55 protein-coding genes and 2 tRNA genes (1 of these 57 cut by a window edge) are annotated in these 57,671 nt (G+C 32.9%); 29 read left to right on the top strand and 28 right to left on the bottom strand.

What is annotated here, in order from left to right:
• From LPC23_RS09640 to LPC23_RS09625, 4 genes are all read right to left on the bottom strand, one after another.
• Positions 1-331, bottom strand: the 5' portion of a protein-coding gene (locus tag LPC23_RS09640; RefSeq protein ID WP_229325038.1) for a cob(I)yrinic acid a,c-diamide adenosyltransferase. Its footprint begins 239 nt before the window's first position; 331 of the gene's 570 nt are visible here — the first part of the coding sequence; it begins with the start codon at positions 329-331; its stop codon lies beyond the left edge, outside the window.
• Between the two features lie 15 nt (positions 332-346).
• Positions 347-1,033, bottom strand: coding sequence for an ABC transporter ATP-binding protein (locus LPC23_RS09635; RefSeq protein WP_229325036.1), 687 nt, complete (start codon positions 1,031-1,033; stop codon positions 347-349).
• A 108-nt stretch (positions 1,034-1,141) separates the two neighbouring features.
• Positions 1,142-1,699: a hypothetical protein gene (locus LPC23_RS09630; RefSeq protein WP_229329870.1), complete on the bottom strand. Its 558-nt coding sequence runs from the start codon at positions 1,697-1,699 to the stop codon at positions 1,142-1,144.
• 12 nt (positions 1,700-1,711) lie between these two features.
• Positions 1,712-3,574, bottom strand: coding sequence for an ABC-F family ATP-binding cassette domain-containing protein (locus LPC23_RS09625; protein ID WP_229331589.1), 1,863 nt, complete (start codon positions 3,572-3,574; stop codon positions 1,712-1,714).
• A 177-nt stretch (positions 3,575-3,751) separates the two neighbouring features.
• Here LPC23_RS09625 and LPC23_RS09620 point away from each other — a divergent pair, with 177 nt between their 5' ends.
• The 12 genes from LPC23_RS09620 to LPC23_RS09565 all read left to right on the top strand — a co-directional run bounded on the left by LPC23_RS09620 (position 3,752) and on the right by LPC23_RS09565 (position 10,928).
• Positions 3,752-5,047, top strand: a complete 1,296-nt coding sequence (locus tag LPC23_RS09620; protein WP_229329868.1) for a dihydrolipoamide acetyltransferase family protein — start codon at positions 3,752-3,754, stop codon at positions 5,045-5,047.
• A 112-nt stretch (positions 5,048-5,159) separates the two neighbouring features.
• On the top strand, positions 5,160-5,930 hold the full coding sequence (locus LPC23_RS09615) for a 3'-5' exonuclease (RefSeq protein ID WP_229329866.1): 771 nt from the start codon (positions 5,160-5,162) through the stop codon (positions 5,928-5,930).
• A gap of 18 nt (positions 5,931-5,948) precedes the next feature.
• Positions 5,949-6,560 (top strand): fumarylacetoacetate hydrolase family protein, encoded by a 612-nt coding sequence (locus LPC23_RS09610; RefSeq protein WP_229329864.1) that lies wholly within the window; start codon positions 5,949-5,951, stop codon positions 6,558-6,560.
• Positions 6,560-6,904 (top strand): histidine kinase, encoded by a 345-nt coding sequence (locus tag LPC23_RS09605; protein ID WP_229329862.1) that lies wholly within the window; start codon positions 6,560-6,562, stop codon positions 6,902-6,904. The genes LPC23_RS09610 and LPC23_RS09605 overlap by 1 nt, the downstream gene beginning before the upstream one ends.
• A gap of 12 nt (positions 6,905-6,916) precedes the next feature.
• The gene (locus tag LPC23_RS09600) at positions 6,917-8,170 is read left to right on the top strand and encodes a CinA family nicotinamide mononucleotide deamidase-related protein (protein ID WP_229329860.1); all 1,254 of its coding nucleotides are present in this window, start codon (positions 6,917-6,919) and stop codon (positions 8,168-8,170) included.
• Positions 8,171-8,243: 73 nt separating this feature from the next.
• Positions 8,244-8,480 carry a 50S ribosomal protein L28 gene (gene rpmB / locus LPC23_RS09595; RefSeq protein ID WP_229325022.1) on the top strand — a complete coding sequence of 79 codons (237 nt, stop codon included), beginning with the start codon at positions 8,244-8,246 and terminating at the stop codon, positions 8,478-8,480.
• 27 nt (positions 8,481-8,507) lie between these two features.
• Positions 8,508-8,690 (top strand): 50S ribosomal protein L33, encoded by a 183-nt coding sequence (gene rpmG / locus LPC23_RS09590; RefSeq protein WP_007805817.1) that lies wholly within the window; start codon positions 8,508-8,510, stop codon positions 8,688-8,690.
• A gap of 71 nt (positions 8,691-8,761) precedes the next feature.
• Positions 8,762-8,914 carry a DUF4295 domain-containing protein gene (locus tag LPC23_RS09585; RefSeq protein ID WP_066310049.1) on the top strand — a complete coding sequence of 51 codons (153 nt, stop codon included), beginning with the start codon at positions 8,762-8,764 and terminating at the stop codon, positions 8,912-8,914.
• Positions 8,915-9,042: 128 nt separating this feature from the next.
• A complete protein-coding gene (gene ftsY, locus LPC23_RS09580) occupies positions 9,043-10,023 on the top strand; it encodes a signal recognition particle-docking protein FtsY (RefSeq protein WP_229329858.1) in 981 nt (326 codons plus the stop codon).
• Positions 10,024-10,029: 6 nt separating this feature from the next.
• On the top strand, positions 10,030-10,206 hold the full coding sequence (locus LPC23_RS09575) for a hypothetical protein (RefSeq protein ID WP_229329855.1): 177 nt from the start codon (positions 10,030-10,032) through the stop codon (positions 10,204-10,206).
• 1 nt (position 10,207) lies between these two features.
• Entirely contained in the window at positions 10,208-10,651 is a 444-nt protein-coding gene (locus LPC23_RS09570; RefSeq protein ID WP_229329853.1) for a lipocalin family protein, read from the top strand.
• Positions 10,632-10,928: a DciA family protein gene (locus LPC23_RS09565; protein ID WP_229325014.1), complete on the top strand. Its 297-nt coding sequence runs from the start codon at positions 10,632-10,634 to the stop codon at positions 10,926-10,928. Before LPC23_RS09570 ends, LPC23_RS09565 begins: the two co-directional genes overlap by 20 nt.
• A gap of 164 nt (positions 10,929-11,092) precedes the next feature.
• Here LPC23_RS09565 and LPC23_RS09560 read toward each other — a convergent pair whose 3' ends face one another.
• The 4 genes from LPC23_RS09560 to bshC all read right to left on the bottom strand — a co-directional run bounded on the left by LPC23_RS09560 (position 11,093) and on the right by bshC (position 14,882).
• A complete protein-coding gene (locus tag LPC23_RS09560) occupies positions 11,093-11,512 on the bottom strand; it encodes a nucleoside-diphosphate kinase (RefSeq protein ID WP_229325012.1) in 420 nt (139 codons plus the stop codon).
• Between the two features lie 100 nt (positions 11,513-11,612).
• Positions 11,613-12,293 carry an ABC transporter ATP-binding protein gene (locus LPC23_RS09555; RefSeq protein WP_229329851.1) on the bottom strand — a complete coding sequence of 227 codons (681 nt, stop codon included), beginning with the start codon at positions 12,291-12,293 and terminating at the stop codon, positions 11,613-11,615.
• Positions 12,290-13,207, bottom strand: a complete 918-nt coding sequence (locus tag LPC23_RS09550) for an ABC transporter permease (protein ID WP_229329849.1) — start codon at positions 13,205-13,207, stop codon at positions 12,290-12,292. The genes LPC23_RS09555 and LPC23_RS09550 overlap by 4 nt, the downstream gene beginning before the upstream one ends.
• Before the next feature lie 85 nt (positions 13,208-13,292).
• On the bottom strand, positions 13,293-14,882 hold the full coding sequence (gene bshC / locus LPC23_RS09545) for a bacillithiol biosynthesis cysteine-adding enzyme BshC (protein ID WP_229329847.1): 1,590 nt from the start codon (positions 14,880-14,882) through the stop codon (positions 13,293-13,295).
• Between the two features lie 114 nt (positions 14,883-14,996).
• Between bshC and LPC23_RS09540 the strand changes: the two genes are divergently transcribed.
• The 6 genes from LPC23_RS09540 (at position 14,997) to LPC23_RS09515 (ending at position 23,539) form a co-directional block, all read left to right on the top strand.
• Positions 14,997-16,274 carry an MFS transporter gene (locus LPC23_RS09540; RefSeq protein WP_229329845.1) on the top strand — a complete coding sequence of 426 codons (1,278 nt, stop codon included), beginning with the start codon at positions 14,997-14,999 and terminating at the stop codon, positions 16,272-16,274.
• A 47-nt stretch (positions 16,275-16,321) separates the two neighbouring features.
• Complete coding sequence (locus tag LPC23_RS09535; RefSeq protein ID WP_229329843.1) at positions 16,322-18,520, top strand: B12-binding domain-containing radical SAM protein; 2,199 nt, start codon at positions 16,322-16,324, stop codon at positions 18,518-18,520.
• Between the two features lie 110 nt (positions 18,521-18,630).
• Positions 18,631-19,116, top strand: a complete 486-nt coding sequence (locus LPC23_RS09530) for an acyl-CoA carboxylase biotin carboxyl carrier protein subunit (RefSeq protein WP_229329841.1) — start codon at positions 18,631-18,633, stop codon at positions 19,114-19,116.
• A 3-nt stretch (positions 19,117-19,119) separates the two neighbouring features.
• On the top strand, positions 19,120-20,562 hold the full coding sequence (gene accC, locus LPC23_RS09525) for an acetyl-CoA carboxylase biotin carboxylase subunit (protein ID WP_229329839.1): 1,443 nt from the start codon (positions 19,120-19,122) through the stop codon (positions 20,560-20,562).
• 3 nt (positions 20,563-20,565) lie between these two features.
• Positions 20,566-22,107, top strand: a complete 1,542-nt coding sequence (locus LPC23_RS09520) for an acyl-CoA carboxylase subunit beta (protein ID WP_229329837.1) — start codon at positions 20,566-20,568, stop codon at positions 22,105-22,107.
• A 442-nt stretch (positions 22,108-22,549) separates the two neighbouring features.
• On the top strand, positions 22,550-23,539 hold the full coding sequence (locus LPC23_RS09515; protein WP_229329835.1) for an outer membrane beta-barrel protein: 990 nt from the start codon (positions 22,550-22,552) through the stop codon (positions 23,537-23,539).
• Positions 23,540-23,626: 87 nt separating this feature from the next.
• Here LPC23_RS09515 and LPC23_RS09510 read toward each other — a convergent pair whose 3' ends face one another.
• The 5 genes from LPC23_RS09510 to LPC23_RS09490 form a co-directional block, all read right to left on the bottom strand.
• On the bottom strand, positions 23,627-24,430 hold the full coding sequence (locus LPC23_RS09510) for an N-acetylmuramoyl-L-alanine amidase (RefSeq protein WP_229329833.1): 804 nt from the start codon (positions 24,428-24,430) through the stop codon (positions 23,627-23,629).
• 14 nt (positions 24,431-24,444) lie between these two features.
• Positions 24,445-24,939 carry a hypothetical protein gene (locus tag LPC23_RS09505; protein WP_229329831.1) on the bottom strand — a complete coding sequence of 165 codons (495 nt, stop codon included), beginning with the start codon at positions 24,937-24,939 and terminating at the stop codon, positions 24,445-24,447.
• 38 nt (positions 24,940-24,977) lie between these two features.
• Positions 24,978-26,291: a 30S ribosomal protein S12 methylthiotransferase RimO gene (gene rimO / locus LPC23_RS09500; protein WP_229329829.1), complete on the bottom strand. Its 1,314-nt coding sequence runs from the start codon at positions 26,289-26,291 to the stop codon at positions 24,978-24,980.
• 231 nt (positions 26,292-26,522) lie between these two features.
• Positions 26,523-28,025, bottom strand: a complete 1,503-nt coding sequence (locus LPC23_RS09495) for an OmpP1/FadL family transporter (RefSeq protein WP_229329827.1) — start codon at positions 28,023-28,025, stop codon at positions 26,523-26,525.
• Positions 28,026-28,061: 36 nt separating this feature from the next.
• Positions 28,062-28,961 carry a hypothetical protein gene (locus tag LPC23_RS09490; RefSeq protein ID WP_229329825.1) on the bottom strand — a complete coding sequence of 300 codons (900 nt, stop codon included), beginning with the start codon at positions 28,959-28,961 and terminating at the stop codon, positions 28,062-28,064.
• A 158-nt stretch (positions 28,962-29,119) separates the two neighbouring features.
• Between LPC23_RS09490 and proS the strand changes: the two genes are divergently transcribed.
• From proS to typA, 5 genes are all read left to right on the top strand, one after another.
• Positions 29,120-30,598 carry a proline--tRNA ligase gene (gene proS / locus LPC23_RS09485; protein ID WP_229329822.1) on the top strand — a complete coding sequence of 493 codons (1,479 nt, stop codon included), beginning with the start codon at positions 29,120-29,122 and terminating at the stop codon, positions 30,596-30,598.
• Between the two features lie 78 nt (positions 30,599-30,676).
• Positions 30,677-30,748, top strand: a tRNA-Glu gene (locus LPC23_RS09480).
• 47 nt (positions 30,749-30,795) lie between these two features.
• Positions 30,796-30,867: transfer RNA gene (locus tag LPC23_RS09475), tRNA-Glu, on the top strand.
• 163 nt (positions 30,868-31,030) lie between these two features.
• Positions 31,031-31,282, top strand: coding sequence for a 30S ribosomal protein S20 (gene rpsT / locus LPC23_RS09470; protein ID WP_229324978.1), 252 nt, complete (start codon positions 31,031-31,033; stop codon positions 31,280-31,282).
• Between the two features lie 137 nt (positions 31,283-31,419).
• Positions 31,420-33,216, top strand: coding sequence for a translational GTPase TypA (gene typA / locus LPC23_RS09465; protein WP_229324976.1), 1,797 nt, complete (start codon positions 31,420-31,422; stop codon positions 33,214-33,216).
• Positions 33,217-33,279: 63 nt separating this feature from the next.
• On the opposite strand, the gene LPC23_RS09460 is transcribed toward typA, so the two are convergent.
• Together LPC23_RS09460 and LPC23_RS09455 are read right to left on the bottom strand one after the other, a co-directional pair.
• On the bottom strand, positions 33,280-37,572 hold the full coding sequence (locus LPC23_RS09460) for a T9SS type B sorting domain-containing protein (protein ID WP_229329819.1): 4,293 nt from the start codon (positions 37,570-37,572) through the stop codon (positions 33,280-33,282).
• 23 nt (positions 37,573-37,595) lie between these two features.
• The gene (locus LPC23_RS09455; protein WP_229329817.1) at positions 37,596-39,335 is read right to left on the bottom strand and encodes a T9SS type B sorting domain-containing protein; all 1,740 of its coding nucleotides are present in this window, start codon (positions 39,333-39,335) and stop codon (positions 37,596-37,598) included.
• 187 nt (positions 39,336-39,522) lie between these two features.
• Between LPC23_RS09455 and LPC23_RS09450 the strand changes: the two genes are divergently transcribed.
• Positions 39,523-40,587: a hypothetical protein gene (locus LPC23_RS09450; protein ID WP_229329815.1), complete on the top strand. Its 1,065-nt coding sequence runs from the start codon at positions 39,523-39,525 to the stop codon at positions 40,585-40,587.
• Between the two features lie 140 nt (positions 40,588-40,727).
• Here the strand turns inward: LPC23_RS09450 and LPC23_RS09445 are convergent, their stop codons facing one another.
• Both LPC23_RS09445 and LPC23_RS09440 read right to left on the bottom strand, forming a co-directional pair.
• Positions 40,728-41,786 carry a nucleoid-associated protein gene (locus LPC23_RS09445; RefSeq protein ID WP_229329813.1) on the bottom strand — a complete coding sequence of 353 codons (1,059 nt, stop codon included), beginning with the start codon at positions 41,784-41,786 and terminating at the stop codon, positions 40,728-40,730.
• A 105-nt stretch (positions 41,787-41,891) separates the two neighbouring features.
• Complete coding sequence (locus LPC23_RS09440) at positions 41,892-42,431, bottom strand: plasmid pRiA4b ORF-3 family protein (protein WP_229329811.1); 540 nt, start codon at positions 42,429-42,431, stop codon at positions 41,892-41,894.
• Positions 42,432-42,681: 250 nt separating this feature from the next.
• Between LPC23_RS09440 and LPC23_RS09435 the strand changes: the two genes are divergently transcribed.
• The 4 genes from LPC23_RS09435 (at position 42,682) to LPC23_RS09420 (ending at position 45,890) form a co-directional block, all read left to right on the top strand.
• Positions 42,682-43,308: a hypothetical protein gene (locus LPC23_RS09435; RefSeq protein WP_229329809.1), complete on the top strand. Its 627-nt coding sequence runs from the start codon at positions 42,682-42,684 to the stop codon at positions 43,306-43,308.
• A gap of 101 nt (positions 43,309-43,409) precedes the next feature.
• The gene (locus LPC23_RS09430) at positions 43,410-44,744 is read left to right on the top strand and encodes a 2TM domain-containing protein (RefSeq protein ID WP_229329807.1); all 1,335 of its coding nucleotides are present in this window, start codon (positions 43,410-43,412) and stop codon (positions 44,742-44,744) included.
• 21 nt (positions 44,745-44,765) lie between these two features.
• Positions 44,766-45,083: a 2TM domain-containing protein gene (locus LPC23_RS09425; RefSeq protein ID WP_229329806.1), complete on the top strand. Its 318-nt coding sequence runs from the start codon at positions 44,766-44,768 to the stop codon at positions 45,081-45,083.
• 51 nt (positions 45,084-45,134) lie between these two features.
• A complete protein-coding gene (locus tag LPC23_RS09420) occupies positions 45,135-45,890 on the top strand; it encodes a LytR/AlgR family response regulator transcription factor (protein ID WP_229329804.1) in 756 nt (251 codons plus the stop codon).
• Here LPC23_RS09420 and LPC23_RS09415 read toward each other — a convergent pair.
• From LPC23_RS09415 to LPC23_RS09365, 11 genes are all read right to left on the bottom strand, one after another.
• Positions 45,887-46,657 (bottom strand): CDP-alcohol phosphatidyltransferase family protein, encoded by a 771-nt coding sequence (locus LPC23_RS09415; RefSeq protein ID WP_229329802.1) that lies wholly within the window; start codon positions 46,655-46,657, stop codon positions 45,887-45,889. The two genes, LPC23_RS09420 and LPC23_RS09415, sit on opposite strands and share 4 nt — an antisense overlap.
• A gap of 28 nt (positions 46,658-46,685) precedes the next feature.
• The gene (locus LPC23_RS09410) at positions 46,686-47,714 is read right to left on the bottom strand and encodes a COX15/CtaA family protein (RefSeq protein WP_229329800.1); all 1,029 of its coding nucleotides are present in this window, start codon (positions 47,712-47,714) and stop codon (positions 46,686-46,688) included.
• A 67-nt stretch (positions 47,715-47,781) separates the two neighbouring features.
• On the bottom strand, positions 47,782-49,200 hold the full coding sequence (locus LPC23_RS09405) for a CCA tRNA nucleotidyltransferase (protein WP_229329798.1): 1,419 nt from the start codon (positions 49,198-49,200) through the stop codon (positions 47,782-47,784).
• A gap of 64 nt (positions 49,201-49,264) precedes the next feature.
• Positions 49,265-49,648: a GxxExxY protein gene (locus LPC23_RS09400; protein ID WP_229329796.1), complete on the bottom strand. Its 384-nt coding sequence runs from the start codon at positions 49,646-49,648 to the stop codon at positions 49,265-49,267.
• A gap of 41 nt (positions 49,649-49,689) precedes the next feature.
• On the bottom strand, positions 49,690-50,256 hold the full coding sequence (locus tag LPC23_RS09395) for an L-threonylcarbamoyladenylate synthase (RefSeq protein ID WP_229329794.1): 567 nt from the start codon (positions 50,254-50,256) through the stop codon (positions 49,690-49,692).
• 64 nt (positions 50,257-50,320) lie between these two features.
• The gene (locus LPC23_RS09390; protein ID WP_229329792.1) at positions 50,321-51,922 is read right to left on the bottom strand and encodes a capsule assembly Wzi family protein; all 1,602 of its coding nucleotides are present in this window, start codon (positions 51,920-51,922) and stop codon (positions 50,321-50,323) included.
• Between the two features lie 18 nt (positions 51,923-51,940).
• Positions 51,941-52,933, bottom strand: coding sequence for a glycosyltransferase family 2 protein (locus LPC23_RS09385; RefSeq protein ID WP_229329790.1), 993 nt, complete (start codon positions 52,931-52,933; stop codon positions 51,941-51,943).
• A gap of 36 nt (positions 52,934-52,969) precedes the next feature.
• Entirely contained in the window at positions 52,970-53,962 is a 993-nt protein-coding gene (locus tag LPC23_RS09380) for a glycosyltransferase family 2 protein (RefSeq protein WP_229329788.1), read from the bottom strand.
• Positions 53,962-55,077: a glycosyltransferase family 4 protein gene (locus tag LPC23_RS09375; protein WP_229329786.1), complete on the bottom strand. Its 1,116-nt coding sequence runs from the start codon at positions 55,075-55,077 to the stop codon at positions 53,962-53,964. The genes LPC23_RS09380 and LPC23_RS09375 overlap by 1 nt, the downstream gene beginning before the upstream one ends.
• Before the next feature lie 102 nt (positions 55,078-55,179).
• Positions 55,180-56,157: a glycosyltransferase family 2 protein gene (locus LPC23_RS09370; RefSeq protein WP_229329784.1), complete on the bottom strand. Its 978-nt coding sequence runs from the start codon at positions 56,155-56,157 to the stop codon at positions 55,180-55,182.
• A 12-nt stretch (positions 56,158-56,169) separates the two neighbouring features.
• On the bottom strand, positions 56,170-56,985 hold the full coding sequence (locus tag LPC23_RS09365; protein ID WP_229329783.1) for a 2,3,4,5-tetrahydropyridine-2,6-dicarboxylate N-succinyltransferase: 816 nt from the start codon (positions 56,983-56,985) through the stop codon (positions 56,170-56,172).
• A 155-nt stretch (positions 56,986-57,140) separates the two neighbouring features.
• Between LPC23_RS09365 and ruvX the strand changes: the two genes are divergently transcribed.
• On the top strand, positions 57,141-57,557 hold the full coding sequence (gene ruvX, locus LPC23_RS09360; RefSeq protein WP_229324933.1) for a Holliday junction resolvase RuvX: 417 nt from the start codon (positions 57,141-57,143) through the stop codon (positions 57,555-57,557).
• The last annotated feature ends 114 nt before the right edge of the window (positions 57,558-57,671 follow it).

Genomic DNA, 57,671 nt, shown 5'->3' with positions numbered 1-57,671 from the left:
GCGATTCTTCCATACTGTCAATTTCATTTTCCAAAAATTCAATATCTGTTGCAACAATACCTAAATTTTTCAATCGAAGCTCTCCATTTTTGAGCACTTCTTTTTCAGGCGGAGTCGCTAAAATAGCACCCACAGTAAATAACCTATCTTGTATTTCAATCAAGATGGTTTTGTAGTGTGCATCAATTTCTTGATCTCTAATTAAACCAATGTAAGAGTTTAATTCGTCTACAGTCCCGTAGCTTTCAATTCTCGCATGATCTTTTGGAACTCTTGTTCCTCCAAAAAGCGCTGTAATTCCTCCGTCTCCTGTCTTCGTATATATCTTCATTAGCGTTATTGTAATTTATTTTGAAGTGTCGCTTTCAATTAATCCGTCTCTCAAACGAATGATTCGATTGGCGTAAGCAGCAATTTCCTCTTCGTGAGTGACCAAAATAACGGTATTGCCACTGGCGTGAATGTCGCCAAACAATTTCATAATCTCCACAGACGTTTTACTGTCTAAGTTTCCTGTTGGTTCATCAGCCAAAATTATCGAAGGTTTGTTCACCAAAGCTCTTGCAACGGCTACACGCTGTCTTTGACCTCCCGAAAGTTGGTTGGGTTGGTGGTCCATTCTATCAGCAAGATTGACTTGTTTCAATACTTCAGTTGCTCTTTCGTTTCGTTCTGATTTGGAATAGCCAGCGTAAATCATAGGCAGGGCTACATTATCCAAAGCAGTTGTTCTTGGCAAAAGGTTGAACGTTTGAAAAACAAAACCGATTTCTTTGTTACGAATTTCGGCTAATTCATCGTCTTGCATTTGGCTTACATCTTTTCCATTCAAAATATAAGTTCCAGAAGTAGGCGTGTCCAAACAGCCTAAAAGATTCATTAAGGTAGATTTTCCTGAACCTGAAGGTCCCATTAACGCTACATATTCTCCTTTATTGATTTGTAAATCAATGCCTTTTAAAACATAAACAATTTCGTTGCCAAGAACGAAATCACGTTTGATGTTAGTTATTTTAATTAATGGATTTGCCATTGTTGCTGTTGGAATTAAAATTCGTTGAATTCGGATTTAAAAGTACGAAAGACTTTTGAATAAATTCATAAGTAGTAGGAAAATGAATTTTGTTACATACAAATCTAATTAAGCTCTAATGATGAAATGCTCTTTGGCTTGTTCTTTTCTAAAAAAGACCAATCCAAAATGATAAATATCAATGGTTACAGTTACTTTCGGATTTTGTTTTAGGGTTTCCCAATGTGCTTCTGCATCAGGATTAGCGTGAATGTCTTCTAAAATCCAAAAACTATCGTTTTCTGTTGTGTTTAACATTTGCTCAATTCTTTCGTTTGTTATGAATTGGAATTCTTGCGAATGGATATAGATGCAGTCGTAAATGGCACTGTCAAGAGCAATATCAATAGTAGCTTTTGGATTGGCTAACGCCATAACTTCTTTTTCGAGAGTAGTATCTCCAACAGTCAAAATGGATTTTGGACTGAAATAGTGAACAATTTTGAACAACAATCGACTCTTTTTCGAATTTACTCCTTTATAGGTAGATAAATCGGCAACTGGTAATTTAATTTTTCTATTATATAAACCTTGCGTCAACAAAAGAAATACAAAAGGGGAGTGGACTCCGTGTTCATTTTTGGAGTGCCAAAGGAATTGTAAATACGATTGGATGCGGAATAACATTTTTTGCAATAATTACGATTCAATTTTGGCTGAAAGTTCAAACCAACGTTCTTCTTTTGTTTCTATTTTTTGGATGATTTCTTCCAATTCTTTTGCTTTTTTCTCAATATCTTCATCGGCAACTTTTCCATCAGAAAACAATTGTTCGATAGCTACTTTTTGACTCTCTAAATCTTTGATTTCTTTCTCGATTTTCTGATATTCTTTTTGTTCGTTAAAGCTTAAATTACCAGTTGGATTATTTTGTTTCCAATCTTTTTTCTCGGCTTTATTTTCCTCTTTTTGGGCTACATCAGCACTGTCTTCATAGGCTCTAAAATCAGAATAGTTTCCAGGGAAATCCTCGATAACGCCATCGCCTCTAAACACAAATAAATGGTCTACAATTTTGTCCATAAAATACCTGTCGTGCGAAACTACTAGCAAACAACCTGGATAGTCCAAAAGAAAACTTTCCAATACATTTAAAGTAACAATATCCAAATCATTGGTAGGCTCATCCAAGATCAAAAAGTTCGGATTTTGAATCAAAACGGTACATAAATACAAACGTTTTAATTCGCCTCCACTCAACTTCTCTACATAGTCGTGCTGCTTTTTTCTGTCGAAAAGGAAGCGTTCTAATAATTGTCCAGCTGAAATGATTTTTCCTTTTGCAAGTGGAATGTATTCGCCATATTCTTTGATGATGTCAATTACTTTTTGACCCGGTTTTGGATTGATACCACTTTGAGTGTAATACCCTATTTTAATAGTATCGCCTTTAATTACTTTTCCGCCGTCTAAAGGCAAAGTGCCTGTCAATAAATTCAGAAAAGTCGATTTTCCAGTTCCGTTTTTACCAATAATCCCGATGCGCTCTCCACGTTGAAAATCAAAACTAAAATTGTCTAAAATGACGTGGTCTTTGAATTTTTTAGAGATTTTGTGCAGTTCGATAATCTTACTACCCATGCGCTCCATATTGATTTCGAGTTCCACTTTATTTTCTCGACGTCGGTTTTGCGCTTTTTCTTTGATGACGTAAAAATCATCTTGACGGGATTTGGATTTGGTCGTTCTTGCTTTGGGTTGACGACGCATCCATTCCAATTCTTTTACGAATAAATTTTGGGCTTTGTCTACACTCGCATTTTCAGACGCAATGCGTTCTTCTTTTTTCTCTAAGTAATACGAGTAATTTCCTTTGTATTGGTATAATTTACCATTATCTAATTCAATGATTTCATTACAAACTCGTTCCAAAAAGAAACGGTCGTGCGTTACCATAAATAAGGTAATGTTTTCTTTGGCAAAATAGCTTTCTAGCCATTCAATCATTTCTAAATCTAAGTGATTGGTAGGTTCGTCAAGAATCAATAAATCGGGACGATTAATTAAAATGATGGCTAACGACAATCGTTTTTTCTGACCTCCAGAAAGGTTTTTTACTTTTAGTTTGAAATCTTCTAGTTTTAACTTGAACAGAATTTGCTTGTATTGGGTTTCAAAATCCCAAGCATTATGTTGATCCATTTTATCGAATGCTTTTTGATAGGCTTCTTCGTCTTCTGGATTTTCTAAGGCTTTTTCGTATTGTTCAATTACTTTTAGCGTTTCGTTATCCGATGCAAAAATACTTTCTTCAATAGTCAATTCATCTTGTAAATTATGATCTTGTGACAAAAACGCCATTTTGATTTCTTTTCGCAACACGACTTGTCCGGAATCGGGTTCATCTTCGCCATTGATTATTTTCATAATGCAAGTTTTTCCAGAACCGTTTTTAGCAATAAAGGCTATTTTTTGGTCTTTGTTGATGCCAAAAGAAATATTTTCAAAAAGGGTGCGTTCTCCAAAAGATTTGGAGATATTTTCAACAGATAAATAATTCACAACTATAGTTTTTTGCAAAAGTACTCTTTTGAAATGAAACAATCATTTTCAATTTGATTTTAGAGGACATAAAAAACGTTTTCGTAAACATGGAATTTTGATTTAATCGTATCAAAAACTAAAAATATTTCCTAATTTTGCAATCATAAAATCAAAATCACGTTTTACGTTAAGATTATGGCAAGATTTGAATTAAAACTTCCAAAGATGGGAGAGAGTGTAGCTGAGGCAACTATAACTAATTGGTTAAAGCAAGTTGGAGATACAATCGAAATAGATGACGCAGTTCTTGAAATTGCAACAGATAAAGTAGATAGCGAAGTCCCAAGTGAAGTTTCAGGTGTTTTGGTCGAACAATTATTTGGCAAAGACGATTTAGTTCAAGTAGGACAAACTATTGCTATTATTGAAACTGATTCCTTATCAGAAACCACAACTACGATAACAGAAGATGTAGCAATTCCTGAAGCTGTTGTTGAAATAGAAAAATCAGTTGAAGTAGCCCAAGCTATGGTGTCTACTGCAGTAGATTTTAAAGGAACTGAAAAATTCCTTTCGCCCTTGGTTAAAAATATTGCCAAACAAGAAGGAGTTTCTGTTGCTGAATTAGAAAGTATTTCTGGCTCAGGTAAAGAAGGTCGTGTGACTAAAGAAGATATTTTAGCCTATGTGGCAGTAAGACAAAAATCGCCTGTTGCCAATACATCTGCGCCAACTCCAATAAGTAATACTAGTACTCAAGCAGTACCTGTATCGGTTAATGGCGAAGATGAAATTGTAGAGATGGATCGAATGCGAAAGTTGATTTCGGGTTATATGACGGCTTCTTTGCAAACTTCAGCTCATGTGCAGTCTTTCATAGAGGTTGATGTAACCAATATTGTTAAGTGGAGAGACAAAGTAAAAAATACTTTTGAAAAACGAGAAGGAGAGAAATTGACTTTTACTCCAATATTTATGCAAGCTGTAGCTAAGGCTTTGAAAGATTTTCCGGGAATGAATATTTCTGTTGAGGGTGAATATATTATAAAAAAGAGAAATATTAATTTAGGTATGGCAGCCGCTTTGCCTAACGGAAATTTAATTGTTCCAGTGATCAAAAACGCGGATCAATTAAACCTAGTCGGAATGGCTAAAGCTGTAAATGATTTAGGTAACCGAGCTAAAAATGGCAAATTAAAACCAGATGATACTCAAGGTGGTACATATACAGTAACTAATGTGGGGACTTTTGGGAGTGTTTTCGGAACCCCAATTATTAACCAACCTCAAGTTGGAATATTAGCTTTAGGTGCTATTCGAAAAGTGCCTGCAGTAATCGAAACACCAGAAGGTGATTTTATTGGGATTCGCCAAAAAATGTTTCTATCTCACAGCTACGATCATAGAGTTGTAGATGGTGCACTTGGTGGTAGTTTTGTTAAACGAGTAGCGGATTATTTAGAGGCTTTTGATATCAATACGGATATTTAATCCAATTTGTTAATAGATGATTAACCCTTTCAAAGTTTGACTTTGAAAGGGTTTTCTTTTTTAAAGCTCATTCATTACAAATTGATATATTTGTAATCTTATAAATTAATAGATGGAACTTAAACTTAATAGACCAATTTGCTTTTTTGACCTTGAAACTACCGGAATCGATATAGGCAAGGACCGAATTGTTGAAATTTCAATTTTTAAAGTATTCCCAAATGGGAATAAAGAAAGCAAAACCTGGTTAGTAAATCCTACTATTCCAATTCCTCCACAAACAACCGCAGTTCATGGAATTGATGATGCTAAAGTAGCTAATGAACCTACATTTGCTCAATTAGCAAGTCAAATTCAAAACATGATTAAGGATAGCGATTTGGCAGGATACAATTCGGATCGTTTTGATATTCCTTTGTTAGCAGAAGAGATGTTGCGTGCCGGCGTTGATTTTGATATGAAAAATAGAGTTTCCGTTGATGTGCAAACGGTTTTTCATAAAATGGAAGAAAGAACATTGAGCGCTGCCTTTAAATTTTATTGTGGTAAAAATCTAGAAAATGCGCATTCAGCTGAAGCAGATACTATGGCAACCTATGAGATATTAAAAGCGCAGTTGGACCGATATCCTGAATTGGAAAACGATATGAAAGCGCTTTCTGAATTTACCACGCGAAAAAAGATTGCTGATTTTGCAGGAATGATAGCATTTGACAAAGACGGTGAAGAAATTTTTACTTTTGGAAAACACAAAGGAGCTAAAGTGGAAAAGGTATTGGAAACGGAGCCAGGTTATTTCAGTTGGATTCAAAATGCGGATTTCCCTTTGTATACTAAAAAAGTATTGACTGCAATTAAATTGAGAAAATTAAATACTAAATAAAGTAATTACTTTAAGGACATGAAAATAATTTGTATCGGTAGAAATTACACTAATCATATAGCGGAATTAAAAAACGAACGCCCGACTGAGCCGGTAGTTTTTATGAAACCGGATTCGGCGGTGCTGTTGAAGCAACATCCTTTTGTGCTTCCAGAGTTTTCTAATGATGTGCATCATGAAATTGAATTGATTGTAAAAATCAATAAGGTAGGAAAGTATATCGAACCTAAATTTGCACATAAATATTATGACGAAATTAGTGTAGGAATTGATTTTACCGCTCGAGATTTACAAGATCAATTGAAAGCAAAAGGATTGCCTTGGGAAAAAGCAAAAGCTTTTGACGGTTCGGCAGTAATAGGCGAATTTGTTCCCAAAGATCAATTTGCTTCGTTAGAAGATGTTAATTTTGAATTGCTCAAAAACGGTGAAATTGCTCAAAAAGGAAATTCCAGTTTGATGTTGTGGAAAATAGACGAATTAGTAGCATATGTTTCTCAGTTTTTTACTTTGAAAATAGGAGATATTATATTTACTGGTACACCCGAAGGAGTAGCTGCGGTAAATCCCAATGATGTGTTAGAAGGATACTTAGAAGGACAACAACTATTTAGAATACAAGTAAAATAATGGCACTACACTATAATTTATCTAAAGTGTACCAACTTTCAGATAACGATTCTGAATTTGTAAATCAAATTCTCGTTTTATTTGTAAATGAAATTCCAAAGGATTTATTAGAAATAAAGACAGGAATCTATTCAGAATTACATAAAGAAGTATTTGCTTATGCTCTTAAAATCAAACCTACACTTGATTTGTTAGGAATGCATGTGGCATTTGAAGAAATGGTGTTGATAGAGGCTTGGGCAAAAGCTGAAGGAAATACAAAAAACATTAAAGAAACCTATAAGAGCGTTAAATCGCAGGTGAAAGATGCGATCAAAGAAATTAAAAAAGATTTCAATTTGTAATTCAAAACAATAATGAAAGCAGCTGTTGTTACTATCGGAGACGAAATATTAATTGGTCAAATCGTAGATACTAATTCGGGTTTTATAGCCAAGTCATTAGATAAAATTGGGATTGAAACTCGCGAGATGCTGTCTATCTCAGATGATAAACAACATATTTTAGATACGTTTGCATCGCTTCAAAATAAAGTAGAAGTAGTACTTATTACCGGAGGTTTAGGGCCAACAAAAGACGATATTACCAAACATACATTGTGTGAATATTTTGGAGATACTTTGGTTAGAAACGCTGAAGTTGAACTTCATGTCATTGCACTAATTGAGCGTGCCTTGGGTAAATCAGCTTCTCAAATTAATAAAGACCAAGCCTTAGTTCCTTCAAAGTGCACGGTGCTTCACAATCAAGTGGGTACTGCGCCTGGGATGTGGATTAAAAAAGAAAATACTGTTTTTATCTCGCTTCCAGGCGTGCCATACGAAATGAAATATTTGATAGAAAATCAAGTCATTCCTAAATTGGTTCACGAATACCAACGTCCTTATATACTTCACAAAACGATTTTAACTTATGGTCAAGGAGAAAGTCATGTTGCAGAACGTATTGAGGCTTGGGAAAACCAATTACCCGAATGCATTAAGTTGGCTTATTTGCCAAGTCCAGGTCGTGTACGTTTGCGTTTAACGGCTAGAGGAAAAGATAAACAACTATTAGAAGAAGCGATTGCAGCCAATGTCAAATCATTGGATATGATCATTCACGATATTATAGTAGGATTTGAAGAAGAAGATACAATTGAAGTGGTTCTTGGTCGAATTTTAAAGAATAATCAGCTTACACTGGCTACTGCAGAAAGTTGTACAGGTGGTAAAATAGCACAACTACTTACTTCTGTTCCTGGTGCTTCGGCTTATTTTAAAGGGAGTGTTGTTTCATACGCTACCGAAGCAAAAATCAATGTCTTAGGCGTATCTAAAGAATTGATTGATGCTTGCACAGTGGTTAGTAAAGAAGTCGCTTCAGCTATGGCTATGAATGTTCAAAAAATGATGCAAACCGATTATGCTATTGCGACTACGGGAAATGCTGGTCCAACGAAAGGAGAAGCAGATGCTGAAGTAGGAACTGTATGTATTGCTTTAGCAACGCCAAAAGGTATTGTGGTTGAGGAGTTTAATTTTGGACAACCCCGAGAAAAAGTCATTGATAGAGCGGTGATTAAGAGTTTAGAAATGCTTCAAAAAGAAATTTTAAAAAATGTGCTTTAATTTTTTTGTTTGATCCGTTTATTTTTCTTTTCTTTGCACCCTGATTTTGAATAACGATAAAAGATAAAGAATAATGTCAAGAGTTTGTGTCCTTACAGGTAAAAGAGCGATGGTAGGAAATAACGTTTCTCACGCTATGAACAAGACTAAGAGAAAATTTTCTGTGAACTTAGTTAAAAAGCGTTTTTATCTTCCAGAAGAAGATAGATGGATTACTCTTAGAGTAGCTGCATCTACAGTAAAAACAATTAATAAAAATGGGATTGCTGCTGTTTTGAAAAAAGCACAAGCGCAAGGATTTATCAAATAATCGTTTCCTAAATAAATAGATAGCAAGATGGCAAAGAAAGGTAACAGAATCCAAGTGATTTTAGAATGTACTGAGCACAAAACAACTGGTGTTGCAGGTACTTCAAGATATATTACAACTAAGAACAAAAAAAATACTCCAGATAGATTAGAAATTAAAAAATTTAATCCAATCTTGAAGAGAGTAACAGTTCACAAAGAAATTAAATAATAATTAGAAATTTAATTAACCTCTGATGTTTCCATTTGTAGGTTGTATTAATTTCAAATAACATTTGAATCATGGCAAAGAAAACCGTAGCATCGTTACAAACCGCTTCTAAAAGATTATCAAAAGCCATTAAAATGGTGAAATCTCCAAAAACTGGCGCATATACATTCGTAGAATCTATTATGGCTCCTGAAGCAGTTGATGAGTTCTTGAAAAAGAAATAATTTACTCTAAACAGTATATAGAAAAGCTACTTTCAGTCGGAAGTAGCTTTTTTATTTTCTATATTTACCATTATAAAAGTGAATTAGTTTTCTTAGACTACAACATTCGTATTTAATACTTTAACACTATGAGTTTTTTTAAAAGAATATTTTCCTCGGATAAAAAAGACGAAAGTCTAAACGAACAGGAGAAACAATCCTTGGACAAAGGCCTAGAAAAATCAAAAACAACTTTTTTTTCCAAGTTATCCAAAGCAGTAGCTGGAAAATCAAAAGTAGATGATGAAGTTCTAGATAATTTAGAAGACATTCTTATTTCTTCTGATGTAGGGGTAAACACCACATTAAAAATCATACAACGTATCGAAGTGCGTGTGGCATCTGATAAGTATTTAGGCGTGGGCGAATTGAATCAGATTCTTCGTGAAGAAATAGCAAGTTTACTTTCTGAGACCAATTCAGGTGAAGCAACAGAATTTGTGACACCAGTACAAACCAAGCCGTATGTTTTAATGGTGGTAGGTGTGAATGGAGTAGGAAAAACAACCACAATTGGAAAATTGGCATATCAATTTAAAAAAGCGGGACACAAAGTAGTCTTGGGTGCAGCAGATACTTTTCGTGCAGCAGCGATTGATCAATTGCAAATATGGGCTGATCGAGTTGGAGTGCCTATTGTAAGACAAAATATGGGAAGTGACCCTGCTTCAGTAGCTTTTGACACCTTGCAATCTGCAGTGGCACAAGATGCCGATATTGTAATTATTGATACGGCAGGACGTTTGCATAACAAAGTCAATTTGATGAACGAATTGACCAAAGTAAAACGTGTTATGCAAAAAGTAGTAAGAGACGCTCCACACGATGTTTTATTAGTTTTGGACGGATCTACAGGTCAAAATGCTTTTGAACAAGCCAAGCAGTTTACAGCAGCTACTGAGGTGACTTCGTTGGCTGTAACTAAATTAGACGGAACTGCCAAAGGCGGTGTGGTAATTGGAATCTCAGATCAGTTTCAAATTCCAGTTAAATATATCGGAGTAGGAGAAGGAATTGAAGATTTACAAGTGTTCAATAAATTGGAGTTTGTAGACAGTTTTTTTAAATAATATACTATGAGTTCTTTTGGAAAATTAAGCCCAATGGCTTTTTATTTTATAAGTGTAATTTGTTTTGTTTTGGCAAATGTGATTCGGGAACAAAATTTGACGGTCTATTATATTGCTGTAGTAGTAGGTTTGGTTTTTTTCTTCTTAGGATTGTATAAAAGGGTGAAAACTAAAAAAGAGTAATATGAAGAACTTGATTACTATTGTACTGCTTTCTGTGCTTTTTACTAGTTGTAAACAGCAAATCAAACCTGCTGATATTGCTAAAATTAACGGCTATTGGGAAATTGAAAAAGTAGTTTTTGATGAAGGTGAAGATAAAGAATATGGAGCCAATCAAAATTATGATTACTTTCAAATTGAGTCCAACAATAAAGGAATTCGAAAAAAAGTTGCGCCTCAGTTAAATGGAACTTTTATGGTAAACGATACTTATGAGAATGTTAGTGTTCGTTTTCAAGACGAAAAAGTGTATTTAGATTATTCCACACCTTATATGAAGTATTCGGAAGAAGTAATTGAATTGACCGCTGACGAATTAGTCATAACTAATGCGCAAAATAAAGAGTTCCATTACAAAAAAGCTACGGCTATAAATATTTTGGGCGATGGCAAAAAGACTAAGTAATCAAAGTACGGTTGGCGATGTTTTGAAGCAAATTATTCAAGTGAATAAATTGCAGCCCGGAATGGATCAGATTGATGTGAAAGAGGCTTGGAAAAATCTTATGGGAAATGGAGTCAATAGTTATACTAAAAATGTTGTATTGCGAGGTAGTACTTTGTATGTGGAGTTAAGTTCATCCGTTTTACGAGAAGAATTAAGTCACGGAAAATCAAAGATTATAGCCATGATTAACGAAGAATTACAACGAGAGGTAATTAAGGATGTAGTTTTGCGATAGACATTTAGATTTTTAGATTTCTAGATTTTTAGATTTTTTTAGAAAGTTAGAAAGTTAGAGATAAAAAGAAACCCATTTCAATCGAAATGGGTTTCTTTTTATAAAATTTAAAAATTTAAGAAGTCTAAGAAGTCTAAGAAGTCTAATAAATCTAACTATCTAGATTAAAATTGCTCTCTTCCTGCAAAGTGAAAAGCACCTTCAATTGCGGCATTTTCATCACTATCTGAACCGTGAACTGCATTTTCCCCTAAAGAAGTAGCGTATAATTTACGAATGGTACCTTCTGCAGCTTCAGCTGGGTTGGTAGCACCAATCAAAGTTCTGAAATCGTTTACTGCATTCTCTTTCTCTAAAATAGCAGCAACAATCGGCCCACTTGACATGAATTCAACTAATTCTCCATAAAAAGGACGTGCGCTGTGTACTGCATAAAAAGCCTGTGCATCAGCCACTGTTAATTGTGTAAGTTTTAAAGAAACAATTTTGAAACCAGCATTGTTAATCATTGCAAGTATGTTTCCAATATGACCATTTTTAACCGCATCGGGTTTAATCATAGTAAAAGTTCTGTTTGTTGCCATCTTTTTTGTGTAATTATAAATTTAGAATGCAAAAATACTGCTTTATTTGATATTTCATTAATGAAATAGAATAAAATCGATAATTTTATAAAGCGTTAAATTATTTGAGATTTAATTTTGAAATTCTATTTCCAATAGAATAATCCTTCATTTCATTTTCTAAGATACCAAATTGCTCTTTCTTAACTCGCATAGATATTGTTTTGTTTTTCAGAAGAAAAATTTCATCACAAGTTTCGTTTAAGGTGGAAAAAATATGGGAAGAAATGAGAATGGTTTTATCTAATCGCTTGAGTTGTTGAATGATTTCGGTGATTATCATATTACTATGAATATCAACTCCATTAAATGGCTCATCTAAAATGAAAAATTTATTTTCTTGTAGAAGTATAGCAGTGAGAGCTAACTTTTTTTTCATTCCAGTAGAGTAGTTAATAGCATATTCGTTCAATGGTAAATCAAATATATTTTTTTCTATGAAATCTAATGGTTCAAGGTTTCTTGCGTTACATAATAATTTCAAATATTCTAATCCTGTTATTTTTGAAAAAAAATAAGGTTCGGTTTGTAAATATCCAAGACTTATTTTTGGAATTCCATATTCACAATTAATAGTTCCGCGATACTTTTCTAATCCAGAAATACAATTAAATAATGTAGTTTTGCCAGCGCCATTTTCGCCAACTATTCCATATACCTTTCCTTTCACTAGATTTAAAGTAATATTTTCTAATACAGTTTTATCTCCATAAGATTTTGATAAATTTTCAATATCAATCATTGTAAAAGCACTTTTAATTTTTTAGTCGATTCTATATATAGATAGGGGATTATTACTAATAGTAGGGGTGGAAGCCAAATAGTTAAGGCGATTACAATTCCAAATCTAATATTTAATTTCTCAGGATAAATCGAATATTTAGCTAGCATAGTCATATAGATAAACAAATATCCAAGACATTGTATGCCTAAAATAATATCAATTTTATTATAAAAGAATATAGATAAACTTATCAGTATTGGTAAGCACAAAATAGTTGTATAAAGAACAATCATCTTAGTTTTAGTGTACAGAAATTCTTTAGAATTTAATGAATAGATCCAAATATAAAACTTGTTTTCAGAATTTGTAAAATAGGCTGCACAACCCATTATAGTTACTATTAAAGAAAATATACCTAAGTTAAAATTGGAAACAACGATGGACATAATTGTCAAGAAATAAGCAAATATGTAGAGGATAAAATTAGTTCTAAAACCTATTGTAAATTCAAAAGGATATTTGAAGAAAGGAGTGGGGATGTAAAAATTAGATTTACTTTTCAGAACAAACAATACAGAAAACCCACAAAAAACTAATAATGAAATAGCAAATAAATAATTTTCTTTGTAAACTAAAAATATAACAAACGGCGAGGAGATAATCCAATTTTCAATAATTCGCAGTTTTAAATAATCAATAGTAGAATAGGTAAGTTTTAGAAAGTTATTTCGTACTACTTCATTTGATTTTATTATTTGACTTAATGCAATCCCAATATAGATAACATCTGCATATTTTGTTTTATTAAATAATTGAAAAGACAGTATGCAAAATATAAATAATCCTAAAGTATAACCTATTATAGGTTCAATTCCCCACTCGGCTAGTTGTCTGTTCAACATTTTAAATTGTAGGGTAAAATACTTTTTCATTTTATATACTAATCAATTATATATGTATCCATAGGAAATAATTAGTCTTAAATTAAATAAAATGTTACTCTAATCTAAAAAAAAACTATAATTGAACTATTTCAAAACGTTGCTCTAAAGGTTGTAGTTTTTCTATTAACGTTTGAATCAACAACTCTCCATTTTCTTCATAAAACTCAGAGAAATTAGTTTGTCGTTCTTGCAAACTTTGATTCGGAAACAAATCGTTTTGCAATTGAATAATGCGTTCTAAAACGTCTGACAATTTTCGTTTTTGTGCTTTTAGTAATCGTTTTTCTAAGTGCTCAATTCCTTTAATTTGTTTGATTTCTTGCGCTTTTAGTGCTCCAATGAAAGAATTATCTGTTTGATTGGCAATGTTATAAAGTGCTTCAAATTGCTTTTTTAATTGTTCTTTTACATTAGATAAATCCAAGTCGATTTCAGAAAGCGCTTTAGTTTTGTTGTTGACTAAATCTTTTTGCTTGCTAAACAAATCAGCCCAAGAAAGCTGTAAAGCGTCTGCTTTTTTGATTTGTTTTTCAGTAGCTAATACAACAGAGTTACGAACCAATAACATAGGAAAACTTACTTTTGCTGCATTGAAAAAAGACTGTAATTCTAACCAATAGGCAATTTCGCCACCGCCACCAATGTAGCATAGATTTGGCAAAAGCACCTCTTGGTACAAAGGACGTAAAATAACGTTTGGACTGAACTTTTCTGGATTGGTTTCTACCAATCGAAATAGATCTTCCTTAGAAAAAGATAAGTTGGTATGGTTTACTTTATAAGTTCCACTTTCAAAAATAATTCGCTCTCGCAAGTCGTTTTCAATGTAAAATAAATTGATTTCACGTGGGTTAACTTGAATGGAATACTCATTTAGTTTTTCAATAGTTGCAGCAACTTCCTTGAACGAAGTTTGGTTTTCTAGTTCGTCTTTGATGTACGGAATTAAAGTTCGTTTTAGTTCTGCAGAATCGGCATCTAATATTACTAAACCGTAATGACCAAAAAGTTCATTCGCTAAAAATCGAGTAGCTTCTGCCAAATTGGAGTGTTCTAAATAGGATTTTTGAAACAGTTCTTTTATTTTTTGCGCATTAGAATTGGAACCTAATTCTTTTGTAAAAACTTCAAAAACAGCATCTAATCCTTCAGTAGTTAAACGACCAACCGGTCCTGTACTTTCTTTGTTCCAACGAAATTTTTTGCCTTTGAAATTGAAATAATTGATTTCTTCAAAATCGTGGTCCTCTGTTGCCATCCAATAAATGGGTACAAAGTTCGACTTAGGATACTTCGTTTTTAACTCGGAAGCTAAATTGATAGTAGAAATGATTTTGTATAAAAAATACAAGGGTCCGCTAAACAAATTCAATTGATGTCCCGTTGTAATAGTATACGTATTGGCTTGTTCTAAAGCTAAAATATTATTTTCAGTAGCTTCAGAAATAGTACTATTTTGATATTGTTTTTGCAAAGCAGCAACCAATAGTTTTCGATTTTCCTGATTGTAGTAAGCTGCTTTTTCAGTGATTTGTGCTTCAAAGTTTTCAATGGTTGGAAACCGATTGTATAGCGAATTTAGACTGGATTTTTGATCTAAATAGTCTACGATTAAAGAAGAGAAATAGCCTGAATTTTGATAGCGTATACAGTCAGTTGGCATATTGGGTTTTGTTTGGAGTAAAAATACTAAAAAAATATTGGAACTAAATAGTTGTGGCTTTCGAAAAATAATAGCATTTTTATACTCAATTGATACAACAACAAACCAAAGTATATGAGCTCTAAAGTACCAACACAAAATTCGTTACGTCATGTTCTTTTCGGAAGTTTAATTGGAACTACGATAGAGTTTTTTGATTTTTATATCTATGCGAATGCAGCCGTATTGGTTTTTCCCCAATTATTTTTTCCTGGAACGGATAGTGCCACATCGGTTTTACAGTCTTTAGCAACCTTTTCTATCGCTTTTTTTGCACGACCAATTGGTTCGGCAGTTTTTGGACATTATGGAGATAAAATCGGACGTAAAACAACATTAGTAGTGGCTTTACTAACGATGGGTATTTCAACAGTTTGTATTGGATTTTTGCCTAGTTACGCGAGTATTGGGATTGCGGCGCCTATCTTGTTGATGTTATGTCGTTTTGGTCAAGGTGTTGGTTTAGGAGGTGAGTGGGGAGGAGCGGTACTATTAGCCATTGAAAATGCACCACCTCACAAACGGGCTTGGTACGGAATGTTTCCGCAGTTAGGAGCTCCAATCGGTTTAATACTTTCGGGTGGAACTTTTTTAGCATTGACAAATTGTATGAATTCCCAAGATTTTTTGGACTATGGTTGGCGAATTCCTTTTATTGCTAGTTCGTTATTGGTTTTGGTAGGTTTTTATATCCGTTTAAAAATAACCGAAACATCGGCCTTTGAAAATGCTAAAAAAGAGCAAGAAGAAGTGAAGCTGCCATTTGTTACTTTATTAAAGTCATATCGAAAAGAACTATTTTTCGGAACTTTTGCCGCAGTAACTACTTTTGTAATTTTCTATTTGATGACCGTTTTTATGTTGAATTGGAATACCAATGAGTTACAACTTTCGAATCAAGAAGCGCTTTTAATTCAGTTGTTTTCGGTATTGTTTTTTGCATGTTTTATTCCGATTTCAGCTTTAATTGCAGATAAGATAGGTCGAAGAAAAATGTTGATTTATGCCTCGTTGGCAATTGCAGTTTTCGGTTTGTTTTTTGCTCCATTTTTAAATTCGGGAAGCAGTATTCAAGTTACTTTCTTTTTGTGTGTTGGGATGATGTTAATTGGATTTACCTATGGCCCTTTAGGTACTTTTCTTTCTGAATTGTTTCCAACAACTGTTCGGTATTCAGGAGCATCATTGACTTTTAATCTTGCAGGTATTATCGGCGCAGCTTTTGCCCCTATGATAGCTATATGGATTGCCACTAACTATGGTTTGAACTTTGTAGGGTATTATCTTTCTGTTGCTGCTGTCATTTCAGTAATTTCTCTTTTGGTAATTAGTAAAAAAGAACATCAGTTTTAATGTAAAGACACAATATTAAACGATATTTGTCCTCCAAAACCATCTCTTTGAAAACAAAACTATTCCTTGTAACGCCACCATTTACTCAACTGAATACTCCGTATCCAGCAACGGCTTATATTAAAGGGTTTTTGAATACCAAAAATAGAAGCTCAGTACAAGCTGATCTGGGGATAGAAGTTATTTTAGCTTTGTTTTCAAGAAAAGGATTGCAAGATTTGTTTGAATTTTCTAGTTCCAAATTTCCACAGGAGGAACTTTCAGAGAATGCACAACGAATTTTTGCTTTGCAAGATGAGTACATTAAAACCATTGATTCCGTTATAGCTTTCTTGCATGGAAAAAATCCTACTTTGGCACTCCAAATTTGTCAAGAAGATTTCTTACCAGAAGCCTCACGATTTGCACAGTTAGAAGAGTTGGATTGGGCATTTGGGACTATGGGAACGCAAGATAAAGCCAAACATTTGGCAACTTTGTATCTCGAAGACATTTCAGATTTTATTGTAGAATGTGTAGATCCTAATTTTGGATTCAGTCGTTATGCCGAACGTTTAGGGCGATCTGCCAATTCGTTTGATGAATTGTACCAAGCATTACAACAAGAACCTACTTATATAGATGCTATTTTGCTTTCGATTTTGGCAGTAAAAATAGAAACGATTCAACCTACTATATTTTTAATTTCAGTTCCTTTTCCTGGAAACTTATATGCTGCCTTTCGCTCTGCGCAATGGTTGAAAAAGCATCATCCAGAAATCAAGATATTGATGGGCGGCGGCTTTGCGAATACGGAATTACGTTCCCTTTCAGACGAACGGGTTTTTGAATTCTTCGATTTTATTTCTTTGGATGATGGCGAATTGCCACTTGAATTAATTATTGAGAATATTGAATCAGGAATAAATGCGGAATTCAAGCGTACTTTTTTGTTAGAGAATGGTAAAGTAGTGTATAAAAATAACTCTCCCCGTCACGACTACAAACAATCTCATGTTGGAACACCAGATTATTCGGATTTGTTTTTAGATAAATACATTTCAGTAATTGAAATAGTGAATCCAATGCACCGTATGTGGAGTGATGGTCGATGGAATAAACTCACCATGGCGCATGGTTGCTATTGGGGTAAATGTACTTTTTGTGATATTTCTCTAGATTACATTAAAGTCTATGAACCGATTGCAGCCGGAATTTTGTGTGACCGAATGGAAGAAATGATTGCTCAAACGGGTCAGACAGGTTTTCATTTTGTGGACGAAGCAGCCCCACCAGCTTTAATGCGAGAGCTTGCCCTAGAAATCTTGCGCCGTAAATTAGCGGTGACTTGGTGGACGAATATTCGTTTTGAGAAAAGTTTTACCAAAGAGTTGTGTTTGTTGTTAAAAGCTTCAGGCTGTATTGCCGTTTCAGGCGGACTAGAAGTAGCTTCTGACCGATTATTACAATTGATTGACAAAGGAGTCACGGTAGAACAAGTAGCCAAAGTAACGCGCAATTTTACTGAAGCAGGAGTTATGGTACACGCTTATTTAATGTATGGCTATCCAACACAAACCATTCAAGAAACGGTAGATAGTTTAGAAATGGTACGCCAATTGTTTGAAGCCGGCGTGTTACAATCCGGATTTTGGCACCAATTTGCAATGACGGCACACAGCCCAGTGGGAATGTATCCGGAAAAATTTGGTGTAACTAAAGAATCAGATATAGTTGGTACTTTTGCAAATAATGACCTCAATTATATAGACAGTACAGGAATTGATCACGAACAATTTAGTTTTGGTCTAAAAAAATCCTTATTCAACTTTATGCACGGAATTTGTTTGGATTACGACTTGCAAGAATGGTTTGATTTTAAGATACCAAAAACAACAATTCGTCCCGATTTTATTTTTGATGCACTTGAAGAGGAAACTAATTTTAGTAGTAAACCGAATGCTAAAGTACTCTGGCTAGGCGGTAAGCCAACAGTAAGAAGTTTTACTAAAACTAAAAAAGGAAATTCTTGGGAAATGATGGAATTAACGTTTCATGATAAAAAAGAAAAAGTTGTTATTCAAGCCAATCAAAAAGAGGGAGAATGGCTTGTTAAAACCCTAGATATAATTTCAGTTTCCAATTCAAGAACAACTCAATTTCAAGAACTGAAAGCTGATTTTGAAAGCGAAATGGAAAATTTTGAATTGTTTTGGTATTCAAAATCGATGAAAATGTTACAAGATTTCGGACTTTTAGTTTTGTAGAATTGTTATTTTTTTGATAAAAAGTATAGTAATTTAGCAAATATATACCTCGTTTTTCATTTTAAATTTAGATTAATAAATACATTTACTACCAATTAAAAAATACACCTATGAGTATTGGTTATAAAGTAAATGTAAACGACACCTTCCATTTTGATATGGATTCGCAAAGTGTTTTGCAACTCGATGCTGTTCGTGCAGAATTGAATCAGTTTCATATTTTACACGAAAACACTTCTTTCAAAGCAGCTATTGTTGAGGCTGATTTTAATCAAAAAAAGTATACTGTCTTAGTTAATGGGAATAGTTATACCGTTGCTATTTCAAATCCTTTAGATATTTTAATTAAAGAAATGGGATTTGAAACCGGTTTGGCTAAACAAGTTAATGCTATCAAGGCACCTATGCCAGGATTAATTCTAGAAATTAGTGTAGTAGTAGGGCAGGAAGTTAAAGAAAACGACAATTTAATTATTCTTGGTGCCATGAAAATGGAAAACAGTTTTTTATCGCCTCGTGATGGTGTAATTAAGTCTATTTCGGTAACAGTTGGAGACGCTGTAGACAAAGGACAATTATTAATTGAATTCGAGTAAATTATGAAGAAGATAGTAGTTGCCAATAGAGGCGAAATAGCCATTCGAGTAATGAAAACGGCTCGAAAAATGGGAATAAAGACAGTTGCAGTGTATTCTACAATTGACAGGAATGCCCCACATGTAAAATTTGCAGATGAAGCAGTTTGTATTGGTGAAGCACCTTCAAACCAGTCCTATTTACTGGGAAGTAAAATCATTGAAGTGGCTAAATCATTAGGAGCAGATGCGATTCATCCAGGTTATGGTTTCTTAAGTGAAAATGCCGATTTTGCTGAGGAAGCTGAACGTAATGGGATTATATTTATTGGACCAAAATCCAAAGCAATCCGCATTATGGGAAGTAAATTAGCCGCTAAAGATGCGGTTAAAGACTACAATATCCCTATGGTTCCTGGTTACGATCAAGCGATTACAGATGTAAAAAAAGCAAAAGAAGTGGCTACTTCAATAGGTTTTCCAATTTTAATTAAAGCCTCTGCCGGAGGTGGAGGTAAAGGAATGCGTGTGGTAGAGAAAGAGGCTGATTTTGAATCGCAAATGGACAGAGCGATTAGTGAAGCTATTGCTGCATTTGGAGATGGTTCTGTTTTTATTGAAAAATATGTAGCATCCCCAAGACATATCGAAATTCAAGTAATGGCGGATAGTCATGGGAATATCCTCTATCTTTTTGAAAGAGAGTGTAGCGTTCAAAGACGTCATCAGAAAGTAATTGAAGAAGCGCCTTCGTCAGTGTTAACGCCAGAATTGCGCAAGCAAATGGGAGAAGCGGCTGTTTTGGTTGCTAAATCATGTGATTATTTAGGAGCGGGAACTGTAGAATTTTTATTGGACGAAAACAATAATTTCTATTTCCTCGAAATGAATACCCGTTTGCAAGTAGAACATCCTGTAACCGAAATTATAACCGGAACAGATTTAGTAGAATTGCAAATCCGAGTGGCTAGAGGTGAAGTTTTACCACTTCAACAAGAAGATTTAAAAATCAAAGGTCATGCTGTTGAATTGCGTGTATATGCTGAAGATCCATTAAATGATTTCTTGCCAAGTGTAGGGCATTTGGATGTATATCAGTTACCTGTTGGAGTAGGAGTTCGTGTTGATAATGGTTTTGAACAAGGAATGGACATTCCAATTTATTACGATCCAATGTTGTCTAAATTGATTACTTACGGAGCAACTCGTGAAGAAGCGATTCAAACGATGATTCAGGCCATTGATAATTATAAGGTAGAAGGTGTTTCGACTACTTTGCCTTTTGGAAAATTTGTTTTTGAACATGAGGCATTTCGTTCGGGGAACTTTGATACGCATTTTGTAAAAAAATATTACAGCGTTGAAAAGCTAAAAGAGCAAACCCAAAAAGAAGCTCAAATCGCTGCTATGGTAGCCTTGCAACAGTATTTTGAAGATCAAAAAATCGTACGCTTACCAATTCAATAAAGTATGGAATCAAAAATAAAAATAGTACAAGATAAAATTGCTGAAGCTCATTTGGGCGGAGGAAAGAACAGAATTGCTAAACAACATTCAAATAAAAAGTTAACGGCTAGAGAGCGCATTGATTATTTGTTGGACGAAGGCACATTTGAAGAAATCGGAATGTTGGTTACACACCGTACAACTGATTTCGGGATCGAGAAAGAGGTGTATTTAGGAGATGGAGTGGTTACCGGTTATGGAAATATTAATGGTAGATTAGTTTATGTCTTTGCGCAAGATTTTACTGTTTTCGGAGGCTCATTGTCTGAAACCCATGCAGAGAAAATATGCAAAGTAATGGATATGGCTCTAAAAGTGGGTGCGCCAATGATTGGTTTAAACGATTCAGGTGGTGCGCGTATCCAAGAAGGGGTTCGTTCTCTTGGAGGCTATGCTGATATTTTTTACAGAAACGTACAGTCTTCGGGAGTAATTCCGCAAATTTCAGCGATTATGGGGCCATGTGCTGGGGGAGCGGTTTATTCGCCAGCGATGACAGATTTTACGATGATGGTGGAAGATACCAGCTATATGTTTGTTACAGGGCCTAATGTAGTTAAAACTGTAACTAATGAAACCGTAACTTCAGAAGAGTTAGGAGGGGCAAGTACCCATTCAACCAAATCTGGAGTGGCACATTGTACGTCGGCGAATGATGTAGAATGTTTAGAAGATGTAAAACGATTATTGAGTTATTTACCTCAATCCAATAAAGAAAAGCCTAAAAATCTTGCTTATGAGCTTAATGATGAAGTAAGAGAAAAATTATTGACTATAATTCCAGATAATCCAAATAAGCCGTATGATATGCACGAAGTAATTTCGGGTATTATTGACGAAGATTCGTTTTTTGAAATTCATAAAAACTTTGCAGAGAATATTATTGTAGGTTTTTCACGAATTGGCGGCCGTAGTGTTGGTATTATTGCTAATCAGCCTATGATTTTAGCTGGTGTATTGGATGTGAATTCATCGATCAAGGCAGCACGATTTACTCGTTTTTGCGATTGTTTTAATATTCCTTTATTAGTATTAGTAGATGTTCCGGGATTTTTACCAGGAACTGATCAAGAATGGAATGGTATTATTGTGCACGGGGCTAAATTGTTGTACGCTTTAAGTGAGGCTACGGTACCAAGAGTAACCGTGATTACGCGAAAAGCATATGGAGGGGCTTATGATGTAATGAACTCCAAACACATTGGTGCTGATATGAATTTTGCTTGGCCTACAGCCGAAATTGCAGTAATGGGTGCCAAAGGGGCTAGTGAGATTATCTTTAAAAAAGAAATTAATGAAGCAAACGACCCTGCGGCTAAGTTGTTAGAGAAAGAAGCGGAATATGCCGATTTGTTTGCGAATCCTTATACAGCTGCACAGAGAGGTTTTGTTGATGAGGTAATTTTACCACAAGACACACGCAAAAAATTAATAAAAGCCTTTAGCATGTTAGAAAATAAAGAAAGTGTATTGCCAAAACGCAAACATGGAAACATTCCTTTATAGTATTTTTTAAGCCTAATTTTAAAACCACCTTTATTAAGGTGGTTTTTTTATGGGTTATAATTTTATTTTTAAACAATTTAAAATTGATACCCCTTATTTTTTTAGGGGTAAATTATTTTTTAACTTATAATTTTAGAGTAATTTACAGTTTTTTTATGCAAAAAAATAAAATACCCCTAAAATTTAAAGGGTATAATAAATTTTAATGTTATTAATAATGCATTTTAATGCTATTTTTAGCTTTAAATATCTTTTTTTTATGAATTTTAATTCTAATTTCATAAAAATGACTATTTTATTGAATTTAATTTACTTATTTTTTATTTTCGTTGATAAAAGTTGATAGTTTTGCTTCGGATAAAGGAAATAACTTTAGATAGTATTTTTTGAAAATTATTTCTTTTTCTTAAACAAACGAATTAGTAAATTAAAATCTTTCAACATGAAAAAAGTAATTATCATTTTAGTTTTAGTTTTAACAAGTAGTTATTTATTCGCTCAAGATACTCCACTTGAATTTTCAGGATCTGTAGATGCGTATTGGAAATATGATTTCGCCAAAACTGAAAATATTCAAACAAGTTTTGCAACAGATCATAATTCATTATCATTAGGAATGATTGACTTGGTATTAAAAAAGAAAACAGGAAAGACTTCATTTGTTGGAGAGGTTTCTTTTGGTCCTCGAGGCGCGGGACAATCTATACCAGATGTTGAAGGACAATCTTTTCATATTCAAAATTTATATGCGACCTATGCAGCAACTGATAAGTTAAGTTTAACCGCAGGTTACATGGGAACTTTTATAGGTTATGAGTTAATTTCTCCAGTATCTAATTTTCATTACTCTACTTCGTATTTATTTACATCAGGTCCATTTCAAAATGCAGGAATTAAAGCAAACTATGTAGTTTCAAGTAAAGTTTCAGTTATGGTTGGTTTGTTCAACGATCAATGGAACGCTTACAAGGCTATTCCAGAATTTGGTTTGAATGCTTTTGGAGCACAATTATCAGTTACGCCAGCCGAAGGATTCACTGCTTATTTCAATTTGTTGACTGGTTCTCAAAGCGGCACTATAGTGGATCTGACTGCCGCATATCAACTATCACCAAAATTCAAATTAGGATTAAATGGCGCAGATTATTCAGGTGTTGAAACAGGAACTGGTTATTCTGGAATTGCACTGTATCCTTCTCTATCGCTTTCTGATAGTTTTGCTTTAGGATTACGTGCTGAGTCTTTTAAATCGAAGACAACCGATACCTCTGTTGCCGCATTCACTTTGTCAGCCAACTTAAAATCAGGAGGGCTAACTTTTATTCCTGAGATACGATTAGACAGTGCTTCCGAAGAAGATTTTTATTTGGCTAATGGTAATCCTACAAAATCAGCTTCTCAGTTTGCTTTGGCAATGGTTTATGGATTTTAAAATATAAACAAAAGTTTTTTTGTTTTTAAATGGAGTGTTTTAAATGTAAAAGACTGCTCAATTACAATATGTTTTTGAGCAGTTTTTTTATTGTTTTTTGTAAATAGAATAAATTGTATTTATCGTTTTTTCATTCAATACATCGTCCACTTCATTTTGAATATAATGGAGTTTAAATGCTCTTATGGCTGCTGATAAATTTCGAGTATCATAACCAATTATGCGTAAAGCAAGTATCGCATCAAAATTCTCAGGAGCATTTTCAATAGCGGCATCAGGCCAAATACCAAAGCCTAATTCCGATAGTCTTTTCCATGGAAAAAAGGCACTAGGGTCTGATTTTCTTGAGGGTGCTATATCAGAGTGAGCAATAATATTTGGTGTTGGAATATTGTATTCTTTTTTTAATCGAGTAAGTAAAGCGATTAAACTACTTATTTGTTCTTCAGAAAATGGTTCTGAACCGTTATTATCTAATTCAATTCCTATTGATGCTGAATTAATATCGGTGTTTTTTCCCCATATTGCATTTCCGCCATGCCAAGCCCTTAGATAGTCGTTAAGCATTTGAACTACTTTTCCATCATCACTAATTACATAGTGCGCACTTACTTGTGTTCTTGATAGCGTAAATGTTCTTATGGTTTGTTCTAAAGAGTCTTGAGCGGTATGATGAAGGATTATAAAATTAGGTTTTCGTAAATTGAAATTGACCGTATTGATCCATTCCGGATTTTTGCCATTCGATAGAGGGACAGATTCCTTGTGAAAGATTGTTTTCTTTACTTTTCTAAATTGTTTTCGTATGCTATCACTTTCATTTCTATAAATGTTGCTTTTGCATGATACCAATACACCAAAAAATAATGAATAAAGAAATAATTTTTTCATATCATTATCTTAGACTAATTAGATTCTTTTTCTTCTTTTTCCTCCTTTTTTTTCTTTTTCTTTTTAGGTGGATTTTTAGCCTCTTCTTGAATAATTTTATATTTCTCCTTTTGGGATTGCGATAAAAGTTGTTTTATTTTAGAATCTGTAATTTCTGAAAGCGTTTGGATTTCCTTGATTTTACTATCCTGACTAATTTCTTGCTTGATTATAGCGGTTTGCGTTTTTATACTTTGAGTCAATATATTGGAAATTGCCACTTCCTGAAGTGCATCCAAGCCTAAATCAGGCTTTAAGCGCTCCATAATTTGACCTACAGTTACTTCAACTGGAATTTCTTTTGGTTTATCTGGGGTCATAGGTTGTTGCTGATTCATTCTACCCATTCCACCCATTTGATTCATTCTACCATTTCCCATACCATTTCCTCCAAAACCAAATTGAGCATTTGCGGTTGTAAACGAAAGCATCAGAATCAATATATAAACGATTTTAAATAGTGTCTTCATAGTATATAGTTTTATCAAATATAAAAAAAGAAATTAAATTATGCAGGTTCGCCGTACAAATCAAATTCGGTAGCCTCTGTAATTTTAATAGAAGCAAACTCACCAGTTTTTAAATAATATTTGGTCGCATCAATTAACACTTCATTATCTACATCAGGGCTATCAAATTCAGTACGTCCTACAAAGTGTCCGCCTTCTTTTCTGTCAATGATGCATTTGAAAGTTTGACCCACTTTTTCTTGATTCAAATCCCAAGAAATTTGGGATTGTAATTCCATTATTTCGTTGGCACGCTCTTTTTTCACATCATCTGGGACATTATCTTCAAGCAAATATGCCGAAGTGTTTTCTTCGTGTGAGTAGGCAAAACATCCCATTCGGTCAAATTTCATTTCTTGAACAAAATCTTTCAAGATTTCAAAATCTTCTTGAGTTTCACCAGGATAGCCAACAATTAAGGTGGTTCTAATTGCCATTCCAGGAACTGCTGCTCTAAAATCTTTCAATAATTGAGTTGTTTTAGCTTGAGTTGTTCCACGTTTCATGGATTTTAATATTGAATCAGAAATGTGTTGCAATGGAATATCGATATAATTACAAATTTTTGGTTCACGTTTCATAATTTCCAAAACGTCCATTGGGAAACCGGTAGGAAAGGCATAATGCAATCGAATCCATTCAATTCCTTCTACTTTAACTAAAGCTTCTAATAGTTCGGCTAAGTTTCTTTTTTTGTAAATGTCAAGACCATAATAGGTTAAATCTTGAGCAATCAAAATTAATTCTTTTACACCATCACGAGCTAAACCTTCAGCTTCTTTAACTAATTTTTCAATGGGTTGCGAAACGTGTTTTCCACGCATTAATGGAATAGCACAGAAACTGCAAGGTCTGTCACAACCTTCCGCAATTTTTAAATAGGCATAATTTTTTGGTGTAGTAGTCAAACGTTCCCCTAATAATTCGTGCTTATAATCAGCTCCTAAAGCCTTCAATAGTTGAGGTAATTCAGTGGTGCCAAAAAACTGATCTATATTTGGAATTTCTTTTTCTAAATCAGGGCGATAACGTTCAGATAAACATCCAGTCACAAAAACTTTATCTAATAATCCGCGCTCTTTTTTATCGGCATATTCTAAAATCATATTTACTGATTCAGCTTTTGCGTTATCAATAAATCCACAAGTGTTAATTACAATAATATTACCTTCTTCTGCTTCAGGTGCTTCATGTTCTACTTCTTTGCCGCTAGCTCGAAGTTGACCCATTAAAACTTCACTATCATAGATGTTTTTGGAACATCCCAAGGTAATCACATTGATTTTATTTTTCTTTAAAGACTTTGTTCTCATAGTAGTAGGCTTTCATTAACTTGAAAGGTCGGCAAAATTACGTTTTTTATTTTTAGGAGCACAAATCTTTACTGTTTTTATGGCGTATAGTCCTGCTGTATGCTGTATCTTTTTATCTGTTAACTTCGCGCGCTTCAGCCAACAGATAAAAAGGGTGTCGCTTCCATCAGGGCTAAAAAAAACATCTTGTTTTTTAGTTCAAGATGTTTTTAAAATTTTATAATCTAAAGTTTACAATTCAAACAACAGCGTTAAAGTTACCGTATTGTTTTTTGAATTGATTTTGGCTCCATCGGTTAATCCTTGTTCAAAAAAACCTTGTTGATTATTTCTACTAAATGAGGCATACGATAAATCTAATTTAGTACCGCCAAAATTGTATCCAAAACCGGTCGAATAGCCAGTTAAATCTCCAACTGCGGTTTTGTTTTTATAAGGACTTTGTTCGTAGCGGTAACCTCCTCTTAAACTCCATGCTTGAATTCTATATTCCGCACCAATTCGCAATTCATTTGCACTAGTTAGCAAGTTCGAAATAGCATTGTTTATCCCTGCAAAATAGGCGTCATTAACCGGTTTAAATTGGGTATTACCATAATTTCTTCTGGAGTAATCCACACTAAGCAAACCTTTCTTTCCAAAAATATAGGCAAGACTTCCTGTAATTTTACTTGGAGTTTGTAGTCGGTATGGCTCGTAAAAATTAGTGATATTAGGATCGACAACATCTGGTGCAAGTTCTTCAGTAGTGTTAGCACTAACACCCACTAATTTTTGGCTAAACTCATCATTTAATCTGTGCCATGTCGAAGATTCATAAGCTAATCCTAATCGTAATTCATTAGTTACTTTTGCAATAGCTCCTAATTGAAATGAAAATCCAGTACCATAAGTATATAATTCGTTATCAAATTGTAATCTTGAAATGGTGTATCTAGAAGTTAATGGAGCGTTATTGTCTTCGTAAAATCGAGAAGTCTGTCTGTAATCTGTAAAATGAGAGTTTAAGTTCAATCCGATGAACAATTTGTCTTTATAAGATGTTGCTGCGTTAAATGAAAGCTTACCATTATAGCCATTACTCACTACTGAGTTTTCCTGAAAATAATTCCCACCTCCTGGAACATTTGATGTATATGCTCTGTTGTTAGCATTAGTGTTAACTGGATTGATAACATAAGCTTGATAACCCAAAAATGCTTGTTGAGCGCCATGACCTAAATCTTGGTAATCAGAATCTTCTAGTGTGCTTAATGGGACACCGTTTGCATAATTCAAAAAGTAAGAATCAATAGAATTAGTTGGATTCACACCAGCCGAAAAGGTTGAATTGTTAAGATTATTGGTGTTTTCATAGTTGATAGCCACAGAAAACTTTTTCCAATTGCTGGATTGCGATTGATTTTTGAACACAAAGACACCACCAGCTTGATTCAAATCAGATGAATTATCTTTTTTATTTGATTGTGTGCCAAAATAATTTGAATTGTTATTAATTGAAGTGGTGTTTATCGAAAAACTCAATTGATTATTCGAAAAAATAGCAGATCCTGCAGGATTAACATTAATTGCAGATAAGTCTCCACCAAGAGCACCAAATGCACCACTCATTCCTCTAAAACGAGCAGTTCCATTTATATTGTCTTGTGCATATCGAACAGCATCTCTTACCTCTTGTGCATTCAAATTGGTAATTGAAAGTGCTAAAATTAGAATGAATATATATTTTTTCATAGTAGTTCTATTTTATTGTATTTTTAAATCCAGTAATTATCTTCCGCCTCTTCTTCCTCCGCCTCCTGATGATCTTCCACCACCACCGCTGCTACTACCGCCAAAACTTCCTCCTGAATTTCCAGAATTGCTTTCCATCATAGAACGAGATGGAGTGTATCCTTCGTTATTGCTAGGAGAGGATGTTCTTGTAGGTCTAGCACTATTGGTTCGTGTTGGATTATTTTCTCTACTGGATTGATTTGAATTGGATCTATTTTGAAACGAATTTTGGTTAAAATTTGTCCGTGTTTCTGTGTTGATGCTATTTCTTCGATTAGTACCATATGCATTATTTCTATCAAAATTGCCTCTATAGTTATCTGAAGTATTTAAAGAAGAGCTTCTGCCAATATTGTTTCTATCGGGATTATTTTGAGAAAAACTGGAACCTCTTCTTGTAGGATTGTAATTATAACCTGAATTAAAATTGGAAGTGCCATAAAAAGGCATACCCCAACCCCAGTTATTAAAACCATTTCCCCAAAAACCACCGAAACCACCATAACCCCAGCCGAAATTCATTGTGTTCCAATATCCAAGAGGCATTCCCCAGCCCCAATTGTTAAATGGCATTCCCCAACCTAAACCCCAATTCATCCCAAAATTATTTGGGAAGTAATTAATGTTTATTCCCTGAGAATTTCCGCCCCAACCAGGGTTTCCGGATAAAGTATTTGAATTAGAATTTTCATCGTAACTATTGTAATTTTCTACGTCTGTGAAAACTTCATTTTCTTGTTGTAAAGAATTAAAATAGCTTTGGTAGGCAATACCTGAGTCGTCATTTGTTTTTTGTTTTCGAACTCTAGTATCTGAACTACCATAAATTCCATCGGTATCATAAAAGGAACTATTTTGATATGTTCCGCACGAAGCGAAAAAAAATAAACTCAAAAAACCAAAAATTGATTTAAGAGAGGGCTTTGGGAGATTAACACAATAAGTTTTCATAATCTGTAGGTTTTTATTGTTGTACATTACAAAAATAGTTAGTTTTGTCGAACTATTTAGTTAATAAATTGTGAAACAAAATTTGTGCCAAAATAAATTATATGAGTAAGAACCTTACTACGCGATCAGAAGATTATTCAAAATGGTATAATGAATTAGTTGTTAAAGCTGATTTAGCCGAAAATTCAGGAGTTAGAGGTTGTATGGTAATCAAACCCTACGGCTATGCTATTTGGGAAAAAATGCAAGGGGAGCTAGATCGAATGTTTAAAGAGACTGGGCATAGTAATGCTTATTTCCCTCTATTTGTACCGAAGAGTATGTTTGAGGCTGAAGAAAAAAACGCAGAAGGCTTTGCTAAAGAATGTGCTATTGTTACTCACTATAGGTTGAAGAACGACCCGGATAAGCCTGGGAAATTGATGGTTGATCCCAATGCTAAATTAGAAGAAGAATTAATTGTTCGTCCAACTAGTGAGGCAATTATATGGTCTACTTATAAAGGATGGGTGCAATCGTATCGCGATTTACCATTATTAATTAATCAATGGGCGAATGTAGTTCGTTGGGAAATGAGAACCCGCTTGTTTTTGAGAACTGCTGAATTTTTATGGCAAGAAGGGCATACAGCTCACGCAACTCGTCAGGAGGCAATAGAAGAATCAGAACGAATGATGAATGTGTATGCTGATTTTGCTGAGAATTTCTTAGCAATTCCGGTAGTTAAAGGATTGAAAACAGAGACAGAACGTTTTGCAGGAGCAGATGAAACGTACTGTATTGAAGCATTAATGCAAGATGGAAAGGCACTACAGGCTGGAACATCTCATTTTCTAGGTCAAAATTTTGCCAAAGCTTTTGATGTTAAGTTTGCCAATGCTGAAGGGAAACAAGAATACGTTTGGGGAACTTCTTGGGGTGTTTCAACTCGATTGATGGGAGCATTGGTAATGACGCATTCGGATGACAACGGATTAGTTTTGCCACCTAACTTGGCGCCAATTCAAGTGGTAATTGTTCCTATATACAAGTCAGATGAAGAATTAGATAAAATTACTTTGGTTGTTAATGATTTGATGGCTCAGTTAAAAAAACTTAACATCTCAGTTAAATTTGATAACAGAACTACTCAAAAGCCAGGATTTAAATTTGCTGAATGGGAATTAAAAGGGGTTCCAGTTCGTATTGCTGTTGGACCTAAAGATCTAGAAAATGGAACTTTTGAAGTAGCGAGAAGAGATACTTTGAGTAAAGAAATAGTTACTAAAGACGGAATCGTAAATTACATCAGCGACTTATTAGAAACAATTCAGAATGATTTATTCCAACGTGCATTAGAGTATAGAAAAGATCATATTACTGAAGTAAACTCTTTTGAAGAATTTAAAGAGGTATTGGAAAGTAAAGGTGGCTTTATTTCGGCGCATTGGGATGGTACTCCTGAAACTGAAGAAAAAATCAAAGATTTAACCAAAGCAACTATCCGTTGTATCCCTTTAGATAGAGTAGAGGAGCAAGGAAAGTGCGTGTTCTCAGGTTCGGAATCTGCTGGTAGAGTGTTGTTTGCGAAAGCCTATTAAAAAAAAATATTTTTTTTCGTTTCTACTATTGTACGTCTAAAAAATAGTTGTATTTTTGCATCCGCATTACAGAAATTAGGTCCGTTCGTCTATCGGTTAGGACGCCAGGTTTTCATCCTGGTAAGGGGGGTTCGATTCCCCCACGGACTACAAAATCTGTTTAATGATAAAGCACTCCTGAGCTTAGAAGGAAAAATGGTCCGTTCGTCTATCGGTTAGGACGCCAGGTTTTCATCCTGGTAAGGGGGGTTCGATTCCCCCACGGACTACAAATTAGTTTTGAAATGGTTTTATGAAACAAATAATGGTGTCTCCTTGTTTGTTTTGTTAGTTAAAACTGAAGTGATTAATTTAAAAATTAATTGTGGGAGGTTTTTCTAATTTTATTTCTAATATATTAATTAGTTATTTACATTTTAAAATATACACCAAATGGCAAATCATAAGTCAGCTTTAAAAAGAATTAGAAGTAACGAAAAGAAAAGAGTATTAAACAGATACCAACACAAAACTACTCGTAACGCTATTAAAGCAATTCGTTTAGCTACAGATAAAGCGGATGCTTCATCTAAATTATCTGCTGTAATCTCTATGATTGACAAGTTAGCTAAGAAAAATATCATTCATGATAATAAAGCATCTAACTTGAAATCTAAGTTAACTAAACACGTTGCTAAATTGTAATCAAATACAATTTTATATTCTAAAGCCTTTCTTATTGAAAGGCTTTTTTTATGGATAATTTTTAGGTTTTAACTATTAAAAAGAAACAATTTTTTATCTCGAAATAAAGTGTACCTTTGCGCCATTAAAATTCACAGATGGAATCTATTAGAAACATTGCAATTATTGCCCACGTTGACCACGGTAAAACCACTTTGGTTGATAAAATTATGTATCACTGTCAGTTATTTCGCGATAACGAGAACACAGGTGACTTGATCCTTGATAACAACGACTTAGAACGTGAAAGAGGTATTACCATTACTTCAAAAAACGTTTCTGTTGTATACAAGGGAACAAAAATCAATATTATTGACACTCCTGGTCACGCCGATTTTGGTGGTGAAGTAGAGCGTGTATTAAATATGGCTGACGGAGTTTGTTTACTAGTAGATGCCTTTGAAGGACCAATGCCACAAACGCGTTTTGTTTTGCAAAAAGCAATTGATTTAGGTTTGAAACCATGTGTGGTTATTAATAAAGTAGACAAAGAAAACTGTACTCCAGAAGAAGTTCATGAGAAAGTTTTCGACTTAATGTTTGAACTAGGTGCTACCGAAGAACAATTGGATTTCCCAACCGTTTACGGATCAGCTAAAAATAACTGGATGTCTGATGATTTCAGAAACCAAACTGAAAACATCGAACCATTATTAGATATGGTAATCAGTAATGTTCCAGCTCCAAAAGTTTCTGAAGGAACTCCACAAATGTTGATTACTTCATTAGATTTCTCTTCTTTTACAGGACGTATCGCTATTGGTCGTTTGGAAAGAGGTGTTTTAAAGGAAGGAATGCCAATTTCTTTATGTAAAAGAGATGGTTCAGTATTAAAATCTAGAATTAAAGAATTACATACTTTTGAAGGTCTTGGACGTAAAAAGGTAACTGAAGTTGTAGCAGGTGATATTTGCGCAATTATTGGTGTGGAAGGATTTGAAATTGGTGACACAATCGCCGATAATGAAAATCCAGAAGCGTTACAAACTATTGCGATTGATGAACCTACAATGAGTATGTTGTTTACAATTAACGACTCACCATTTTTTGGTAAAGAAGGAAAATTTGTAACATCTCGTCATATCCGTGAAAGATTAACTAAAGAATTAGAGAAAAACTTAGCTATGAAGTTAGGAGAAACTGATTCAGCTGATAAATTTATGGTTTTTGGTCGTGGTGTATTACACTTGTCTGTTCTTATTGAAACTATGAGAAGAGAAGGATATGAGTTGCAAATCGGTCAACCACAAGTTATCATCAAAGAAATTGATGGTAAAAAATGTGAGCCTATTGAAGAATTAACCATTGATTTACCAGAATCACTTTCAGGAAGAGCAGTAGAGTTTGTAACTTTACGTAAAGGGGAAATGTTGAGTATGGAAACCAAGGGGGAACGTATGATTATAAAATTTAATATTCCATCTCGTGGAATTATTGGATTGCGTAACCAATTGTTAACTGCTACGGCAGGTGAAGCAATTATGTCACATCGTTTTATAGGGTACGAACCTTTCAAAGGAGAAATTTCTGGACGTAATAAAGGATCTTTAATTTCAATGGAAAAAGGAAAAGCAATTCCTTATTCTATCGATAAATTACAGGATCGTGGTAAATTCTTTGTTGAGCCAAATGCTGAAATATACGAAGGTCAGGTAATTGGAGAAAATTCTCGTGGTGATGATATGTGTGTCAATGTAACCAAGGAGAAAAAACAATCTAACGTTCGTTCTTCAGGTAATGATGAGAAAGCAAGAATTATTCCGCCAATCATTTTCTCTCTTGAAGAAGCCTTAGAATACATTCAAAAAGATGAATACGTTGAGGTTACTCCAAAAAGTATTCGTTTAAGAAAAATTTACTTGACAGAAACAGATAGAAAAAGATTCAAAATCTAAGGATAAAAGTATCTTACTTATATAAAAAACCATCAGCGAAAGTTGATGGTTTTTTTTATCAAATTATCTTTTTAAGCTAAAATGCCCTTTAGCTTCCCGACCATCTTCTAATAGTAGTGTAAACCAATAGTCATCAGAAGGAAGTGGAGCGCCATTTAAAGTGCCGTCCCAACCTAAGCTAGATGGTAGCATTTGCTTCAATAATTTTCCATAACGATCAAAAATATAAATTATTGATTTCGAATTAAAAGTCGCATCTATTCCTTTTATATTCCAATAATCATTAAAACCGTCTTGGTTGGGGGTGAAAAATTTTGGCACTCCTACCACTGCTATTGTTTTTTTAACTGTACCACATCCTTTAGTATCAATAACATAAACATCGCGAATACCGGAAGCAACATTATCAAAGAAATTGGATTCTTGAAACGGTCCGTTGGGTAAGTCTATGCTGAATTCATAATTTCCTTTTCCTGAGGTAGTAATTGTAACTGAATTATTTGTAGATAAGTCTACTATGTCTATACTTTCAATTTTAGCTATATCAGAGGAGGTAACTTTGATAATTCGGTTTCTAAAACATCCTTTAGGCGTATTCACTTTAACCGAATAAACTCCTTCTTGGTTTACATTTAAAACGGAATTAGTTGCATTAGCTATTTCATTTCCATCTTTAGTCCAATTGTAATTAAATGATGTAATTGAAGTTTCATTTTGAAGACCAGCATTAAGTTCCACAAATAAGTTAGGTAAATTTAAACAAACCAATTGATCATCTTTCCCTTCTTTATTCGTATCTATATTGGGTTTTGGATTTACAATTAACTTAATATGGCGACCCAGTGCATAGCATGAGTTGTCAATTTTGTTATCAACTCTAACCCAAATGAATTTAATATTTGGGGAATTTTGATTCTGATAATTTGAAATATTTTCAATTTCGTATTTTTCAGCTAATGCATTTTCCTCATTCTCATAATATTTTATATCATAATTAGTATAAGGCGGAATTAGAAATTGTTTGATTTCATCTTCTATTGATTTAAAATTAAAACTAGCTATTCCATCGTTATCATTAATGCCATTATCACACACTTCAAATTCTTTTTCGAAAGAATTAGGTATTTTAGTTGAAGAAAGAATTAGGTTTAATGTAGAAAAATTAACGCAGCCATTAATGTTTTCAATTCGAACACCTATAGTTTTGGAGTCGCTAAAATAAGAAATCGGGTTACTAATTAATTCGGATTGATTATTCAGTTCCGCCCCCAAAGCAGTTTTATAATAGGTAAAGTTCTCAAAGTTATAATTAGTTGAAATGAAATTATTTTTTTCAGTAAGATTGAATGTGCTAAATAGCATGTTGGTGTTTTCAATACATTGAACAAGATTAATGTTTGAATTTACTGTTGGCAATGGATTAATCAATAATTTTGTTGTATTTGAAATTCTGCCACAACTATTGCCAGATTTGCTCATTTTAACTCTGTAAAACTCACCAGACATGGTTGGATTTACATCGCTTATTTTTAGACTATTAGTGTTACTGCCTGAATATGTAGCATTATCTGATATATCGAACCAATTTACCTCATCTATTGATTTTTGCCATTGATATGAGATTCCGCTATTTCCATTAACTACAATTATTTTATTTTGTTTATCACATACTTGAGTAACAGATGCTAAGTTGTCAATTATAATTGGTGCTGCGATGCTATAATCTGTATTTGGGTTTGAATAAGGTGCATTACTTACTAATCCTTTTTCATTTACAGAAACTGGATTAACTCCAAATTCGCCATCTAAATCACCATCTGGAAATCCAGCTTCTATTACATCGTTACAACCGTCATTTTCTCGATCTAGATCACGATAGTTTCTTATGCCATCATTGTCTTGGTCTTGGTCTGTTTCTAATTCGTCCTTGATACCATCATTATCACTATCTAAATCCAAATAATCAGGAATACCATCTTGATCGGAATCTTGCGGTATGGTTCCGGTTCCAAAAACATCATAAATTCCATCTTTATTGGCATCTATTACAGAAGTCCCTACTAGAGTATTAGCTTGCGATTCAATTACATCTAAAATTCGGTCATTATCACTGTCTAGATCTAAATAATCAGGAGTTGAATCCGAGTCAGAGTATCTAGGAATACATTTTGCTTTAATTGAAAAAGAAGCTTTATTGTTTGTGTTTTCTGATAAGTTTTTATGAATAAATGTAAGTGAAGTTGTTAGATAAGATTGAAAACTAAAGGTTCCAGTTCCAGCAGCAAGGGGAGTAGTACTATTGAGTCTGAAACGGATTTCAAAAGAAGAATGTTGTGTAACGCCACTCTCGTATATTCCGTCAGCATTAGTATCAATCAACAATTGATTAGTAGGATTCAAAACTGTTACCGTTTTATTGCTATCTGATTTTATAATAAAATCCCCATCCGAGTTAGTTAAATCAGTTGAATTCCCATTAGCTACATATTCTAAGGTAAGCGCAATTGGATTGGTAAAAGCAATTCTATACTCTGTAGAATTATTTACTCCAGCAGGAACTTCACTTATAAAGTCTCCATTGCTTTTAGCAGATAAAAGAACTGAACTTGTAGTGGGCACATATGTAGTGCTAGTAGAATAAGTATTAGAATAGGTGTTTTTTATAAGGTTTGGTCCTGTAAGATCTATTGCTACACTCCCAAATGACTCTTCGCAATTAGTAATCCCATCATTATCGAAATCCAAATCAACATCATCCGGAACAGAATCTCCATCACCATCTGTAGGACAATTACTCACAGGAATTTTATCTGAAAGTGTACTTGTATTGCAACTTGGAATACTTCTTTTCACTTGATAATAACCAGGTGATAACGGTTTAAATGTATTTCCTGTTTCGCCATTAATATCTACCCCATTGTTTAACCATTGATAGGTATAATCACTATCAGGTTCTGTTTTAAGAACAACGTTTGGTATACAATTTCCAGAAGTAGATGTTGAATTATCAATAGAAAGTTCGGGTTTGATGTCAAAACCAGAATAATATCCTCCATAAGTAGCATTTACATTTGTTCCATAATAAGAAACATAGACTTGTTTGCTTGATTTGATAGCCACATTTCCAGTAAGTCCCGTAATTGAGAAATAAACAAACTTTGGATTTCCTGTAATTTGTGTAGGAGCTACTCCTATTGGAGTTTCATTAATTAAAACATTAGCATCTGCTTCTGTCACAATATTAACTGTACCATCATAATTTCTACTTCCAATTAAGTTAATTTGAGGAATATAATCTACAATTTTTGGTGTAGAGCAGTTTAAAGGTGGTACAAAAAATAAATTTTGATTGGCACTCGATTCTGTTACACCAATACTTTGATAGGCAAAAACTTTTTTTGATGTTTTAACATGCATACTGCCATCAATAAAATCGTTGCGATTGAAAGTAATATATTGTCCAGCTTGAATAATTTGAGTTGGAGTTGTGCTACCATTTATATATATTTCTGTATTGGGTTCATCAGCAATTAGGAGTACTCTTTCTGTTACCAATGAGCCTTGCCCTTTGATAAAAATATACTCCGTGCCAATCTTATCTGCACCTACAATTTGATCAAATCCGACATCTCTACCATTTACGTTAGCTGGATCATTAGTTCCTCCAAATGAACCGCTGTTTACTACAACATTTTTATCGGATTCAATTAATGCTCCAATTAGATTACTTCCTGAACTGCCATTAATTCCTAAGGTATAACTTTCGTTTTTATTTAGATAAATTATTTCAGGGCCTGTGAATGCGTTTCCATTAGCTAAAACAGTTCCATTTGGGATATTTGAAATAGTAACTTTTGTATTATCTTCTGTAGCTAATATTGAAAAGAAATTCAATAATCCTTCAATATTAGTAGGGTTTAACATAGCACCTGCTCTAAATCGTTTACCTAGTCCACTAATTCCTTTGGCAACCAATCCACCTGCTTGATTTCCTCCACCAGAGTTAGTTCTTATATTAGCATAAATTAACCCTTCACTTTCTATAATAAAACCTTTATTTGAACTTTTTCCAGTATTAGAACTAGATTCAAATAGTTGACTATTATCGCCAGAACCAATACTATATCTATATGGGGTGACTTTGTTTACTGTTCCTAAAATAGGAGCCCCTCCAATTGGGAAAATTTTAAATTTTACATCTTGAATACTGGGTGTAGAAATATATATATAATGATCTTGCGGAGTCACACCGGCGCTACTACTAGAAGTTAATGGTGGGATATAATGCGTTTTGCTAAATTGAGCAAAGCAATTAAACGAAATTAAAAAAATGAAAATAAGTGGTATTTTTTTCATTTTCTAAAAATAGTAAAAATAGTTTACCTTTTTAAACTAAAATGGCCATTAACTATTTGGTTATCATTAAGAATCAAACGAAACCAATAGTCATCTGCTGGGAGCGGTAAGCCATTTAAAGTTCCGTTCCAACCCACAGAACTTGCATTCATTTGTTTTAATAACTTACCATAACGATCAAAAATGTAGACCACAGATTTTGGAAATTTGTCCATATCTGAAATTTTCCATTCGTCATTAATTCCGTCCCCATTTGGAGTGAAAAATGTAGGGTAATCCAAAATTGTAAACGGAAAAGAAATAAACTCACAATTTGAAGTATTTCGAATGTATGCAAAGTACTTCCCTTTTGGTACATCAGTAAATATTGAATTCTCTTGATAATTAATACCATCAATCGAAAACTCTAAATTAGAAGAAATCCCACTTGTAATAAGTTCAATCGAATTTTTCCCTCCAGTAAATTCTTTGATAATCGGATTTGGCTCACTAGCTGTGTTTTGTGAACTAGGTAGTGTTTTCAAAGTTATCGTAGCGGTTTCAAAGCATGTAAATTTTGGATTAATTCCTTTAACATACACCACTTGATTTCCAAGATTTGTTTTCTCAAAAGCTTTTGGATCAGTAATTTCAAACATTAAATCAGCATCTGTATAGTAACCAGAAATAGAGGTTTCTTTATCATTATTAACTATGACGTTTTGAAATGCGGTTAAGTCAAAAACAGCAGTTCCAGTTCCGTTAACATCACATTTAGCTAATTCAACATCTTTTAAATTCATTCCAGCGGCATATTCAATTTTAATTTCTCCTGTAAATGTACAGCCTGAATTAATTACTTCTACTTTGTAGGTTCCTGGTTGATTAATTGCAAGTACATTACTGGTTTCAGTCAGTTGGGTAGTTGTACCTGAATCGGTTTTTGACCATTTATGAACGCCCGTTATTCCAGTAAACACAGTAATAGTTTCACCATTACATACTGCATTTTTTGTAGCTGCCAAGCGGTTTTTTCCTAAGTCCAATTTAGATGCAAAACTACCAGCTTCTATGAATAAGGCTGAAAATTGGGAGCGACTTGGACCTTCAGCAATTACGAATTTAATCCTGTATCTATGTCCAATTTCTAATTTGCTTTGTGCATTTAAAACCTTCGTTTGGCCAGCATAATTGATTGGGCTTGGAGTTGTTAAATCGGTATTGAATTTTTCAAAATATATCTCATTTTTGGCGTCACATTTTGTTAATGATGGATCAGAAAGATTAATTCTGGGACGTATATTTCTAGATGAAACGGGTGTGCCATCGGGTAATGTTGCAATGTTGATGTAGTTACCATTACTTGTTACATCTTGAATTAGAATAGCCAATCCATCGGAATAGTTGCATGGATAATCACGAATGTATTCGTTTGAAGCAAAAATATAATTGAAGCTTAAAAAATTAGTTTTAGATTCAAATTCAAACTCTAAAGTTGTTGCATTAGATGAGTTAACTCCTAAAATAGCATCCATATTACTGTCGCCACCCCAACTACTAACAGTTCCACTAAAACTGGGATTGTATGGTCCTTTTGAATTTTGGCTTTCCCAAGTGCTTAGAACGACTCCATTTGAAAACGGAAAATTTGTTCCATTTTTATCAAAATAAGCAATACTTTTTTTAGTTGATGCACCAGATGATGCTTTTGAAAAAACGGATAAACAGCTGTTATTGTTGGTTAACACTTGAACTAATTCATTTGCATCTTTAGTATCATCCACATTAATTGATTGGGCCGAAATCCCGATTGGGAAGCAGCTAATCCATACAATAATAAATAAGGTTTTTGTCCAATTCATCACCTAACAAAGATACTACAATTCTCTTTTTGGTTGTGCTAACGGAAAAGGAAACCAAAAATTATTTTGGAGTATAAATTTCAGTAAATTTGTCTTAAATACATTTCCCATGAGCGATGAACCATTAATGATTTTTAAAAAGCCATCTTATCCTATAAACACTGATTTGTTGGATTATTTGGAACGATTTGATCGGATATCTAAATTTCCAATTGCTTACGATGATTTACTTCGTTTTTCAGGTTCTGTTAATGTGTACGACAAAGAGGATCAAGATACTTTATGGATTCGAGTGTATTATAACGAATTTGAACGCGAAGAAATTGATTTGACACTTAAAAAAATCTATTCTTTGCTTCATTCGGATGGTAATTTAGAGATAATCAAATTTTTAAATGTTGACTCAATCGACTATTGTACTTTTGGTAATTCAAAGCCGTTCCGAATTAAAATACGTAATATCCTTAATGATAATTATACGCATTTTTATGTTAAAAAAGCGGATGCTTCTCGCGTGTATGGTTTAGAGTTAGAACACATTTTGTCTCCTGATAAAATTAACTTTTTAGTTCATCAAGATACATTAATTGAAGAGCATATTATGGGAATTGCTGGTGATGTTTTTATAAATAATCATCTCAAGGATTGTACCGAAACGGAAAAAGCTCAAATTGCCAAGGAGTTTGTTAAATTTAATGAGCGTTCTATGATTCGTTTACTTGGGGATATGCGTGCTTATAATTATGTAGTGATACCTATTCACGATTTTGATCAAGTTGTGTACAGGATCAGAGCGATTGATTTTGACCAACAATGTTATGAAGGTAATTTTAAGGTGTACCGACCACAGTTTTTCAAAGAAAATTATCCAATGGTACAATTAGTAAAAGATAAATTACAAGAAAGTTCTATCAACCAATATAAAAACGAAGAGCGTTCTGTTTTGGCTAAAAGAATTCACTCAGCTGAAAATAGAATCAAACGACTTTTAAAAATTATGGGAGACGATACCTTATCAACATCGTCACATTTGGAACAATTGAAAATGGAATTGTATCGTTACACCAATGATATGAATTTTAAGAAAGCCAAATCCATGGGAAATATTATGAATGCTTCGTTTTTATATATTACACGAAATTTCAAAAATATGACAATGTTTAAATCGCATTGAACTTAAACAATTCGTTTAAAAAAACGCCTTGTCATTCCGAATTCATTTCGGAATCTATAAATTATTATGTGTTAATGTAATAATAGAAACTGAAACAAGTTCAGTTTGACAAAATTTTGACTTTAAATGGTACTCTTATTTTAATTTTTCTCTTCTTTATTGAAGTAAACTAAGTAGTAGTACATTTGTTTTTCTTCGTCCCAACCTTTTTCTACAAATTTCTCAGCACTTTCCGGGTTGATGAAATCCATTTTGATTTGGATGTGTGTGTCTAAATTAATCACGTTTTTGATTGACTTTCTAGCATCAGAAACGGCTGCATTGGCAATAGGAAAGGTGGTAATGTCTTCAATACTGTATTTATCGCCTTTATCTACTTTATAATTTTTAAATTCAGGAATCAAATCAGGATTGTCTAATACTTCGTTGAGGAAATTAGTTTCTTCAAACTGGTCGTTTTTAGCAAAATAATTCACAGAACGATTCATAAACATCACTTCTTCTTTCTTGTCTTCGGCAGGGAAAACCACGTCTTTGGCAAAGCCTTGACAGAATTTCAAGTATTTTTTAGTGATGAAATTTTCGTCTTCAAAAGCATCTACAGATAAGAAATGTTCTAACCAATAACGGGCATCGTAACGGTTACTATCTACCGTTAGTATTTTATATCCTTCCTCTTTTTTGTAATTGAAAATCAAACAACCTTTATCTAATTTATTCAAACTTACCCCGTGTTGTAAAATCATTTCAAGGTGAGTATCTTTTTCTTCAAATTGCAAAAAGTCAGCTTGGATTTCGCTTTTAAATATCCCAATGGCATCGACTACATTGTTGTCAATAGCTAGGTTTGTTAAATAAGTAACATATACCTCGCCATTTTTGATGTGTGGGTGATTCGATTGTTCAAATAAATGTTTGGTAATTTGTTTTGAAACTTCGTGAACATTTGACGGATTCTCGAATATTTGAGAAGCGAATTTGTACATTTCGTTGTAATCCAAATCTACTTCGTGCGCAAACTGAAAATAATTTTCTTCTTTTTCTCTGAAAGGCTTGAAGAAAAATTCTTTTATCAAAGGAACAATTTCATCGTTTAGATTAAACGGTTGTTCTGATAAAAAAAGAGCTTCGTTACGGCTCTTATTTCCTACACGATGTATAGAAAGGGAGTCGATATGGGTATTGAATAAGTTAATCATTTTAATTTAATGTTTAAGAGTGTAATAGGTTAGTAGTTTACTAAGTTGATGCGTTTTAAAGTTTTGTTTTTTAAACTTTTAACCCTGTACCTATTAACCCTTTTTTTAATTCCAATTTTCTTCGTATCCGAAATCTTCAAAGCTGTCGTCTCCTTCAAACATATCTAGATCGTCTTCGTCTAAATCGTCTTCAAATTCGCCATATATATCCTCGTGCATATCGGCTTCAAAGTTTTTTTCAATAGCTTCATCAGGCATTTCACCATGAGAAAAAAGCGTTTCAGGATATAGCGCTCCTGCTTGTGGTTCTTCAACTGCAGCTAATTCTACTAAGAAAGTCCACATATTGATAAAGTCATATACGTAGATAATTTTAGTATTTTGTTTGTCTAAAATATCGACTAATTTATAATCGCTCATGATGGTTTGTTCTCCAGGAACATCACCTGCGTCAAACATCGGAATTTCATCTTCTTGATTCCAAGTATCATCACAAGTATAAAACGATGCCACTTCCATTCCGTCAAAACCAAATGAATTGAAGATAGCGTTGTGTAAATCTTCTAAAGTGTCTTCGGCAAGGATAGCAATATCTCTAAAAATATCTTCTTCTGCGTCTAGAATTACTCTGAATTTATAAACCATAATCGTTGTTTTTATAAAAAGTTCAAAGGTAAATTATTAATTATGACTCGAGCAAAATAAATCAAATTTATTTTTTGAATTGATGAATTTCTAGTGTTTTAAATAAGTTCATTCTACAATTCATCAATAAAAATCAACAATTCAGTAAATGTAAGTTTTATTAGAAAAACAACTAATTTACTTTTACGACAGAAATAAGAATAACGAATTTCAATCATCAAAAAAATTTTAATTAAAAAAATTAGAAATCATGACTAAAATTATCACAACCTTGTCTTTTTTTATTACCACTTTCTTAGCCGTTAACGCACAACAATACGAGCAAGGAATGGGCAAAGCCTTAGAATTCTGGAAAGAAGGTAAAAGTATCGATGCTTTAGCATTATTGGAAAGAATTGCCTTGACAGAAAAAGACAATTGGTTACCTAATTATTACATTGCCCTGATTAGTACAAACGAGGCTTTTAATCCGTCCAATAAAGATAAAATCAATGCTTTATTAACTAAAGCTGATGAAGTATTAGCTTTAGAGTTGGATAAAAATCCCAATAATGCCGAATTATTATTACTTCAGGCTATGTCAAAAACAGCCCTTTTAGCTTCTGATCCAATGACCTACGGAATGACACTTTCACCTAAAATTGCAGGAATTTACGCTCGTGTCAGTGTAATTGCACCTGAAAATCCTAGAGTAGTATTTTGTAAAGCCGAATTCGAAATGGGTTTAGCAAAATGGACTGGTGCTGATGTGAAAAAACTATGTGACGATGTAGAAAAATCAATTGGTTTATTTGCTACATTTAAAAATGAAACTCCGTTTTATCCAAGATGGGGATTAGATCGTGCTCAAGCTAACTTGAAAAATTGTACAAAATAATATCAAAAAAATAAAAAAATAATAGTATGTTTCGAATAGTCATTTATATAACCCTAAGTTTGATTGCTTTTTTGCAACAACTTTTATTTTAATCTAAAAGTATGATTGATAAATTAATTAAAGAATTTCCTAGAGCTTTTGTAATTTCAAATTTAGTATTTATTGTACTGTTACTAATTAAATTTGTGACTGGAGCCGTAATTGAATTTAATTATAGTTTACTAGTATTTTACAGCTACACCAATCTGTATAGTTTGAGTTTGTACTTTGCTAATGCCAGTTTATTCATTTTCTTAGATGATAAATTTGCTAACGATCGCTTTTCTTTAAAAAGAATAATTTGGGGTTTTATTCTTTCACTTATAATCTCAATAGCAATTATTTTTTTGCTTCGAATTATTGAAGATGTATTAATTGAAGGAAAGAGTTGGAGTGTTTTCATAAGTAACGAGACTAGGTACAATTATTTTGTTTCCTTTTTTATGACTTTTATTGTTACTCTTCTTTTTCATGTTTTTTATATTTATAAATCATTTCAAGAAAATAAAGTCAACCAACAAAAAATCATTGCTACTACTGCCAATGCACAATTTGAAAGTTTGAAAAATCAAATTGATCCGCATTTTTTGTTTAACAGTCTAAATGTGTTGAGTTCATTGATCGAAGAAAATCCTTCAACTGCTCAAAAATTCACGACTTCCTTGTCTAAAATTTACCGCTATGTGTTAGAACAAAAAGACAAAGAGTTAGTAGCAGTTTCAGAAGAATTGGCTTTTGCCAAAATCTATATGCAATTATTGGAAATGCGCTTTGAGAACAGTATTTCCTATGAATTGCCACAAAGCACCAACGAAGATGCTAAAGTAGTCCCATTGTCCTTGCAGCTATTGTTAGAGAACTGCATCAAACACAATGTGGTGAGCATTTCAAAGCCTCTACATATTAAAATTAGTGTCGAAGACAATCAATTGGTGGTTGAAAACAATTGGCAAAAGAAAGAAGTTCTTTCTGATGGGAAAGGAGTGGGTTTGCAAAACATTGTGAATCGTTATGCCTTATTAACGGAACGACAAGTTACAATTATTCAAAATGAAAAATTATTTAAAGTCTATTTACCTATATTAACCAAACAGATTACCATGATGAGAACTAGTCAATTTAACGAAGAAAATAATGCGTATTTACGTGCTAAAAAGCGTGTTGATGAATTAAAAGGATTTTACGGGAATTTAACCTCCTACTGTATTGTAATCCCTTCTTTAACTGTAATTAATTATATTACTTATTGGGATCACAAATGGTTTATTTATCCCATGTTAGGATGGGGATTGGGACTTACCTTTCATGCTATTGGCGTTTTTGGATATGGAAAGTCTTGGGAAGAACGAAAGATTAAAGAAATCATGAATAAAGATTCATCGAACAATTGGGAATAATTTTAATTAAATACTGTAACTATGGGAAATAATAATTTAGATCAAATCCGTTATGAAGAGGCGGTTAAAAAAGTAAAAAAATTAAAAGGTTTTTACACACATGCTCTAGTATACGTGGTAATTAATATAATGATAGTGATTGCAAACGTTCAGAATTTGGACCCTGGTGAAAGTTATTTTCAGTTTAAGAATTTCTTTACAGCTTTCTTTTGGGGAATAGGTTTGTTGGCTCATGCTATGGGAACCTTTATTCCCTATTTCATTCTTGGTAAAGATTGGGAAGAGCGTAAAATAAAAGAGTTGATGGAAAAAGAAAGAAATGTAAATAAGTGGGAGTAATATCATATTGAATAATCAATAACGAATGTTGAATTTTGAAATGTATTTACAATGAATATCATCATCATAGAAGACGAAAAACCTGCAGCCAGATTATTACAACGTAAAATTGAAAAATTAGAATTGCAGGTGAATACATTGTTGCATTCTGTAGAGGAATCAATTAGTTGGTTCCAAAATAATTCGCATCCGGATTTGATTTTTTTGGATATCCAATTGTCAGATGGTTTGTCGTTTGAAATTTTTGAACAAATTAATATTAAAAGTGCTGTGATTTTCACGACTGCTTATGATGAATATGCATTACGTGCTTTTAAATTGAATAGTATCGATTATCTATTGAAACCGATAGATGAAGAGGAATTGGCTACAGCCATATCAAAATTCAAGAATCAATTTCAGCAGCACAATATTAATTCCTTAGATTTTGAAGCCATCAAACGGATGTTAGTAAATCCTGTTTCGAAGGAATACAGAAAACGTTTTTCAGTTAAAATAGGCCAACAACTCAAAGTAATTGATGTCGCTGAAATCGAATGTTTCTATAGCGAAAACAAAGGCACTTACATTCATACTTTAGACAATCGGGATTATTTGATTGATAGTAGTTTGGAAGTAGTGGAGTCAGAGTTAAATCCGAAAGATTTTTTTCGTATCAATAGAAAATTTATTATTCCGATGCAGTCTGTAAAAGAGATTCAGGTGTATTCCAATTCGAGATTAAAAATTAGCCTACCAACTTACAAAGGCGATGAAGTAATTGTTGCTCGAGAACGCGTTTCTGATTTTAAGGAATGGCTGGGTTAGTTGAAATAGGTTTTCCGAATCCCAATCAAAATAAATATCAAGATAGAATACGCAATAAAAAAAGGAATAATCCATTCGATTTGACCTAATGGTAAAAGCACCGCGATAATTAGTAATTGAAATCCTAATCCATACAAGGAAACCAAGGTCATGAACCAGTTGGGTAAGGTTTTTACCTTATAAGCATCGCTGTCTAAGGCATGAATAATTTTATCAAAACCGCCATAAACTATAGTATAGATTTTGAATAAAATATTGACTGATTTTTGAGTTTCTCCAGGTAAAGCTCTCGGTGTTTTGTATTCAAATACCTTACTAGTTGTATCACCACCAACCGATTTATTTCTCAGAATCACATAGTAGTAGTTGTACAAAGTACCTTGCAATTGAATGCAAAAAAATGCAATTAAAGTAAGCCAAAATGAAGTTTGAGATACATAACAAATCGTCATTAAAAACAGAAAATTTAAAATAATGTCAAACACACTATCAAGGTACCTACCAACATAGGAGGGCGTGTTTTTTAAACGAGCTAATTCACCATCGGCTGCGTCTATTCCAGACTTTAAAACAATAAAAAAACCTGCCCATATATAGCTTTCGTTGAGAATACAATACATTGCTATTAGTCCAGTAATGCCAAACAATAATGTGACATGAATAGGAGTAAAGCGCGTATTTTTTAAGCTATTGGCAAGAAATTTTCCAAAAGGTCTTCCGTAATCTGATAAATCTAAAAATTTATCTTGAGCGGCTAGTTTAGACATTGATTATGGTTAAGACGATATTGTGACATTATAGTCGGGTATTATTGTGTGTTTTTTTAAAGTTTTCCAAAACTAAATAGAATTGTAAGCCAAATAGAAGGGTAGCCATTACGATATGAATCGTTTGAGATCCGAATGGGAAATTAATATAATACATCGCAATTCCAGAAAGAATTTCAATACAAAGAAGTCCTATTACCCAATTCATTTTAGTAAATCCTAATTCTAATTTTCTATTTCTCCAAAACAAAAAAGCATTGGCACAAACCACTAAAATTGAAAAACTTCGGTGAGTATAGAAACCTCCTTTAGGGTTTTGTAACCAAACCTCTTTAGGCAAACCTGCTTCTACAACAGTATCTACAGATTCTCTAACTTGCGTTCCAAAAATGACTTGTAGGATGGTTAAACCCAATGTTATTAATAAAACCCATTTGAATTCAGTATCCAACGATTTTGTTTTTTGTTTTTCTTGAACAGCATAAATTACATACAACTGCACAGCCACTATGAGTAAAGCAGCCAACATATGAGTTGTTATTTTATAAGGATTCAAAACTGAATCAACAACCGTTTTTCCTAACCAGGCTTGAAAACCCATTAAGAAACAGATGATTAAATTAAAGAATACCAATTTTTTATTTTCTTTCCAGTAACCCAACGAGAAAAAAAGCGCAATTAAACAAGCTATTCCCGCCAAAGCACCCACCAGTCGATTTAAGTATTCCACCCAAGTATGAAATGGATTAAAAATAGCATAATCGTGTTGGGTATATTTTTCCCAATGCGAACTTTCAAAATTGGTTGGGGCTGTAAAATCATCTTTGGCAACCAAAAGCGATTCGTCTTTAATAATAACTTGACCTTTTGAATACTCTTTTCCAATTGTATAGCGTAATTCTTTTTCTTGAGTAGGAGGAATATAGTATCCGAAGCATTTTGGCCAATCGGGACAACCCATACCTGAACCTGTCATTCGGACCAATGCTCCTGCAACGATAACTAAATAGACTAGAATTAAGGCTATTTTAGCTGACTTTGGAAAATATTTTTTCATCAATTTTTTTACAAATCTATTTTAATGTTTTTATTTCAGAACTGGAACAAAAGTTAATCTTTACTTATTATTTTTTGACTTTCAATCCCAATTTCTCAGCTCGTTTAAGAACGAAATCATAGGCGGCTTGGTATTCGTTTGGAATTTCTCCTTCTAAAATAGCTTCTTTCACTGCTTCTTTTAATACCCCAATTTCTCGTGATGGTTTCAAATCAAAAATAGTCATAATTTCCTCTCCAGAAATAGGAGGTTGGAAATTCCGAACATGATCTCTGGCTTCTACTTCTATAATTTTCTTTCTTACAATATCAAAATTATTATGGTATTTTTTGAATTTTGCTGGGTTCTTTGTTGTAATGTCCGCTTCGCAAAGTGTCATTAAATCATCTACATCTTCGCCTGCATCAAAAACTAATCTTCTCACAGCTGAATCCGTTACAATTTCGTTAGCCAAAACAATTGGTCGAGAACTCATGATGACCATTTTTTGAACAAATTTCATTTTTTGGTTTAATGGCATATGCAACCTTTCAAAGATTTTCTTTACCATTTTTCCACCTAAAAATTCATGTCCGTGAAAAGTCCAACCTTGTTTTTTGTTAAAACGTTTGGTTGGTGCTTTACCAATATCGTGCAATAAAGCTGACCAACGTAACCAAACATCATCTGTATTAGGGCAAATATTATCTACTACCTCTAGCGTATGATAAAAATTATTTTTGTGCGTATGACCTTCGATTTCTTCAACTTGATTTAGTGCGGTCAGTTCAGGTAAAATAATATCCAAAAGTCCTGTTTTGTATAATAATAAAAATCCAACAGAAGGTTTTTCGGCAGATAAGATTTTATTTAGTTCGTCAACGATTCGTTCGCCAGAAATAATTTTAATGCGTTCTGCATTTTTCTTGATTGAATCTAGTGAATTTTCTTCAATTTCAAAACCCAACTGGGTTGCAAATCGGATAGCACGCATCATTCGCAACGGATCGTCAGAGTAGGTAATGTCCGGATCAAGAGGTGTTTTTATGGTTTTGTTTTCCAAATCCAAAACGCCATTAAACGGATCGACTAAATCGCCAAACGTATTTTTGTTTAAGGATAACGCTAAAGCATTTATTGTAAAATCGCGACGGTTTTGGTCATCTTCTAATGTGCCATTTTCAACAACGGGATTTCTACTTTCAAAATGATAGGATTCTTTTCGAGCACCTACAAATTCAATTTCGGTATCTTCAAAACGAAGCATAGCTGTCCCGTAGTTTTTGAATATTTGTACTTTTGGTTTTTTTGGAAGCAATTCAGATACTTTTAAAGCCAATTCGATTCCGCTACCCACAGCTACAATATCGATGTCTTTTTTAAATTTTCTTCCTAGAAGTAAATCCCTAACAAATCCACCAATAACGTAGCTTTCTACATTAAGTTCAACTGAAGCCTTGGATATGACTTCAAAAATGGTATTGTGTAAGGCTGATTTGTAGTTCATTTATTTTACCCCTGCAGGATTATGGAATGTTTATGTGATTCATTTTTTACCGCAAATTCGCAAATTAATATTTAGATTGTACAATTCTTTTGTATTCTAGTGATATAAGATTAAAATTTGCTAGAATTGCTAATTCAAATTTGGCTATTTTTAAATAATTTAAACATTGATTATAATGGCTATTATTGAAGCAATCGACTGTTTTAATTTCAAGAATTATTTTGTCAAAAACTACAAAATCAGCATAAAATTTATGTTTTAAAGTTGTATTTTTATAATTTACAGTAAATTCTTTTTCCCTTACAAAAGGAATATTATGTTGAGTAAATTCGTATTCGAGAGCGTCTTTATAAACAATCTCTGAAAATCCTTTACCAAGATTCTTATGAACTTCATAAAGAATACCTACAATTTTGTAGCTTTCTTCTTTGTGTAAATAATCATCCATAAATAATAGATTATAATTTGCGAATTTGCGGTAAAACTTAATTACTTTCTAATCACTTTTACCTGTGCATCATTTGTCAATTTTATAATTGTAGATGGCTTACCGGCAATTTTTTCGTGATGCAAATTTACAACATAGTCTACACCTTTTATAATTTCGGGACTGATTTCTTTAAATGATTTAGGAGTGGGTTGTCCTGATATATTGGCTGAGGTAGAAACTAATGGTTTTTTCATTCTCTCCATTAGTTTGAAGCAAAATGGTTCTTTTACCAATCGAATTCCTAGAGTTTTATCAGTCGCAATTAAATTAGAAGCTACATTTCTTGGATTATCAAGAACTAAAGTCGTAGGATTTTCGGACAAATCTAAAATTTGCCATGCCACCTCAGGAATTTCTTTGAACACATTGTACATCATTTTCTCACCATTCATCAGGCAAATCATACTCTGGGTTTCAGTTCTTTTTTTGAGTTGGTAAACTTTAGCTATCGCCTCAGGATTTGTAGCATCACAACCAATACCCCATACCGTATCGGTAGGGTAAAGGATAATTCCTCCGTTTTTTATAACTTCAAAAGCGTTGTGGATTTCTTGATTGATGTCCATTAAGGTATTATAATATTTTAGATTGTTTTAACTTAAAAATACTTTTCAACTATCTTAAATATGTTTACAGTTGGTACTGAAGTGATAGTTGTATTTGGAAGTTATTTTTATTATTAGGAATTTGCCACTGGTAATTTCTCACTACACTATGGGTAAATCTTCCATTAAATCCAATTTTTTTAATTTGCTTAAATACATAAACATTAAAGTTTAAATCTACCCATCTTCGATTGTATTCTCCAATTTCATAATTAGTATATACATCGTGAGAAAAATCAAGATTATGAGAATATCTTTCCACTTGAAATCCCAATACATCTGTTTTTTTCCATAAACTGATATCTAAAGTTTGAGAATTACTTCCTGGACCAATACCAGCGCCAATTACTTGGCTCATATGAGTATAGCCGTGTAATACCGATCCATGTTGGTACCAAGCTCCGGCTGGTCTTGCAATTCTAGAAGCACTTTGTTGGAGTAAGGTATTTTCAAAATTGAATTTAAGATATTTATTAAGCCCAGATTCTAAAGTAAATATTTTACCTAAACCAAAAGTATAAGCTCTTGAATGTGATGGATCTTGCAGCAAATCCCAAAAATCTTGTTTATGATCGTTCCAACCATTTTCAAAATAAATCTCTGCCTTAGACTCTTTGAACACCCATCTTAAAAATAGTGAGGCTATTTGATCTCTATTTTTTCCATCTTCATCTGTAACATTCTTTTTTTGAAATGGAGAAATTACAGGAAAATAGTCAGCAAACCCTTTTCCTAAATCATTGTTATATAGTTGAAATACTCTATTTAATCCAAGATACAAACCTGGAATCCATTTGGGTTGGTAGTTTAAGGTTAATCCAGATAAATAGCGCCATTCTTTCGATTTTGAAGCTTTGTAGTTTATACCATTAACCATATAAAATTCTGCTGGAATATCTAAACCTGACTCAACAAGTCTGCCAGAGATAAGTTGCCATTCAAAAGAACCTACAGGTGTGGAGATAGGTTTAACTGAATTAAAAGTAAAGTGAATAAAACCTGGGGCGTTATTACTCATTATTAGAGAATTATATTTCCCGGGTCCCCACCATAAGTTTTCATTTGATATCCCAATATTCACTTTCCCGATTCTATAATTTAAAGCGCTCTGTCCCCAAAATATTTTTTTATAGGGACTAGAACCTAATCTGTCCGGAATGTCGTAGCTATTTAAATATCGGATATAGTTTAATCTAACGGAACTATTTATGTTATTAGGAAAAATTTCGAAAGGTAAATTCTCAGCATTTACATATTCTGGATTAAATTGAAAACTTAAATTTTTGTAACTCACAAAAAATCCCGCGCTAAATTTCATTTGATAGCCTTTTGAAGGAATCATAACCCCATCATTTCTTCCAAGTGGAAGTAATGAATTGTATTGTTGAACAAGAGCTACTGGAAGTAATTTAAATTTAAATTGGTTTGTTTTTTGGGAGTTTTGAGTAGAATCAGATTTTCGTAGTAATGGTCTTATCGTAAAAGAACTGTTGTCTACATTAAAATTTAAAAGTTGTTCATTTCGTAAACGTTCGTCCGTATAATCAATGGAACCAACAGGTATTGATTGAGCAGTTAAACTAATTGAAAATAAAAATAGAACGAATTGGAATAGGATTTTTTTCATGAATTTAATAATGGTAGATTACAATACTTTTTTCTTTCTGAATAGGAATTTTGAAACTTTTCTAAGCTTGTAGCGATACCAGCTATTTTCTCTTAATTTTTTTTCAGCTTTGTTATAAAGTTTAAGGTTTTCTTGTGCGATTGCATTAAAATCTACGGGTGATTTTTTGTCTTTATAAAAAATGGCAAGAGTGTTAAATTTCTTATAACAATTATAATAAATACGACTAATTCTTCTACATTGTGTAAAACTATTAGGCAGGTATTGATTTGTAATTTGTAAGGTATAAATAAGGTGTGGATGAGGAACTATCACATCGTCTAATTTTTTTCTTCCAATACCAATCTGTTGACTTGTATGGATTCTATATGAGATAAGATTTTCATTAATATAGTCTAGACTATTTCTAGAGGCCAAAATTAAAGCAATCCATTCGTCGTGAAAAAACTTCTTTTTTGTTAAATCTGGAAACGGTAAAATAATATCTCGTATTGATTTTTTTATACATAATGTTGCCCCAGTAACCATATTTGCATGGTGCTTTAGCAAACATAATAAATCAACGGGCTTATCTAAATTTTTTTCAAAAAAATAGAAAGTATTCCACATATTGGTATTTGGAAAAATTTCACCATCATCATCAATCAAGTTTCCATTAGTAAAAATTCCTTCTAAAGATTCATTTGCTTCAAATTTCGTAATTATTTTTTCTACTTTATAGAAGTCCCAAATATCATCCTGATCAGCTAAGAATATATAATCACCTGTACAATGTGAAATTGCATTTTCAAAATTCTTAGTGCTTCTAAGGTTTTCTTTGTTTTGATATAGTTGAATTAAACCAGGATATTTAATTATATAGTCATTAATGATTTCTATGGTATTATCTGTGGAACAGTCATCACAAATAATAATTTCATTAACTGGTCTAGATTGTTCAATGATACTGTTTAATTGATCTTTAATAAATCTTGAACCATTATAGGTACACATAGCTACAGATAATGCCATTATTTACATTTTAAGTTACGAAATGATTTAAATCAATTAAATCCATTTAATTGATTTGTTTTTCAATGAATTTTTAAAAATACTTAAAATATTATCAATACCAATAGTAATATTTAATTCAAGTTGCATTTTTTTTATTTTGGTTATGGATTCTTGTATTTTCTTTTTGTTTTTTAAGAAATCAATTAGACTATAAATAATCCAAAACTCACCTTTAATTAAGTGCCATAATAGAGTAGAAGTAAATAACTGAGAATACCATATTTTTTTTCTAAACCCATTTAAATGGATAGCGTGTAATATAAAACTATTTCTATAATAAATCCGGTTAACTAGATTTGACTTGTTTAGATTTTTAGTAGTAGCACTTACTTTATGAAAGCAAATTGACTGATGCTCGTAATATAGTTTCCAACCCATCTTCCATGCTCGTAATCCTAAATCAAAATCTTCAAAATAAAATGGAGAATATATCTCATCAAAGCCATTTAATGATTTCAATTTTTGATTACATATTAATGCATTTGCCCCAGATAAGTAGGTTGTGAATACTTTTTCAGAAGAATTGGTTGAGTAGTAAAATTTAGTTGCTTTAAGTTTGACTCCTTTAAATCTTGGAAATCGAGCATGATCTTCAGTTTTATGACTCTCATAATTTTTGATCTGTCCCATTACTCCAAAAGTCTCATTCATTTCGAAATACTTTAATTGCTGTTCAAAATAGTCAATAGAAAGTTTTACATCAGAATTCACTAAAAAAACAAGATCTTTTTTAGCTATTTCAATCCCTTTATTGCATGTGAAAGAAAAACCTTTGTTGATTTTATTTTCAACCAATATAATTGAAGGGAAATGATTTTTTATATAATCAACAGAATTATCAGTCGATTGATCATCTACAAGAATGAATTCGTATTCAATTTTCGAAAAGGTGAGGGCCTCAATAATTGAAGGGATAAATTCTTCAAGCAATTCTCTACCATTAAAATTTGGTAAAATGACAGATACTGTTTTTTTTGAAGTTTTCACTACAACAAAGATTTATAAACATTATAGACGTTGGTAGCAATATGTTCATCATTGAATTTTTGAACAAAATCATAGCCTTTGTTTGCCATTTCTGTTCTTAATTCGTGATTATTTAACAACAGTTGGATTGAATTCTTGATCTCTTCAATATTGTTTGAGTCAATATATAAAGTGCTTTGGCCACCAGATTCATGAAAAACACCACCTTTTGTTGTGATTACAGGAGTTTTAGAGTATAATGATTCTATTATTGGAATACCAAAACCTTCATATAAAGATGGATAAATAAATAATGTAGCGAGCTGGTATATGATTGCTAATTCTTCGACATCAACATTATTTAGAAATAGAATTTTATGTTCTATGTTATTTTCTACAATGTAATCTTCAACTTTTTTCTTGTATGGTGTTTGATTACCAATAATTACAAGAGATATGTCAATATCTTTTATTGCTTTCACAGCTGATAAAACATTCTTTCTACATTCAACAGTACCAACATTTAAAATAAAATTATCGGGTAAATTGTATTTCTCAATTACTGTTTCTTTTTGTTTAGTTGAATAGTCTTTTTTAAATGCAGGATTACACCCTTGATAGATCACTTTTATTTTATCCGATGGAACATTAAAATATTTAATCAAATCAATTTTAGTTTGTTCGCTTATTGCAACAACTATATTAGCTTCTCGTGTAGATTTTCTAAATTTATAGAAATAAATTACCCTGTCCCAAAATGAATAAAACTGGGGTAATCTCATGAAAATTAGATCGTGAACGGTTACAATACTTTTAATTTTAGTTTTAGTAAGACCTCTGGGGATTTCTCCGGATAGTCCATGAAACAAAATAATTTCATCGGTTACTAAATCTTTTACAACTCCTTTTTGTCTCCAGATGTTATAAAATCTTGAATAAAAATTTGAATTAGGTTTTTTTTCAAAAACACTAATATTATTAGTTTTAAAAAGATTTTTGTTTGTTGGAATTGGATTGTATAAAAAATACTTGTTTTCAGGAAAATATTGACTAAGAATTCTCACCAAATCACGGCTATAATTGCCCAGACCAGTTCTGTTGTGAAATATTCTTTTTGCCTCAAAACCTATATTCATATTAAAATTGCTAGATTGGGATTTTTTGTAAATTCTGATGGGATAATTATATAACAGATTAATTAATCATTCAAAAGTAAGTTTTTTCTTTAAATCAACATACTATTTTTGTAAGTATTTTACTGATCGAGGGCTAATCCATGATTTTTTAGAAATAGCATTGATATAATAGTTAATCAAATTAATAAAAATATAAACATTGACTTTTAACTTTGGAATAAAGAAGAAAACTAAACCGATTATTGCAAAAATAAACTTCTCTATTAGAAGTGATATTAGCAGAAAAAATTGAATACAATTTTTTATTATACCTGTTTTATGTTCATTAAAATAAACATGTTTAGAAATAAGCACTTCAGTTTTAGTTAGCGCCTTAGTCTTTATGTTTATTCTTGTTGAACCACCATGTTTATGAAATATATTTGTGGTTCGAATTAAACAAATTTCTCCATTATTTCCTTTTATTTTCTTGCACAAATCAACGTCTTCAAAATACAACCAGTATTTTTCAGTCCATCCATTTACACTTGCAAACCATTCTTTACTAATAAAAACTGCTGCTCCAGTAACCCAGTCTGGAAAAACGATTTCTTTGTGAAAATTAAATTTTTTATGAAGACGAAAGTAATTTACAATTCTATAAATGACTCTTGAATATCCAAAAAGGGTAAAGAATGAAGGAAAAAATCTTATTTCCGTATATTTTCCATAATTTTCATTGGTCTGACGACAACTAACTATGCCATAGTTAGGATTCTCAAAGGAAGTTTTCCAAAGTTTATAAACGGCGTCTTCGTAAATTACTGTGTCTGGATTTAAAAAGAACAAATACTTTCCTTTAGCAAGAGTGGCTCCTAAATTACATCCATTAGCAAATCCATTGTTTCCACTATTCTCAATAAACGACACAGTTGGAAACAATTGTTTGAATTCATTTATTTTATAATCATTAGATTCGTTATCTACGACAATTGTTTCTAATGTAAATCGATCACTATTGATACCAATAATTGATTGGAGGCAATTATTTAATTCGCTCCAACTTTTGTAATTTACAATAATAATCGAAATATCAATCATTTGAATTTTAATTTAAACCGCTACGTCGTATTCTCTCAAAGCATTATTCAATGAAGTTTTTAAATCTGTTGAAGGCTTACGAGTACCAATTATTAAAGCACAAGGTACTTGGTATTCTCCAGCAGCAAATTGTTTGGTATAACTTCCTGGGATCACAACAGAACGCGCAGGTACAAAACCTTTCATTTCTATTGGGTTCTCTCCAGTTACGTCAATAATTTTGGTTGAAGCAGTTAAACATACATTGGCTCCAAGAACAGCTTCTTTACCTACGTGAACTCCTTCTACAACGATACAACGTGAACCAATAAATGCACCGTCTTCAATAATTACGGGTGCAGCTTGTAAAGGTTCTAAAACCCCACCGATTCCTACACCTCCGCTTAAGTGAACATCTTTACCAATTTGAGCACAGCTTCCTACTGTCGCCCAAGTATCCACCATAGTTCCTTCGTCAACATAGGCGCCAATATTTACATAACTTGGCATCATGATAACACCACTTGAAATGAAAGAACCATAACGAGCAGAAGCTCCTGGTACAACACGAACACCTTTTTCAGCATAATCTCTTTTCAATTCCATTTTATCATGGTACTCAAAAATTCCAGCTTCCCAAGTTTCCATTTTTTGAATAGGAAAATACATTACTACCGCTTTTTTTACCCATTCGTTTACTTGCCATCCATCCCCTTTTGGTTCGGCGACACGCAATTTCCCTGCATCTAATAATTCGATAACTTCTCTAATGGCATCAGTTGTAGCAGTTTCTTGTAATAAAGCTCTATCTTCCCAAGCTTGTTCGATTGTTGTTTGTAATGAATTCATTGTGCAGTTTGTATTAGTATTTGACAAAGATAGTTTTTTTGCTCGATTGACAAAAGTGTATAGCTTTGATATAGCCGTGTTAATTATTCATTTTAATTGTGAGTTAATTATGAATTTTATTTAGTTTTACCTGTAAATACTAAGAAATCAAATTAATGCCCAGAATACTAGCTATAGATTACGGACAAAAGCGAACAGGAATTGCAGTAACTGATGAGCTACAAATCATTGCCTCAGGTTTAACAACTATTCCTTCTGCAACAGCAATTACTTTTTTGAAAGATTATTTTGAAAAAGAAAAAGTAGAAGCGGTGCTTATTGGCGAACCAAAGCAAATGAATGGACTACCATCTGAAAGCGCGTCAATTATTAAAGGATTTGTAACTCATTTTAGCAATCATTTTCCTGAAATGAAAGTGATTCGAGTAGATGAACGGTTTACTTCTAAGATGGCATTTCAATCAATGATAGATAGTGGCCTAAGTAAAAAGAAACGCCAAGATAAAGCTTTGATTGACGAAATTTCAGCCACGATAATGCTTCAAGATTATTTGACTAGAAAAATGTTTTAATCCATTTAAATTCAATAGTTAAAGAATTTAATTAGTTAAATAGTAGTATTTAGCATGCTATTTTCACTACTTTTGCCAACAATTTTTTTCAAAAAATATTTAAACCGCTAAATT

This window comes from Flavobacterium ammonificans, assembly GCF_020885975.1.
In the GTDB taxonomy this organism is placed as follows: domain Bacteria; phylum Bacteroidota; class Bacteroidia; order Flavobacteriales; family Flavobacteriaceae; genus Flavobacterium; species Flavobacterium ammonificans.
The sequence above is the reverse complement of the archived record's forward strand: the minus strand, read 5'-3'. Positions and strand labels throughout refer to the sequence as shown.

What these genes read in the sequence shown, in the direction of transcription:
- LPC23_RS09550 (WP_229329849.1), bottom strand. Translation starts at nt 13,207, where the DNA reads ATGAAAAAGTATTTTACCCTACAATTTAAAATGTTGAACAGACAACTA.
- LPC23_RS09505 (WP_229329831.1), bottom strand. Translation starts at nt 24,939, where the DNA reads ATGAAGACACTATTTAAAATCGTTTATATATTGATTCTGATGCTTTCG.
- rpmB (WP_229325022.1), top strand. Translation starts at nt 8,244, where the DNA reads ATGTCAAGAGTTTGTGTCCTTACAGGTAAAAGAGCGATGGTAGGAAAT.
- LPC23_RS09390 (WP_229329792.1), bottom strand. Translation starts at nt 51,922, where the DNA reads ATGAAAAAAATCCTATTCCAATTCGTTCTATTTTTATTTTCAATTAGT.
- LPC23_RS09510 (WP_229329833.1), bottom strand. Translation starts at nt 24,430, where the DNA reads ATGAAAAAATTATTTCTTTATTCATTATTTTTTGGTGTATTGGTATCA.
- typA (WP_229324976.1), top strand. Translation starts at nt 31,420, where the DNA reads ATGGAATCTATTAGAAACATTGCAATTATTGCCCACGTTGACCACGGT.
- LPC23_RS09385 (WP_229329790.1), bottom strand. Translation starts at nt 52,933, where the DNA reads ATGGCATTATCTGTAGCTATGTGTACCTATAATGGTTCAAGATTTATT.
- LPC23_RS09630 (WP_229329870.1), bottom strand. Translation starts at nt 1,699, where the DNA reads ATGTTATTCCGCATCCAATCGTATTTACAATTCCTTTGGCACTCCAAA.
- LPC23_RS09585 (WP_066310049.1), top strand. Translation starts at nt 8,762, where the DNA reads ATGGCAAAGAAAACCGTAGCATCGTTACAAACCGCTTCTAAAAGATTA.
- LPC23_RS09440 (WP_229329811.1), bottom strand. Translation starts at nt 42,431, where the DNA reads ATGGTTTATAAATTCAGAGTAATTCTAGACGCAGAAGAAGATATTTTT.
- LPC23_RS09560 (WP_229325012.1), bottom strand. Translation starts at nt 11,512, where the DNA reads ATGGCAACAAACAGAACTTTTACTATGATTAAACCCGATGCGGTTAAA.
- accC (WP_229329839.1), top strand. Translation starts at nt 19,120, where the DNA reads ATGAAGAAGATAGTAGTTGCCAATAGAGGCGAAATAGCCATTCGAGTA.
- LPC23_RS09365 (WP_229329783.1), bottom strand. Translation starts at nt 56,985, where the DNA reads ATGAATTCATTACAAACAACAATCGAACAAGCTTGGGAAGATAGAGCT.
- LPC23_RS09540 (WP_229329845.1), top strand. Translation starts at nt 14,997, where the DNA reads ATGAGCTCTAAAGTACCAACACAAAATTCGTTACGTCATGTTCTTTTC.
- LPC23_RS09610 (WP_229329864.1), top strand. Translation starts at nt 5,949, where the DNA reads ATGAAAATAATTTGTATCGGTAGAAATTACACTAATCATATAGCGGAA.
- LPC23_RS09570 (WP_229329853.1), top strand. Translation starts at nt 10,208, where the DNA reads ATGAAGAACTTGATTACTATTGTACTGCTTTCTGTGCTTTTTACTAGT.
- LPC23_RS09615 (WP_229329866.1), top strand. Translation starts at nt 5,160, where the DNA reads ATGGAACTTAAACTTAATAGACCAATTTGCTTTTTTGACCTTGAAACT.
- rimO (WP_229329829.1), bottom strand. Translation starts at nt 26,291, where the DNA reads ATGAGAACAAAGTCTTTAAAGAAAAATAAAATCAATGTGATTACCTTG.
- ftsY (WP_229329858.1), top strand. Translation starts at nt 9,043, where the DNA reads ATGAGTTTTTTTAAAAGAATATTTTCCTCGGATAAAAAAGACGAAAGT.
- LPC23_RS09405 (WP_229329798.1), bottom strand. Translation starts at nt 49,200, where the DNA reads ATGAACTACAAATCAGCCTTACACAATACCATTTTTGAAGTCATATCC.
- bshC (WP_229329847.1), bottom strand. Translation starts at nt 14,882, where the DNA reads ATGCCAACTGACTGTATACGCTATCAAAATTCAGGCTATTTCTCTTCT.
- LPC23_RS09575 (WP_229329855.1), top strand. Translation starts at nt 10,030, where the DNA reads ATGAGTTCTTTTGGAAAATTAAGCCCAATGGCTTTTTATTTTATAAGT.
- LPC23_RS09460 (WP_229329819.1), bottom strand. Translation starts at nt 37,572, where the DNA reads ATGAAAAAAATACCACTTATTTTCATTTTTTTAATTTCGTTTAATTGC.
- LPC23_RS09420 (WP_229329804.1), top strand. Translation starts at nt 45,135, where the DNA reads ATGAATATCATCATCATAGAAGACGAAAAACCTGCAGCCAGATTATTA.
- LPC23_RS09435 (WP_229329809.1), top strand. Translation starts at nt 42,682, where the DNA reads ATGACTAAAATTATCACAACCTTGTCTTTTTTTATTACCACTTTCTTA.
- LPC23_RS09415 (WP_229329802.1), bottom strand. Translation starts at nt 46,657, where the DNA reads ATGTCTAAACTAGCCGCTCAAGATAAATTTTTAGATTTATCAGATTAC.
- LPC23_RS09555 (WP_229329851.1), bottom strand. Translation starts at nt 12,293, where the DNA reads ATGATTGATATTGAAAATTTATCAAAATCTTATGGAGATAAAACTGTA.
- LPC23_RS09520 (WP_229329837.1), top strand. Translation starts at nt 20,566, where the DNA reads ATGGAATCAAAAATAAAAATAGTACAAGATAAAATTGCTGAAGCTCAT.
- LPC23_RS09605 (WP_229329862.1), top strand. Translation starts at nt 6,560, where the DNA reads ATGGCACTACACTATAATTTATCTAAAGTGTACCAACTTTCAGATAAC.
- LPC23_RS09395 (WP_229329794.1), bottom strand. Translation starts at nt 50,256, where the DNA reads ATGGACATCAATCAAGAAATCCACAACGCTTTTGAAGTTATAAAAAAC.
- LPC23_RS09530 (WP_229329841.1), top strand. Translation starts at nt 18,631, where the DNA reads ATGAGTATTGGTTATAAAGTAAATGTAAACGACACCTTCCATTTTGAT.
- LPC23_RS09600 (WP_229329860.1), top strand. Translation starts at nt 6,917, where the DNA reads ATGAAAGCAGCTGTTGTTACTATCGGAGACGAAATATTAATTGGTCAA.
- LPC23_RS09445 (WP_229329813.1), bottom strand. Translation starts at nt 41,786, where the DNA reads ATGATTAACTTATTCAATACCCATATCGACTCCCTTTCTATACATCGT.
- rpsT (WP_229324978.1), top strand. Translation starts at nt 31,031, where the DNA reads ATGGCAAATCATAAGTCAGCTTTAAAAAGAATTAGAAGTAACGAAAAG.
- rpmG (WP_007805817.1), top strand. Translation starts at nt 8,508, where the DNA reads ATGGCAAAGAAAGGTAACAGAATCCAAGTGATTTTAGAATGTACTGAG.
- LPC23_RS09620 (WP_229329868.1), top strand. Translation starts at nt 3,752, where the DNA reads ATGGCAAGATTTGAATTAAAACTTCCAAAGATGGGAGAGAGTGTAGCT.
- ruvX (WP_229324933.1), top strand. Translation starts at nt 57,141, where the DNA reads ATGCCCAGAATACTAGCTATAGATTACGGACAAAAGCGAACAGGAATT.
- LPC23_RS09425 (WP_229329806.1), top strand. Translation starts at nt 44,766, where the DNA reads ATGGGAAATAATAATTTAGATCAAATCCGTTATGAAGAGGCGGTTAAA.
- LPC23_RS09450 (WP_229329815.1), top strand. Translation starts at nt 39,523, where the DNA reads ATGAGCGATGAACCATTAATGATTTTTAAAAAGCCATCTTATCCTATA.
- proS (WP_229329822.1), top strand. Translation starts at nt 29,120, where the DNA reads ATGAGTAAGAACCTTACTACGCGATCAGAAGATTATTCAAAATGGTAT.
- LPC23_RS09495 (WP_229329827.1), bottom strand. Translation starts at nt 28,025, where the DNA reads ATGAAAAAATATATATTCATTCTAATTTTAGCACTTTCAATTACCAAT.
- LPC23_RS09565 (WP_229325014.1), top strand. Translation starts at nt 10,632, where the DNA reads ATGGCAAAAAGACTAAGTAATCAAAGTACGGTTGGCGATGTTTTGAAG.
- LPC23_RS09635 (WP_229325036.1), bottom strand. Translation starts at nt 1,033, where the DNA reads ATGGCAAATCCATTAATTAAAATAACTAACATCAAACGTGATTTCGTT.
- LPC23_RS09515 (WP_229329835.1), top strand. Translation starts at nt 22,550, where the DNA reads ATGAAAAAAGTAATTATCATTTTAGTTTTAGTTTTAACAAGTAGTTAT.
- LPC23_RS09370 (WP_229329784.1), bottom strand. Translation starts at nt 56,157, where the DNA reads ATGATTGATATTTCGATTATTATTGTAAATTACAAAAGTTGGAGCGAA.
- LPC23_RS09430 (WP_229329807.1), top strand. Translation starts at nt 43,410, where the DNA reads ATGATTGATAAATTAATTAAAGAATTTCCTAGAGCTTTTGTAATTTCA.
- LPC23_RS09400 (WP_229329796.1), bottom strand. Translation starts at nt 49,648, where the DNA reads ATGGATGATTATTTACACAAAGAAGAAAGCTACAAAATTGTAGGTATT.
- LPC23_RS09375 (WP_229329786.1), bottom strand. Translation starts at nt 55,077, where the DNA reads ATGAATATAGGTTTTGAGGCAAAAAGAATATTTCACAACAGAACTGGT.
- LPC23_RS09410 (WP_229329800.1), bottom strand. Translation starts at nt 47,714, where the DNA reads ATGAAAAAATATTTTCCAAAGTCAGCTAAAATAGCCTTAATTCTAGTC.